The sequence below is a fragment of the Streptomyces sp. NPDC049954 genome, assembly GCF_040656295.1.
Taxonomy (GTDB): Bacteria; Actinomycetota; Actinomycetes; order Streptomycetales; family Streptomycetaceae; genus Streptomyces.
This window is the reverse complement of the sequence record NZ_JBFALS010000007.1, coordinates 167907-224553: the sequence shown is the minus strand read 5'-3', so window position 1 is coordinate 224553 and position 56647 is coordinate 167907. Positions and strand designations below refer to the sequence as shown.

Annotated in this window: 49 protein-coding genes and 1 pseudogene (2 of these 50 only partly in view); 18 read left to right on the top strand and 32 right to left on the bottom strand. The window is 71.8% G+C overall.

The genetic code is table 11. The features are described 5' to 3' along the window. On the top strand, positions 1-532 hold the 3' portion of the coding sequence (locus AB0J21_RS17925) for a 2-oxoacid:ferredoxin oxidoreductase subunit beta (RefSeq protein WP_363146943.1). 518 nt of this gene lie to the left of the window's left edge; only the last 532 of its 1050 coding nucleotides appear in the window; its start codon lies off the left edge, out of view; its stop codon occupies positions 530-532. A 126-nt stretch (positions 533-658) separates the two neighbouring features. Here AB0J21_RS17925 and AB0J21_RS17920 read toward each other — a convergent pair whose 3' ends face one another. Next, positions 659-1021 (bottom strand): helix-turn-helix domain-containing protein, encoded by a 363-nt coding sequence (locus AB0J21_RS17920; RefSeq protein WP_363147224.1) that lies wholly within the window; start codon positions 1019-1021, stop codon positions 659-661. Between the two features lie 235 nt (positions 1022-1256). Between AB0J21_RS17920 and AB0J21_RS17915 the strand changes: the two genes are divergently transcribed. From AB0J21_RS17915 to AB0J21_RS17905, 3 genes are all read left to right on the top strand, one after another. Continuing rightward, positions 1257-2123, top strand: coding sequence for an SDR family oxidoreductase (locus AB0J21_RS17915; protein ID WP_363146942.1), 867 nt, complete (start codon positions 1257-1259; stop codon positions 2121-2123). Between the two features lie 206 nt (positions 2124-2329). Beyond that, complete coding sequence (rarD, locus tag AB0J21_RS17910) at positions 2330-3379, top strand: EamA family transporter RarD (RefSeq protein WP_363146941.1); 1050 nt, start codon at positions 2330-2332, stop codon at positions 3377-3379. A gap of 135 nt (positions 3380-3514) precedes the next feature. Then, the gene (locus AB0J21_RS17905) at positions 3515-4012 is read left to right on the top strand and encodes a VOC family protein (protein ID WP_363146940.1); all 498 of its coding nucleotides are present in this window, start codon (positions 3515-3517) and stop codon (positions 4010-4012) included. A gap of 60 nt (positions 4013-4072) precedes the next feature. Here AB0J21_RS17905 and AB0J21_RS17900 read toward each other — a convergent pair whose 3' ends face one another. From AB0J21_RS17900 to AB0J21_RS17885, 4 genes are all read right to left on the bottom strand, one after another. Then, a complete protein-coding gene (locus AB0J21_RS17900; protein ID WP_363146939.1) occupies positions 4073-5125 on the bottom strand; it encodes an ABC transporter permease in 1053 nt (350 codons plus the stop codon). Beyond that, a complete protein-coding gene (locus AB0J21_RS17895) occupies positions 5112-6062 on the bottom strand; it encodes an ABC transporter ATP-binding protein (RefSeq protein ID WP_363147223.1) in 951 nt (316 codons plus the stop codon). The genes AB0J21_RS17900 and AB0J21_RS17895 overlap by 14 nt, the downstream gene beginning before the upstream one ends. A gap of 78 nt (positions 6063-6140) precedes the next feature. Further along, complete coding sequence (locus AB0J21_RS17890; RefSeq protein ID WP_363146938.1) at positions 6141-7427, bottom strand: DUF2092 domain-containing protein; 1287 nt, start codon at positions 7425-7427, stop codon at positions 6141-6143. A 247-nt stretch (positions 7428-7674) separates the two neighbouring features. After that, positions 7675-8685, bottom strand: a complete 1011-nt coding sequence (locus tag AB0J21_RS17885) for a polyprenyl synthetase family protein (RefSeq protein WP_363146937.1) — start codon at positions 8683-8685, stop codon at positions 7675-7677. Positions 8686-8745: 60 nt separating this feature from the next. Between AB0J21_RS17885 and AB0J21_RS17880 the strand changes: the two genes are divergently transcribed. Beyond that, the gene (locus AB0J21_RS17880; RefSeq protein WP_363146936.1) at positions 8746-10410 is read left to right on the top strand and encodes a peptide MFS transporter; all 1665 of its coding nucleotides are present in this window, start codon (positions 8746-8748) and stop codon (positions 10408-10410) included. A 91-nt stretch (positions 10411-10501) separates the two neighbouring features. After that, positions 10502-12505 carry a CocE/NonD family hydrolase gene (locus AB0J21_RS17875; protein ID WP_363146935.1) on the top strand — a complete coding sequence of 668 codons (2004 nt, stop codon included), beginning with the start codon at positions 10502-10504 and terminating at the stop codon, positions 12503-12505. Between the two features lie 97 nt (positions 12506-12602). Here the strand turns inward: AB0J21_RS17875 and AB0J21_RS17870 are convergent, their stop codons facing one another. Next, on the bottom strand, positions 12603-13412 hold the full coding sequence (locus AB0J21_RS17870; RefSeq protein WP_363146934.1) for an HAD family hydrolase: 810 nt from the start codon (positions 13410-13412) through the stop codon (positions 12603-12605). A 140-nt stretch (positions 13413-13552) separates the two neighbouring features. Between AB0J21_RS17870 and AB0J21_RS17865 the strand changes: the two genes are divergently transcribed. Next, positions 13553-15490 (top strand): SMI1/KNR4 family protein, encoded by a 1938-nt coding sequence (locus tag AB0J21_RS17865; protein ID WP_363146933.1) that lies wholly within the window; start codon positions 13553-13555, stop codon positions 15488-15490. Positions 15491-15769: 279 nt separating this feature from the next. Then, positions 15770-16381, top strand: coding sequence for a Uma2 family endonuclease (locus AB0J21_RS17860; protein WP_363147222.1), 612 nt, complete (start codon positions 15770-15772; stop codon positions 16379-16381). Positions 16382-16697: 316 nt separating this feature from the next. Here AB0J21_RS17860 and AB0J21_RS17855 read toward each other — a convergent pair whose 3' ends face one another. The 16 genes from AB0J21_RS17855 to AB0J21_RS17780 all read right to left on the bottom strand — a co-directional run bounded on the left by AB0J21_RS17855 (position 16698) and on the right by AB0J21_RS17780 (position 36383). Further along, positions 16698-17267 (bottom strand): histidine phosphatase family protein, encoded by a 570-nt coding sequence (locus AB0J21_RS17855; protein WP_363146932.1) that lies wholly within the window; start codon positions 17265-17267, stop codon positions 16698-16700. Positions 17268-17548: 281 nt separating this feature from the next. Further along, positions 17549-19678: a DNA helicase RecQ gene (recQ, locus tag AB0J21_RS17850; RefSeq protein ID WP_363146931.1), complete on the bottom strand. Its 2130-nt coding sequence runs from the start codon at positions 19676-19678 to the stop codon at positions 17549-17551. 194 nt (positions 19679-19872) lie between these two features. Further along, on the bottom strand, positions 19873-21522 hold the full coding sequence (nuoN, locus tag AB0J21_RS17845; RefSeq protein ID WP_363146930.1) for an NADH-quinone oxidoreductase subunit NuoN: 1650 nt from the start codon (positions 21520-21522) through the stop codon (positions 19873-19875). Then, on the bottom strand, positions 21519-23090 hold the full coding sequence (locus AB0J21_RS17840) for an NADH-quinone oxidoreductase subunit M (protein WP_363146929.1): 1572 nt from the start codon (positions 23088-23090) through the stop codon (positions 21519-21521). The genes nuoN and AB0J21_RS17840 overlap by 4 nt, the downstream gene beginning before the upstream one ends. Before the next feature lies 1 nt (position 23091). After that, positions 23092-24987: an NADH-quinone oxidoreductase subunit L gene (gene nuoL, locus AB0J21_RS17835; RefSeq protein ID WP_363146928.1), complete on the bottom strand. Its 1896-nt coding sequence runs from the start codon at positions 24985-24987 to the stop codon at positions 23092-23094. A 14-nt stretch (positions 24988-25001) separates the two neighbouring features. Continuing rightward, complete coding sequence (gene nuoK / locus AB0J21_RS17830; RefSeq protein ID WP_363146927.1) at positions 25002-25301, bottom strand: NADH-quinone oxidoreductase subunit NuoK; 300 nt, start codon at positions 25299-25301, stop codon at positions 25002-25004. Next, complete coding sequence (locus tag AB0J21_RS17825; protein ID WP_363146926.1) at positions 25298-26185, bottom strand: NADH-quinone oxidoreductase subunit J; 888 nt, start codon at positions 26183-26185, stop codon at positions 25298-25300. The genes nuoK and AB0J21_RS17825 overlap by 4 nt, the downstream gene beginning before the upstream one ends. Continuing rightward, a complete protein-coding gene (gene nuoI, locus AB0J21_RS17820) occupies positions 26182-26874 on the bottom strand; it encodes an NADH-quinone oxidoreductase subunit NuoI (RefSeq protein WP_363146925.1) in 693 nt (230 codons plus the stop codon). Before nuoI ends, AB0J21_RS17825 begins: the two co-directional genes overlap by 4 nt. Next, the gene (gene nuoH, locus AB0J21_RS17815) at positions 26867-28255 is read right to left on the bottom strand and encodes an NADH-quinone oxidoreductase subunit NuoH (protein WP_363146924.1); all 1389 of its coding nucleotides are present in this window, start codon (positions 28253-28255) and stop codon (positions 26867-26869) included. Before nuoH ends, nuoI begins: the two co-directional genes overlap by 8 nt. A 106-nt stretch (positions 28256-28361) precedes the next feature. Continuing rightward, entirely contained in the window at positions 28362-30893 is a 2532-nt protein-coding gene (locus AB0J21_RS17810; protein WP_363146923.1) for an NADH-quinone oxidoreductase subunit G, read from the bottom strand. Next, positions 30890-32269, bottom strand: coding sequence for an NADH-quinone oxidoreductase subunit NuoF (nuoF, locus tag AB0J21_RS17805; RefSeq protein WP_363146922.1), 1380 nt, complete (start codon positions 32267-32269; stop codon positions 30890-30892). Before nuoF ends, AB0J21_RS17810 begins: the two co-directional genes overlap by 4 nt. Continuing rightward, positions 32269-33114, bottom strand: a complete 846-nt coding sequence (gene nuoE, locus AB0J21_RS17800; RefSeq protein ID WP_363147221.1) for an NADH-quinone oxidoreductase subunit NuoE — start codon at positions 33112-33114, stop codon at positions 32269-32271. The genes nuoF and nuoE overlap by 1 nt, the downstream gene beginning before the upstream one ends. Before the next feature lie 17 nt (positions 33115-33131). Continuing rightward, a complete protein-coding gene (locus AB0J21_RS17795) occupies positions 33132-34457 on the bottom strand; it encodes an NADH-quinone oxidoreductase subunit D (protein WP_363146921.1) in 1326 nt (441 codons plus the stop codon). After that, entirely contained in the window at positions 34454-35194 is a 741-nt protein-coding gene (locus AB0J21_RS17790) for an NADH-quinone oxidoreductase subunit C (RefSeq protein ID WP_363147220.1), read from the bottom strand. Before AB0J21_RS17790 ends, AB0J21_RS17795 begins: the two co-directional genes overlap by 4 nt. Positions 35195-35433: 239 nt before the next feature. Then, positions 35434-35988: an NADH-quinone oxidoreductase subunit B family protein gene (locus AB0J21_RS17785; protein ID WP_363146920.1), complete on the bottom strand. Its 555-nt coding sequence runs from the start codon at positions 35986-35988 to the stop codon at positions 35434-35436. A gap of 35 nt (positions 35989-36023) precedes the next feature. After that, on the bottom strand, positions 36024-36383 hold the full coding sequence (locus AB0J21_RS17780; protein ID WP_007383963.1) for an NADH-quinone oxidoreductase subunit A: 360 nt from the start codon (positions 36381-36383) through the stop codon (positions 36024-36026). Positions 36384-37302: 919 nt separating this feature from the next. Here AB0J21_RS17780 and AB0J21_RS17775 point away from each other — a divergent pair. Both AB0J21_RS17775 and AB0J21_RS17770 read left to right on the top strand, forming a co-directional pair. Next, positions 37303-38163, top strand: coding sequence for a C40 family peptidase (locus tag AB0J21_RS17775; RefSeq protein ID WP_363146919.1), 861 nt, complete (start codon positions 37303-37305; stop codon positions 38161-38163). Between the two features lie 217 nt (positions 38164-38380). Then, positions 38381-38953: a cysteine hydrolase family protein gene (locus tag AB0J21_RS17770; RefSeq protein WP_363146918.1), complete on the top strand. Its 573-nt coding sequence runs from the start codon at positions 38381-38383 to the stop codon at positions 38951-38953. 57 nt (positions 38954-39010) lie between these two features. On the opposite strand, the gene AB0J21_RS17765 is transcribed toward AB0J21_RS17770, so the two are convergent. Beyond that, complete coding sequence (locus tag AB0J21_RS17765; protein WP_363147219.1) at positions 39011-39895, bottom strand: aldo/keto reductase; 885 nt, start codon at positions 39893-39895, stop codon at positions 39011-39013. Positions 39896-39918: 23 nt separating this feature from the next. After that, positions 39919-40917 carry an NAD-dependent epimerase/dehydratase family protein gene (locus tag AB0J21_RS17760; protein ID WP_363146917.1) on the bottom strand — a complete coding sequence of 333 codons (999 nt, stop codon included), beginning with the start codon at positions 40915-40917 and terminating at the stop codon, positions 39919-39921. Positions 40918-40987: 70 nt separating this feature from the next. Here AB0J21_RS17760 and AB0J21_RS17755 point away from each other — a divergent pair, with 70 nt between their 5' ends. From AB0J21_RS17755 to AB0J21_RS17745, 3 genes are all read left to right on the top strand, one after another. Then, the gene (locus AB0J21_RS17755) at positions 40988-41887 is read left to right on the top strand and encodes a LysR family transcriptional regulator (protein ID WP_363146916.1); all 900 of its coding nucleotides are present in this window, start codon (positions 40988-40990) and stop codon (positions 41885-41887) included. Between the two features lie 434 nt (positions 41888-42321). Beyond that, positions 42322-45618, top strand: a complete 3297-nt coding sequence (locus tag AB0J21_RS17750; RefSeq protein WP_363146915.1) for a glycoside hydrolase N-terminal domain-containing protein — start codon at positions 42322-42324, stop codon at positions 45616-45618. A gap of 108 nt (positions 45619-45726) precedes the next feature. Beyond that, a complete protein-coding gene (locus AB0J21_RS17745; protein ID WP_363146914.1) occupies positions 45727-46917 on the top strand; it encodes a hypothetical protein in 1191 nt (396 codons plus the stop codon). A 10-nt stretch (positions 46918-46927) separates the two neighbouring features. On the opposite strand, the gene AB0J21_RS17740 is transcribed toward AB0J21_RS17745, so the two are convergent. The 3 genes from AB0J21_RS17740 to AB0J21_RS17730 all read right to left on the bottom strand — a co-directional run bounded on the left by AB0J21_RS17740 (position 46928) and on the right by AB0J21_RS17730 (position 49227). Next, a complete protein-coding gene (locus AB0J21_RS17740) occupies positions 46928-47560 on the bottom strand; it encodes a nucleotidyltransferase family protein (protein WP_363146913.1) in 633 nt (210 codons plus the stop codon). Then, positions 47557-48183 (bottom strand): GNAT family N-acetyltransferase, encoded by a 627-nt coding sequence (locus AB0J21_RS17735; RefSeq protein ID WP_363146912.1) that lies wholly within the window; start codon positions 48181-48183, stop codon positions 47557-47559. The genes AB0J21_RS17740 and AB0J21_RS17735 overlap by 4 nt, the downstream gene beginning before the upstream one ends. Positions 48184-48339: 156 nt before the next feature. Then, on the bottom strand, positions 48340-49227 hold the full coding sequence (locus AB0J21_RS17730; protein ID WP_363146911.1) for a LysR family transcriptional regulator: 888 nt from the start codon (positions 49225-49227) through the stop codon (positions 48340-48342). Between the two features lie 94 nt (positions 49228-49321). On the opposite strand from AB0J21_RS17730, the gene AB0J21_RS17725 reads away from it, so the two are divergent. After that, positions 49322-50053 carry an SDR family NAD(P)-dependent oxidoreductase gene (locus tag AB0J21_RS17725; RefSeq protein WP_363146910.1) on the top strand — a complete coding sequence of 244 codons (732 nt, stop codon included), beginning with the start codon at positions 49322-49324 and terminating at the stop codon, positions 50051-50053. Positions 50054-50096: 43 nt separating this feature from the next. Beyond that, a complete protein-coding gene (locus tag AB0J21_RS17720) occupies positions 50097-50783 on the top strand; it encodes an SUMF1/EgtB/PvdO family nonheme iron enzyme (RefSeq protein WP_363146909.1) in 687 nt (228 codons plus the stop codon). Between the two features lie 191 nt (positions 50784-50974). Here AB0J21_RS17720 and AB0J21_RS17715 read toward each other — a convergent pair whose 3' ends face one another. Next, positions 50975-51529: a hypothetical protein gene (locus tag AB0J21_RS17715; protein ID WP_363146908.1), complete on the bottom strand. Its 555-nt coding sequence runs from the start codon at positions 51527-51529 to the stop codon at positions 50975-50977. Between the two features lie 1004 nt (positions 51530-52533). On the opposite strand from AB0J21_RS17715, the gene AB0J21_RS17710 reads away from it, so the two are divergent. Then, complete coding sequence (locus AB0J21_RS17710; RefSeq protein ID WP_363146907.1) at positions 52534-52938, top strand: hypothetical protein; 405 nt, start codon at positions 52534-52536, stop codon at positions 52936-52938. Between the two features lie 45 nt (positions 52939-52983). Here AB0J21_RS17710 and AB0J21_RS17705 read toward each other — a convergent pair whose 3' ends face one another. The 4 genes and pseudogenes from AB0J21_RS17705 to AB0J21_RS17690 form a co-directional block, all read right to left on the bottom strand. Then, entirely contained in the window at positions 52984-53211 is a 228-nt protein-coding gene (locus AB0J21_RS17705) for a hypothetical protein (protein WP_363146906.1), read from the bottom strand. A gap of 359 nt (positions 53212-53570) precedes the next feature. Further along, positions 53571-54002: an arsenate reductase ArsC gene (locus tag AB0J21_RS17700; protein WP_363146905.1), complete on the bottom strand. Its 432-nt coding sequence runs from the start codon at positions 54000-54002 to the stop codon at positions 53571-53573. After that, positions 53995-55019 (bottom strand): annotated as a pseudogene (gene arsB, locus AB0J21_RS17695) (ACR3 family arsenite efflux transporter). Before arsB ends, AB0J21_RS17700 begins: the two are co-directional and overlap by 8 nt. 95 nt (positions 55020-55114) lie before the next feature. After that, on the bottom strand, positions 55115-55516 hold the full coding sequence (locus AB0J21_RS17690; RefSeq protein WP_363146904.1) for a metalloregulator ArsR/SmtB family transcription factor: 402 nt from the start codon (positions 55514-55516) through the stop codon (positions 55115-55117). A gap of 81 nt (positions 55517-55597) precedes the next feature. On the opposite strand from AB0J21_RS17690, the gene AB0J21_RS17685 reads away from it, so the two are divergent. Together AB0J21_RS17685 and AB0J21_RS17680 are read left to right on the top strand one after the other, a co-directional pair. Beyond that, on the top strand, positions 55598-56071 hold the full coding sequence (locus AB0J21_RS17685) for an ArsI/CadI family heavy metal resistance metalloenzyme (protein ID WP_363146903.1): 474 nt from the start codon (positions 55598-55600) through the stop codon (positions 56069-56071). A gap of 419 nt (positions 56072-56490) precedes the next feature. Then, on the top strand, positions 56491-56647 hold the 5' portion of the coding sequence (locus tag AB0J21_RS17680) for a hypothetical protein (protein WP_363146902.1). 314 nt of this gene lie beyond the right edge of the window; only the first 157 of its 471 coding nucleotides appear in the window; it begins with the start codon at positions 56491-56493; its stop codon lies off the right edge, out of view.

The window sequence follows — 56647 nt, the reverse complement described above, 5'->3', positions numbered from 1 at the left end:
CGCCGAGGCGAGTTTCGTGGCGCGCACGGTGGACTCCGACCGTCAGCACCTCACGAGCGTGCTGAAGGCGGCGGCCGAGCACCCCGGTACCGCGCTGGTGGAGATCTACCAGAACTGCAACATCTTCAACGACGGCGCCTTCGAGGTCCTCAAGGACAAGCAGCAGGCCCAGGAGGCCGTGATCCGCCTGGAGCACGGGCAGCAGATCCGCTTCGGCACCGACGGGGCGAGGGGCGTCGTACGCGACCGGGCCACCGGTGACCTGCGAGTCGTCGAGGTCACGGCGGAGAACGAGGCGGACCTCCTGGTGCACGACGCGCACCAGTCCTCGCCGACCACCGCCTTCGCGCTGTCCCGGCTCGCCGACCCCGACACCCTGCACCACACGCCCATCGGCGTGTTCCGCGACGTCGAGCGCCCGGTCTACGACACGCTCATGGCCGACCAGCTCGACGCCGCCGTCGAGCAGCACGGCAAGGGCGACCTCGGCCAGCTCCTCACCGGTAACGACACCTGGACCGTCGCCGGCTGAACAGCGAAGGCCGGACAGGCACGCGGACCGGACAGGTACGCGGGTGGGCCCGCGACGATCCCCGAAACCCAAGAACCCGGGATCGCCGCGGGCCTTCCGCGTACGCGGGTGGGGGCGGCGGCCCGGTCAGGCGCGGGCGCGGGCCGCGTCGTACGCCTCCCGCGCGTCGAGTACGGTCGCGACCCGCCGCTCCGTCCAGCGTGCGAGGCCCCACACCTGCTCGGCGACCTCCCGGCCGACGGGCGTGAGCGAGTACTCGACGTGCGGCGGGATGACGGGCTTGGCCTCGCGCAGTACGAAGCCGTCCCGCTCCAGGGCCTGGAGGGTCTGGGCGAGCATCTTCTCGCTGACGCCGCCGACCGTCCGGCGCAGTGCGCTGAAACGGTGGGTGCGGTCGAGGAGCGCGGCCAGGATCAGTACGGCCCAGCGGCTCGTGACGTGCTCCAGGATTCCGCGCGAGGGGCACATGGCCTGGTTGACGTCGGGCATGCCGGCGGCGACGCGGCCCAGGAAGCCGGCGATCTCGTCCCTGCCCACCCCGGCGCCCCCGCGCCCGCTTTCGGCTGCCTCGTTGGTCTCGCTCAACTCGCTCACCTCATTGCTTACCGCCATCCCAGTACCTTACTTCAAAGTGGGTACTTTCGTCTGGTTAGTGTGCTGGATAGGCTGTTCCCGCGGAACCAATGGGACAAATCATCAAGTGAACGCCAGGAGAGAAGCACTCATGAGCATCGTCGTCACCGGCGCCACCGGGAACCTCGGCCGTCTCGTCGTCGCCGGGCTGCTGGAGAAGGTCCCGGCATCGGAGATCGCCGCCGTCGTCCGCGACGAGGGCAAGGCCGCCGGCCTCGCCGAGCAGGGCGTCGAGCTGCGGATCGCGGACTACGACCGTCCGGAGAGCCTCAAGGCCGCCTTCCACGCGGGCGACAAGGTCCTGCTGATCTCCGGCAGCGAGGTCGGCAAGCGGACCGTGCAGCACCAGGCCGTGATCGACGCGGCGAAGGAGGCCGGGGTCACGCTGCTCGCGTACACCGGGGTCCTCGGCGGCCCGAAGGCGGATCTGAAGCTCGCCGAGGAGCACAAGTACACCGAGCAGGCGATCCTCGACTCGGGCCTGCCGTACGTGTTCCTGCGCAACGGCTGGTACTCCGACGTCTACACCGAGAACCTGGCGCGCCCGCTGGCCACCGGGACCATCGTCGGCAGCGCGGGCGAGGGCCGCATCGCCTCGGCCCCCCGCGCGGACTACGCGGCCGCCGCCGTCGCCGTGCTGACCGGCACGGGCCACGAGAACAAGGCGTACGAGCTGTGCGGCGACGTCGCCTGGAGCCTGCCCGAGTACGCGGCGGAGGTCTCCCGCCAGTCGGGGAAGACGGTCACCTACTCCGACGTCCCCGCCGAGCAGCTCATCGACATCTACAAGGGCGCGGGCCTGCCCGCCGAGCTGGCGGAGATCCTCGCCGACGCGGACGTCGCCCTGTCACGGGGTGTCCTCGCCAGCGAGAGCGACGACCTGCGGCGTCTCATCGGCCGGCCGAGCACCCCGATCGCCGACTCGATCGCGGCCGCCCTCGCCGGCCTGGAGAAGTAGGCCGCACCGCGCGCACGCCACGCCCCCGTCCCCCGCCACTGCGGCGGCGGGGCGGGGGCGTGGCGCTTCCCGGGCGCCCGCCGTCACCACCACCGGACTGTCATGACCGTATGGCGATACGCACATGACAGGCGGGCGTGGCGCGGTTACCTTCGGCGAGAGGGGGCCGACCACGACGGACCGCCCCCGCGAGCGAAGGAGGGGCCGTGGGCGGGACGGAACAGGAAGCGGCGGGGGAGTCGCGGACGGGTGTGGCGTCCGGGGCCGCGGCCTACGTGATCTGGGGCCTGGTCCCGCTGTTCTGGCCGCTGCTGAAGCCGGCCGGGGCCGGGGAGATCCTGGCCCACCGCATGGTGTGGTCGCTCGCCGTGGTGGGCCTCGCCCTGCTCTTCGTACGCCGCTGGGCCTGGGCCGGGGAGCTGATCCGGCAGCCCCGCAGGCTGGGCCTGGTGACGATCGCGGCGGCCGTGATCACGGTCAACTGGGGCGTCTACATCTGGGCGGTCAACGCGGGGCACGTCGTGGAGGCGTCCCTCGGGTACTTCATCAACCCGCTGGTCAGCATCGCGCTGGGCGTCCTGCTGCTCAAGGAGCGGCTGCGGCCCGTGCAGTGGGTGGCGGTCGGGGTGGGTCTTGCGGCCGTCCTGGTGCTCGCGATCGGGTACGGGCAGCCGCCGTGGATCTCGCTGGTGCTCGCGTTCTCCTTCGGGACGTACGGGCTGGTGAAGAAGAAGGTCAATCTCGGCGGCGTCGAGTCGCTGGCGGCCGAGACGGCCGTCCAGTTCCTGCCGGCCCTCGGCTATCTGCTGTGGCTGGGGGCGCGCGGCGAGTCCACCTTCGGCGGGCACGGGGCGGGGCACGCGACGCTGCTGGCGGCGACGGGCCTGGTCACGGCGGTCCCGCTCGTGCTCTTCGGGGCCGCCGCGATCAGGGTCCCGCTGTCCGTGCTGGGGCTGCTCCAGTACCTCGCGCCGGTCTTCCAGTTCGCCCTGGGCATCCTCTACTTCCACGAGGAGATGCCCGCGGAACGCTGGGCGGGCTTCGGCCTGGTCTGGGTGGCGCTGGCCCTGCTCACCTGGGACGCCCTGCGCACCGCACGCCGGGGCCGCGTCCAGCTCCAGCGCCTCGCGGCCGCGGCCGGTCAGGCGCTCGACGCCCCGGTGCCGCCCACGGCGGGAAAGACGGCGCCGCCCGCTGGCGGCGCCGGGTCACCCGTGGAGGAGGCGGCTCCGCGCGCGGGGGAACCCACGGCCTGAGAGGCACCGGACGGCGGGACTCGTCCCCGGTCCCGGGCATGAATGGCCCGCTCCACTTGGGTAGATGGGAAAAGCGGTCCCCGGCCCCGCGCGGCTGGTTGCCCGCCTCCCCCGCACCCAGTACAACCGGCAGGCATGACATCACCTCAGGCAGACAGCCAGGACCGACCGCCGCAGGCCGTGGCACCCGTGCACTGGAAGGTCGTGATCGACGCGTCCGATCCGCTCGCCCAGGCGGAGTTCTGGGCGGCGGCCCTCGGCTACCTGGTCGAGGACCACAGCGTGCTGATCGGCGGTCTGCTCGCCGCCGGAGCCCTGCCCGAGGAGCAGACCGTCCAGGTGCGCGGGCACCACGCGTTCCGGGACGTCGCCGCCGTACGCCACCCCGAGGACCCGGTCCAGGACGGTACGGGGACGGGGCTCGGACGCCGGCTGCTGTTCCTGCGGGTCCCCGAGCCGAAGCAGGGCAAGAACCGCCTCCACCTCGACCTGCATCCGGGGCCCGAGGCCCGCGAGGCGGAGGTCGTACGACTGACGGAGCTGGGCGCGACGTTCGTACGCCGGGTGGAGGAGCCCCAGGGCACCCACGTCGTCATGCGGGACCCGGAGGGCAACGAGCTGTGCGTGGCGTGAGGCGCTCGCGTACCGGCTCCCGGGCGGGGGCCCCGGCCCCCGCCCGGACCACCCACCGGTCTAGACGGTGACGTCCTTCGTGGTGAACCTCGCCCACGCGGCCGAGCCGAGTACGGCCGCGTACAGGGCCTGGAGCCCGAGGTCGCGTACGACGCCGTCCCACAGGACGGGTTCCCGCATGAGGTCGGCGAAGGACAGCCAGTAGTGCGAGAAGAAGTACGGCTGGAAGGCGGAGAGCTGCGGGATCGCGTCGAGGATCTGCACCGTGACCACGAGCCCCACGGTGGTGGCCATCGCCGCGATCCCGCTGTTCGTGAGCGTCGAGACGAACAGGCCGAGCGCCGCGACGCCCACCAGGGAGAGCGCCACGACGCACGCGATCAGCAGCGCGCGCCACAGCCCCTCGCCGAAGCCGATCCGGGTCCCGGAGATCGTGGTCAGCTCGCCCAGCGGGAACAGCGCGGCGCCGGTCGCGAGCGCGGAGACCGCCACGACGAGCGTCGCGACCAGGCAGAACGTGAGCACGGTCGCGTACTTGGTGAGCAGCAGCCGGGGCCGTCCGACGGGGGCGACCAGCAGGTAGCGCAGGGTCCCGGCGGACGCCTCCCCCGCGATCGCGTCCCCGGCGACGACGCCTACGGCCATCGGCAGGAAAACGGGCAAGGTCGCGGCGAGCGCGGTGAAGACCAGGAACAGCCCGTTGTTGGTGATCTGCGCCATGAACGCGGGCCCCGCGCCCGCGCCGCCGGCCCGGCCGCCGTCGCCGGTCTCGACGCGCACCGCGATGCCGACGAGGACCGGGACCGCCGCCAGAACCGCGAGCAGCGCGAGGGTGCGCCGCCGCCGGAACGTCGTCCGCAACTCGTCGGCGAACAGCCCGAGAGTCCGGAACGGGTGCCGGGAGGACGGCCCGGGGAACGCGGCGGGCCCCAGGGCCGAGGCAGCCGGAGCGGCCGAGGCAGCCGGAGCCGCGGAGTCAGCCGGAGCGGCCGGAGACCCTGAAGCTCCCGGTGGCCCCGGCACCGGCGCCGGGGACGTGGCGGCCGGGTCCCCGGCAGGGTCCGCCGCCCCGTCTCCGCGCGGCCCGCGCGCCGTCGGCTCAGCCCGCGACATCGAAGCCCTCCCCGGTCAGCGCCACGAAGGTCTCCTCCAGGGAGACCCGGGACTCGCCGAAGCCGCGGACCCGTACCCCGGCGGCGACCAGCGCCGCGTTGAGGTCGGCGGGGTCGGCGTCGGCGGGCGGTTCGCCGGACACCCGGTCACCCTCGGCCCGTACGTCCCTGACGCCCCGCCCGGTCAGGACGCGGGCCGCGTCCGCCGGGTCCGGGGTGGTCACGGTGAGCCGGCCGCGGGCGGCACCCAGCAGGTCGGCGACGGCGCCCTGGGCGAGCAGACGGCCCCGGGACATGACGGCGACGTGCCCGCACAGCTGCTCGATCTCGTCCAGCAGGTGCGAGGAGAGGAACACCGTCGTGCCGTCCGAGGCGAGTTCGCGGACGAGGCCCCTGATCTCGCGCATCCCCTGCGGATCGAGCCCGTTGGTCGGCTCGTCGAGGACGAGGAGGGACCGGGGCCGCAGCAGCGCGGACGCGAGCCCGAGCCGCTGCTTCATGCCGAGCGAGTACGCCCGCGCCCTGCGGCCCGCGACGGCGCCGAGCCCGACCCGGTCGAGCGCCGCGCCCACCCGTTCCTCGCGGGTGCGGGGGTCGGTGGTGGGATCGGCCGCGTCGAAACGCCGCAGGTTGTCGCGCCCGGACAGGAAGCCGTACAGCGCGGGCCCCTCGATGAGCGCGCCGACGTGCGGCAGGACGGAACGGGCCGCGCCCGGCATCTCCTCACCGAGGACGCGGGCCCCTCCCGAGGTGGGCTCGACGAGGCCAAGCAGCATCCGGATGGTCGTGGTCTTGCCCGAGCCGTTGGGCCCGAGGAAGCCGAAGACGCTGCCGGCCGGGACCCGCAGGTCGAGCCCGTCGACGGCGAGCCGGCCGTCCCGGAACCGCTTGGTGAGCCCGGCCGTCTCGATGACCGGACCGGACCCCGAGGTGCGCACCACCAGGTACCCGCTCCCGTCCCGTCCGCTCCCGCGTGTCCTGCGTGTCCTGCCTGCCGCCCCTCCGGGCCGGCTCGGCTACTCGGCCGACTTGGCCGACTCGGCCGCCTTGACCAGCGCGTCCTTGTCGACCGCTCCGGCGTAGACCTTGCCGTCGTCCGTGATCAGGGCGTTCACCAGGCGCGTTGAGAAGACCGTGCCGGTGCCGAAGGAGCCCTTGACCTGCTTGCCGAAGCTGTTGAGGAGCTGCCCGGCCTCGGGCGGCACCTCGCCGGAGCCGGACTGCGGCAGCCCCTGACCGCCGGGGAGCGAGAGTTCGGCGACGGCTCCCCAGCCCTTGCCGATCACCTTGACGCCCTCGGGCCCGGCCGCGTTCTCCGGCGCGCGCTTCCCGGACGTACCGGAGTCGTGGCGGTCGCCCTCGGTGACCTTGGCGCCCTTGGGCGGGCTGAAGTCGAAGGCCGAGGCGGCGGGCTTCGCGAAGTCGACCTTCGTGAAACCGGCGTTGACGACGGGTTTGCCGCCGCCGACCGCGTTGAGCGTGAACTTCAGCGGCGTCCCGGTCTTCGCGTCGACCGCGATCCGCGCGGACTCGACCGTGGAACCAGACTGTTTGGGCCGCACCAGCAGCTGATAGGTGTCCCGGCCGGCGACGCGCGCCGTGCCGTCCACCGTCACCGAGGTCGTGTCGTCCACGGCCTTCAGGGCCTGTTCGGCCAGCTCCTTCGGCGTGGTCGGCAGGCCCTTGGGCAGGCCCTCGGCGTGTTCGGCGGCGCCGCCGCGCCGCCCCTGTCCGTCCTTCGGCACGGCGAAGCGCACGGCCTGGTTGCTGCCGCTGTCGTAGGCCCACGCCTCGTCGCCGTTGTGCACGAGGCTGTACTCGGCGGCGTTCTCCAGGAGGGAGAGCTTCTGCCGGTCCGGGCCGTCCGCCGCGATCCGCAGCGTGTGCGTACCGCTCGCCAGCTCGGTCAGCTTCGCCTGCGGATCGGCCGGGGACGATCCGCTCCCGGAGCCGCCGGGGACGATCGAGGCGCCGCCCGCTCCGCCCAGCCCGGGCAGCCCGAGATCGGTGCTGATCTTGAAGGTTCCCGAGAGCTGCTCGGTGTCGGAGGCCGCGATCCTCTCGACGAGCTGCTGCGCGGTGATGTCGGGAAGGTCGGGGTCGCCGCTGTCGGCGAGCGCCGGGACCAGCCCGACGGTCAGCGCCGCGACCCCGGCGACCGCCGCGGGGACGGCGTACCGGGCGGCCTTGCGGCGCGCCACCGGCCGGGTCCGGCCGCTGCTGCCGGGGCCCGCGCCGGTCCCGGTCGTGGGCTCGTTGCCCGGGCCGGACGTCGAGCCGGAATCGGATGCGTACGGTTCCATGTGTGCCTACCTCCGTGGTCGGCGGCGGTTCGTGCGCTCTCACCCACTCCGCGCCGCCATTCTCACCCGAACTGGTCAGGAGTGGTGGTGTCCATACGACCAAATCGGGCCCGGCGAATCGTCAGACCCGGGGACAATTCCGCGTACTGCGCGGGGATGACCCCGGACCGTCCTCAGGTCGCTTACCCCGGCGCGGCGCCCCGTCCACCCCTTAGGGGTCCTCAGGGGCCCTCACGCCCGTCCGGGTTCAGCCGGCGCGGTGCACCACGGCGTCGCACAGTTCGAGCAGGGCCGTCTTGGCGTGGCCCTCGGGCAGCGGGAGCAGGCTGGCCCGCGCGTCCTCGGCGTAGCGGACGGTGTCCTTGCGGGCCTGGTCGAGCGCGGGGTGCGCGCGCAGCCGGGTCAGCGCCTCGGTGAGCCGGGCGTCGTCGCTGAGGTCGGAGTCGAGGAGTTCGCACAGCGCGACGTCCTCGGGCAGGCCGAGCCGCGCGGCCCGCTCCCGCAGCCGCAGCACCGGCAGGGTGGCGATGCCCTCGCGCAGGTCGGTACCGGGGGTCTTGCCGGACTCGTGGCTGTCGGAGGCGATGTCGAGGACGTCGTCGGCGAGCTGGAAGGCGACGCCGAGCCGCTCCCCGTACTGGGCGAGGATCTGGACGGTGGCCTCCTCGGCGCCCGACATGAGGGCGCCGAAGTGGGTGGCGGCGGCGACCAGCGAACCGGTCTTGCCGCCGAGCACGTCGAGGTAGTGGTCGACCGGGTCCCGGCCGTCGCGCGGACCGGCGGTCTCCAGGATCTGCCCGGTGACGAGCCGTTCGAACGCCTCGGCCTGGATGCGTACCGCCTCGGGGCCGAGGTCGGCGAGGATCTGGGAGGCCCGGGAGAAGAGGAAGTCACCGGTGAGGACGGCGACGGAGTTGCCCCAGCGGGCGTTGGCGCTGTCCACGCCGCGCCGCACCTCGGCCTCGTCCATCACGTCGTCGTGGTAGAGCGTCGCGAGATGGGTCAGCTCCACGACCACGGCGGAGGGCACCACGCCGGGGGCCTCCGGGTCCCCGAACTGTGCCGCGAGCATCACGAGCAGCGGCCGGAACCTCTTGCCGCCGGCCCGCACCAGGTGCTGGGCGGCCTCGGTGATGAAGGACACACCACTTTTGGTGGCCTCCAGGAGGCCCTCCTCGACAGCCGTCAACCCGGCCTGGACATCGGCTTCGAGAGCCTGGTCCCGCACGCTCAGCCCGAACGGCCCGACGACGGTCACGAGGGGTTCTCCTGTCTGCTGACGATCACACGGTGTGTCGATGTGTCGCTCCTGCCACTCATGGCAGCGTATCCGGTCCCCTTTCGATCACAGAGAGCGCCTGCCCGACCAGGGCGGGCGGTATGCGATCGCCGCCGGTATGTTCGGGATCAGCTCATACGAGCGGAAAGAGTCCCGAAGAGTCCCGGAAGCATTGGGAGTGCCAGTTTGCCCCCCGTACCATCAGATAGCGGTGCCGCGCCCGCACCGTCCGACCCCTCGCCGCCGCCCGGCGACGACCGGGCGTTCTTCGGGCAGCCACGCGGCCTGCTGACGCTGTCCGGCCTGGAGGTCTGGGAGCGGTTCTCGTTCCTCGGCATGCAGGCCATCCTCGTCCTCTACTTCGCGGACACCGCGGGCCACGGCGGCCTGGGGCTGAGCGAGGGGTCCGCCGCCTCCGTGTCGGCGGCCTACGGGACGATGGTCTATCTCGTCTCGGTGGCGGGCGGCTGGCTCGCCGACCGCATCCTCGGCTCGTACCGGGCCGTGCTGTGGGGCGGCATCCTCATCGCGCTCGGCCACTACGCCATGTCGGTCCCCTCGGCGGCGATGACCTGGACGGGGCTCGGGCTGATCAGCGCGGGCACCGGGCTGCTCAAACCCAATGTCGCCAGCATGGTCGGCAAGTTGTACAGCACGCGGGACGAGCGCAGGGACGCCGGTTTCGCGCTCTACTACATGGGCATCAACATCGGCGCGTTCCTCGGGCCGCTGATCACCGCGTGGCTCGGCGACCACCAGGGCTGGCACTGGGGTTTCTCGGCGGCCGCCGTCGGTATGACGCTCGGCCTCCTCCAGTACGTGCTCGGCCGCAGACACCTCGCCGGACGCAAGGCGCGCGCCGAGTACGAACTGCCGCCGCCCGCGATGCGCCGGGCCGTCCGGCTGATCGTGCTGGGGATCGTCGTGGTCGCGGCGCTCGCCGTGGGGCTGGCGCTGCCGGGCTGGCTGACCCTGGACCGCTTCGTGGACGCGCTCACCCTGATCTCGGTGATCGCCCCCGTCGTCTACTTCGCGGTCATGTTCCGCAGCCCCCGGGTGAGCGCGGAGGAACGCGGCCGGCTGCGCCCGTACATCGTGCTGTTCCTCGCCTCGGTCTTCTTCAACTTCATCCTGTTCCAGGCGTACACGACGATGATCCTGCTGGCCTCGACCAACGCCCGCACGGAGATCCTCGGCTTCCACTTCCCGGCCGGCTGGTACACCTCGGCGCTGGGCGCCTTCGAGGTCGCGCTCGCGCCCGTGGTCGCGGCGACCTGGACGCGGATGGGCAGGCGGCAGCCGCACGCCTCCAACAAGATCGCCCTCGGGGTGGTCCTCGGCGGGCTCTCCTTCCTCCTGATGGTCCTGCCCACCTCGGGGCACAGCGGCGACGACTACCTGATGGGCGCCTGGTGGATCGTCGGCTCCTACCTGCTGCTCGGGCTCGGCGACATCCTGCTGGAGACCTCGGGGCTCTCGGCGAGCAGCAAGCTCGCCCCGAAGGCCTTCGCGAGCCAGACCATGGCCCTGTGGTTCCTCTCGCTGGCCATGGCCAACGGCATCCAGGCGCAGACCGTGAAGCTCTACGAATCCGTCTCCCACCCCACGTACTTCGGCGTCAACGGCGCGATCGCCGTGGCCGCCGGCCTCGCCGTCCTCGCGGCCGCCCCCTGGCTGCGCCGCACCATGCATCCCGTGCACTGAGCCACCCCTCTCCCCCACGCGGCGCGTCCCGAGCGCCGCACACGTCAAGGCTGACTCAGCACCCCCCACACCGTCCATCGAGGTCATCCCCATGAAAACCCCGAGAATCCGCACGGAATACCCTTACGGGACGAACCGTGAGGATGTGCGCATCCCACTGCCCGACGGCACCCTCCTCTACGCCCGGATCTGGCGGCCGGTCACCGACACGCCTGTTCCGGCCCTGCTGGAGTACCTGCCCTACCGGCTTACCGACTGGACCTCCCCGCGCGACTGGCAGCGCCATCCCTGGTACGCGGGTCACGGCTACGCGTCCGTGCGCGTCGACGTGCGCGGGCACGGCAACAGCCAGGGGCTGCCCGGCGACGAGTACGACGCGCAGGAGCTGGCCGACGGCGTCGCGGTCGTCGAGTGGCTCGCCGCCCAGCCCTGGTGCACCGGCAAGGTCGGCATGTTCGGGATCTCCTGGGGCGGCTTCAACTCGCTCCAGATCGCGGCTCTCGCCCCCGAGGCGCTCAAGGCGATCGTGACCGTCTGCTCGGCCGACGACCGCTACGACAACGACGTCCACTACATGGGCGGCTCGGTGCTCGCGGTCGACATGCACGCGTGGGCCGCGACCATGCTCGCGTTCGTCTCCCGGCCCCCGGACCCCGAGTACGCGGGCGAGGACTGGCGGCGGATGTGGCGGTCCCGGATGGAGGGCGTGGAGCCCTTCATCCACACCTGGCTCGACCACCAGACCCGCGACGACTACTGGCGCCACGGCAGCGTGTGCGAGGACTACTCGGCGATCGGCGCCGCCGTCCTCGCGGTGGGCGGCTGGCACGACCCGTACCGGGACACCGTGCTGCGCCTGGTCGAGCACCTGCCGGACGACCAGGTGCGCGGCATCATCGGCCCGTGGTCGCACCAGTACCCGGACCGGGGTCTGCCGCCGGGCCCCGCGATCGGCTTCCTCCAGGAGACCCTGCGCTGGTGGGACCACCACCTCAAGGGCGAGGACACCGGCGTGATGGACGAACCGCTGCTGCGCTCCTGGATCAGCGACTCGCATCCGCCGGCCACCGTGTACGAGGAGATGCCGGGCCGCTGGGTCGGCGATCCCGCCTGGCCCTCCCCCCACGTCACACCGGTGGCCTACGGCTTCCAGGGCGCGCCGGTGACCATCCGTTCGGCCCAGCACACCGGGGTCGACGCGGGCCGTTTCTTCCCCTTCGGCAACGACGCCGACCTGCCGCCCGACCAGCGCTCCGAGGACGCCCAGTCCGGCTGCTTCGACTTCGAGGTGCGCCAGGGCTTCCAGATCCTCGGCCGCCCCCGCGTGCGGCTGCGGATCACCTGCCCGGTGCCGCGCGGGCAGGTCGTGGCCCGGCTGTGCGACGTCGCCCCCGACGGCGCCTCGACCCTCGTGACGCGCGGCGTGCTCAACCTGAGCGCGCGGGGCGGCCGGGACCACGTCGAGGAGTGGCCGGCCGGTTCCACGGGCGACGTCGAGTTCGAACTGAACGGCATCGGTCACGCCTTCCGGCCCGGCCACCGCGTACGGCTGTCCGTCTCCTCCGCGTACTGGCCGTGGATCTGGCCGCAGCCGGGCTCCGAGGCCGGGTTCACCCTCGACCCCGAGGGCAGTTCGCTGGAACTCCCGGTGCGCGCCGCCACGCAGGACCACGTCACCTTCGAGGCGCCGGAGGAGTCCGCTCCGCTGGACGTCGTGTACCCGGCGACCCTCGACGAGGCGCCGCGCCCCGAACGCCTCGTCGTACGGGATGTCGCGGCCGGCACCTGGCGGCTGGAGGTCGACCCGCGCTACGGCGGCACCCGTGTCTATCCGGACGGCCTGGAGTTCACGGAGGACGCACGGGAGACGTACACGATCACCGACGGCGACCCGCTGAGCGCGCACACCCGCTCCGACTGGACGATCCGCCTGCGCCGCCCGGAGCGGGAGTGGGACGTGAGCGTGCGGACCCGCTCCGAGATCCGCTGCGAGGCGGACGACTTCCTCACCACCGACGAGGTCGTGTGCGAGGACACCGAGGGGGTCGTCTTCCACCGCACATGGGAGCGGAGGATTCCGCGTACGGCGGGCTGAGCCGCGCCTCGCCCGATCGGGTGAGGCGGGGCGACGCGCGGGTGTGACGGGGGCGGGGAAGGGGTCGGCCGGTCCGGCCCGGCCCCGGCCTCGCCTCCTACGGGAACAGTCGCTCCAGGACGACGGCGACCCCGTCCTCCTCGTTGGACAGCGTGATCTCGTCGGCCACGGCGCGCAGTTCGGGGTGGGCGTTCGCCATCGCCACACCGCGTCCGGCCCAGCCGAACATGGGGACGTCGTTCGGCATGTCCCCGAAGGCGAGGGTGTCGGCGCCGCTCAGCCCGAGCCGGTCGGCGACCCGCTCCAGCCCGTAGGCCTTGGACAGTCCGGTCGGTTGCAGCTCGACCGCCCCGGGGCCCGCCATGACCACGTTGACCAGGTCTCCGAGGACGTTGCGGGCGAGGGTCGCGAGGGCGTCCTCGCTCGTGCCGGGGTGCATGATCAGCACCTTGCTGATGGGCCGCACCCACAGCGCCGAACGCTCCCGCACCCGTACGGAGGGCAGCGTCGGGGGCGGGGTGACGAAGCCGGGCTCCATGAGCATGAGACCGTCGACGCCGTCCTGGTTCACCCCCGCGAACACCTGGCCCAGCTCGGCCTCGATCTTGCCGAGGGCGACCTCGGCGAGCGAGCGGTCCATCCGCACGGAGTGCAGCAGGCTGCCGGTCCGCGCGTCGTAGACCTGGGCGCCCTGCGCGCACACCGCGAGCCCGCGGTAGCCGAGGCCGTGCAGCACCGGCCGCACCTGCGGGGCGGGTCTCCCGGTCACGACGACGTGGTGCGCCCCGGCGGCGGCGACCCGCCGCAGGGCGGTCCGGGTGCGCTCCGTCACGGTGTCCCGCTGATCCCGCAGGAGGGTGCCGTCCAGATCGGTGGCGACGAGGGAGTAAGGGGACGGTGCGGCCATGTCGCTCAGGATAAGGAGGCGAGGGCCGGGGCGGGAGAGCGGTGCGCGAATAGGCCCCTGGCATGACCTCCTCAAAGCGGAGCAATGCATTCCGTTCGCCGTCCGAACACGTTGTCAGTGCCGCCTGTCACTATCTGTGCATGACGACGCATCACGGGGGACACACACAGGCCGCTCTCGCTCCGGGCGGCCCCGGCTGGCGGGAGTTCCTGGAGCGCTGGAACACCGAATGGCTGGCCGTGACCGCCCCGGAGGACCGGGAGCGGGCCCTGCCCGAGGGCGGTTCCCGGCTGGGGTACGCCCCGGCGGGCGCGGACCGGATCGCCGCGCTGGAGCAGCGGATCGGGCTGCCGTTGCCCCCGTCGTTCCGCGGCTTCCTGGAGGTGTCGGACGGGTGGCGCGAGGCGGGCTGTTTCATCTCGCGGCTGAGCGGGGCGGACGGGGTGGAGTGGTACGGCGACCCGTACGACCAGGCCGAGGGCTGGGCGGACCTGCTGCCCGAGGAGCCGTCCGAGCGGGACCTGCTGGAGCACGGCATGTGGGGCCGTTCCTGGCAACTGGCCCTGGAGTCGGACGCCACGGAGGTGCTGCTCGACCCGGGCGACCCGGGGCCGGACGGCGAATGGCCGGTGTACGTGTGGGCGAGCTGGCGGGACGGCCCCGAACGCCACGCCTCCTTCGGGCGCTTCATGGAGGAGATGTACCGCGAGTTCCACCGGATACGGGTCGCGGCGAGCGGAGTGGAGACGGAGACGACGCGCCGCCTGGACGCCTCGGTGGCGGAGGCCGTGCGCCGCGCCCGCGCGGGCGAGGTGGACGGGCCGCTCGCGGCGCTGCGGGAGGCCAACGCGTACGGGCGTCCCGGCGCGGGCCCCGCGTGTCAGCAGCTGGAGGGACTGCTGGCCGGCCGTCCGGGGTACGACTCCCACTCCGCCGGGACAGGTCCACGCGGACTCGCTCTCGCGGCCGTCTCCTACTTCGAGGGGCGGCCCGGCGCCTCGCCGCAGGACGCCGCGTTCCTGATGAGGGGGCTGGCCGAGTCCGAGCGGGAGCAGGGCCTCGCCGTGCTCGCCTCCGTCGCCGAGGGCACCTACGTCCACGAGGAGCCGGGCGCCTTCGGGGCCGCGCTGGAGGAGGCGCGGGCGCTCGCAGCGCGGGGCCGCACACGGCGGGCGTGGCGGGTGCTGCTCGCGGCGGTGCCCGCCTGGATCCCGGAGGAGCCGTACGACGTCGCGCCGGCCGGACTGCTCGCGGACTCCCTGCTGTGTGCGCTGCTCGACGGGGAGCGGGGCCGCGCCCTGCTGTCGACACCCCGGGGCGGTCTGCCGGTCAGCCGCGCTCCCGGGCCGGACACGGAGCACGACGACCTCGACTGGCTCAGTGAGCGCGGCAACCAGAACCTCCGCCTCGTCCTCGCCGAGGGGGTCCCGGTGGAGGAGCTGGGGCGCCGGCTCCTGGAGCCGGGGCCGCCCGGGGCGCCGCGCACGGAGGGGTACGACGAGGACGAGGTCCCGCCCGCTCCCCGTGAACCGGGCCCGCCCACGACACCGCGGGTTGCGCGGACTCTGCGCCACACCTACCAGAGCCCGGTGTTCCGGCTCGGGGAGTGCGCGAACGGCTGGAGCTTCGCCTCCGAGGAGAACCCCACCGGCTCGCCGCTCACCGACCCCGACGACTACGGGGACCTCCCGGCCGCGCTCTCCGTCGGCGCCCGCGCCCTCGTGATCTGGTCGGACGGGCACCGTCAGGGTTACGTCGTACGCCACTTCGTGGACGGGGCGGAGACGTACGCGCTCGGTTCACGGCCCGTGCTCGGCGAGGACCCCGCGGCCTTGGACGTGCGGGGCGACATACCGGAGGGGCTGGCGGCGGACCCGGATCTGCCCGCCGTCCTCGCGGCGCTCTCCCGGCTGTACGGGGTGGGCCTGCCGGAGGACGCCCTGGTCCGCGGCCGACTGCCGGTCGTGGTCTCCCGTTCGTGGCGCAGGCCACCGCGAGCGGGCGAGTACCGGGCCGTCGTCCGGTTCGTCAGCGCCAGTGCCGTGCACCGGCGACCGGCGGGAGAGGCGGACGGGTGAGCCGGTGAGCGGAACCGCGGTGGCGTGGGCGGCGGGCGGCGGGCGGCGGGCGGCGGGCGGCGGGCGGCGGGCGGCGGGGGCACGGTCAGGGCCGGTCCCGCGCACATCGTCCGCGTGGGGGGGCGCGCCACTGTGGGACGGCGCCACTGTGGGACCGGGCGGCATCGCAGCACCGCACGTCACCGCCGGTCCGCTCGTTCACTCGTTCGCGGGGTCCACACGCCAAGGGCTCCCGATACGCTGGCGGAATCGTCCAGACTCCGAGCCATGGGAGCACTGATGAGCGTCGACCCGATCAAGCCGCCGGCTGCGGGGACCCGCTGGCCGGTTCCGCCGCTCGGCGGGTGGACCGCCGACGACCTGGACGAACTCCCGGACCTGCCTCCGCACACGGAGCTGATCGACGGGAGCCTTGTCTTCATGAGCCCGCAAACCTGGTTCCACATGGACGCGGTGGACCTCTTTTACGGACACTTCAAGACCCGGGCCCCCGAGGGCCTGCGCACGGCACGAGAGTTCACGATCGACATCGACCGGCAGAACCGGCCGGAGCCCGACGTCATCGTCTTCCGGCTGGACGCGGCCGCGGAGGCCGGACCCACCCGCCTGCCCGCCTCGGCCGTCGTCCTCGCCGTCGAGGTCGTCTCCCGCGAGTCGGTGACCCGCGACCGGGAGACGAAGCCGCTCAAGTACGCGCGCGTCGGCATCCCCCACTACTGGCGGGTGGAGGACACCGGCGATCACGCGGTCGTCTACACCTTCGAGCTGGAACCGGCCACCGGCGCCTACGTCAGCACCGGCATCTTCCACGAGCGCATGAAGGCCACGGCCCCCTTCGACGTGGACCTCGACCTCAGCTCGATCACCCGCTCCCCGGGCCGCCAGGGCTGAGGAGGACGGCAAGGAATCGGGCGGCACGAACGCTCTGCCCCCTTGGCCGGTCCGGGCAGCCTCCCAGACGCCGCCCGATCCAACGGTGGTGGCCTTCAGGAAGTGCGTCCACGAACAGCTCCTGGTGGCACCGGACCGAGGCCCACCTCACCTCACCTCACCGCGCCACGTCGTCCTGGCCGGCACCGACCGTCCCAGCCCCGGTACGAGCCGACTTGCACCACCGGTACGTCGCGAGGCGGAACAACCACGTCACCGGGCCCCGGCCCCGGAGGGTGCCGTCCGGGCGAACGTTGCCTGGATGAGGCAGTCCCCACTACGGCACGTTCCACCCGAGGACGACGGGCAGCCCGTGTTCGTAGCCGAGCGTGTTGATCGTCCCAGGACGCGGGTGTCCGAACTGCCGCGCGCCCGAGGCGTTGAGACCCAGCCAGCGCGCGGCGAGGATACGTGACAGGTGTCCGTGCGCGACCACGGCCACGTCACCCCTGTCCAGCAGTGGACGGACCCGACCGAGGAAGGCGTCGACGCGTGCGGTCACGTGCGCGAGGTCCTCTCCCGCGTCCACGCCGTCACGCCACAGCTCCCAGCCGGGCCTGCGTTCCTGGATCTGCTCGGCGGTCAGCCCCTCGTAGCGGCCGTAGTCCCATTCGGTCAGGTCCGCGTCGGCTTCCGCAGCACTCAGCCCCGCCAGCTCGGCCGTGCGCACGGCACGGGTCAGCGGGCTGCTGTAGACAGCGACGAACTCCCGTCCGGCCAGTCGAGGCGCGAGCGCACGCGCCGCGTCCTCCCCCGCCTCGGTCAGCGGCAGGTCGGTGCGGCCGGCGTGTTGGCCGGTCCGGCTCCAAGCGGTCTCGCCGTGCCTGATCACTGTCAACTCGCCCATGGCCGGGGAACTTACCCCACGGCGCCCACGAGGGCCGGGCCGCCGGCCTCGCGCTGGATCCCGCCCCACCTCTCGCGGACAGGGCAAGATCCCCATGTGGCGGCCCGGGCAGCACCTTCCGCGGACCTCGTACGGGGTCCGGAAGGCCACCCCTCACCAAGAGCGGGTCCATGAACGGCTACGAACGGCTATGACCGGCATGACGGCTCGTGCTGTCCGGAGAGGACCGGCCACGCCCCCGCCTCCCCGTGATCCGGGACGGCGACCTCGGCCGGTGTCCCTCAGCCTTCCCCCTCTTCCTCCCTCTCTTCTCCCCCTCCCCCGGCCGCTCCCGCCGCCACCGCCTCCGTCAGTGCCTCGATCACGCCCTCGCCGTAGGTCGCGCGCTTCTTCTCGCCGACTCCGGTGATGCCCGCGAGGTCGGCCACGGAGGCCGGGCGGCTCTGGACGATCTCGCGGAGGGTCGCGTCGTGGAAGATGACGTAGGCGGGGACGCCCTGTTCCCTGGCCTGGGCCGCGCGCCAGGCGCGCAGCGCCTCGAACAGGGGGAGGTCGGCCTCCGGGAGGTCCACCGGGGGCTTCTTCGCCGCGCGGCCCTCGCCGCGGGTGGCCGAGCGGGACGCTCCGGCCGGCTTCTTCGGTTCCTTGCGCAGCGGCACCTCACGTTCGCGGCGCAGGACGGCGCCGCCCTCCTCGGTCATCGCGAGGGTGCTGTACTCGCCCTCGACCGTCAGGAGCCTCTGGGCCAGCAACTGCCGCAGGACGCCGCGCCATTCGGCCTCCGCGAGGTCGGCGCCGATGCCGAAGACGGAGAGCTGGTCGTGGTCGAAGCGGATGACCTTCGCGGTCCTGCGGCCGAGCAGGATGTCGATGACCTGTCCGCTGCCGAAGCTCTGGTTGCGCTCCCGCTTGAGGCGGACGACGGTGGACAAGGCCTTCTGCGCGGCCACCGTCCCGTCCCAGGTGTCGGGCTCGGTCAGGCAGTTGTCGCAGTTGCCGCACTTCTCGCCGGTCGGCTCCTGGCCGAAGTAGGCGAGGAGCTGGGCGCGGCGGCACTGCACCGTCTCGCACAGCGCGAGCATCGCGTCAAGGTGGGCTCCGGCCCGCCTGCGGTGTGCCTCGTCGCCCTCGCCGCCCTGGAGCATCTTGCGCTGCTGGACGACGTCCTGGAGGCCGTAGGCGAGCCAGGCCGTGGAGGGGCGGCCGTCGCGTCCGGCGCGGCCCGTCTCCTGGTAGTAGCCCTCGACGGACTTCGGGAGGTCGAGGTGGGCGACGAAGCGCACGTCGGGTTTGTCGATGCCCATGCCGAAGGCGATCGTGGCGCACACCACGAGGCCCTCCTCGCGCAGGAACCTGGCCTGGTTGCGGGCGCGCGTGGCCCCGTCGAGACCCGCGTGGTACGGGACGGCCTCGATGCCGTGCGAGCTGAGGAACTCGGCGGTCTTCTCCACGCCGTTGCGCGACAGGCAGTACACGATGCCCGCGTCGCCCTGGTGCTCCTCCTTGAGGAAGGCGAGGAGCTGTTTGCGGGGGTCGTTCTTCGGGACGATGCGGTACTGGATGTTGGGGCGGTCGAAGCTGGCCTCGAAGTGCTTGGCCTGCGGCATGCCGAGCCGCTCGGTGATCTCGCGGTGCGTGGCGCGGGTCGCGGTCGCGGTGAGCGCGACGCGGGGCACGTCGGGCCAGCGCTCGCCGAGGACGGACAGGGCGAGGTAGTCGGGCCGGAAGTCGTGGCCCCACTGGGAGACGCAGTGGGCCTCGTCGATCGCGAACAGCGAGATCGTGCCGCGCGCGAGCAGCTCCGTGGTCGCGGGCACCCGCAGCCGCTCGGGGGCGAGGTAGAGCAGGTCGAGTTCCCCGGCGAGGAACTCGGCCTCGACGGTCCTGCGCTCGTCGAGGTCGAGCGTGGAGTTGATGAAGCCCGCCCGGACGCCGAGCGCGCGCAGGGCGTCCACCTGGTCCTGCATGAGGGCGATGAGCGGGGAGATCACGACGCCGGTGCCGGGGCGGACGAGGGCGGGGATCTGGTAGCACAGGGACTTGCCGCCGCCGGTCGGCATGAGGACGAGCGCGTCCCCGCCGCCGACGAGCTGTTCGATGATCGCTTCCTGCTCGCCGCGGAAGGAGTCGTAGCCGAAGACGCGGTGCAGCGTCTCGGCCGCGCCGCCCTGCGAGGGGCGCACCCCTCCGACGACGCGGCGGCGCGCGGCGGGCAGGGCCGCGGGATCGGCCGCGCCACCGGTCGGCCCGCCCTCGGGCCCGGAGGGCGCGACACCGGCCTCGGTGTCCTCCTCGAAGGCCTCGGGCACACTGTCCCAGCCGCCCCACAGGTCGGGGGACTCCTCTTCGGGGGCGGCCGTGTGCGTCCCGGCGGCCTCGTCGCTCTCGGTCAAACCAGTGGCCTCGTTCATCGCTCTGTCCCCCGCACCTTCATGTCCTGTCCCCCGCAACGATAGGGCGCGGCGGCGACAGGACGTCGAGTTATCCACAGGCCCGGAGGAAACCGCAGGTCAGAGCGGGCGCACACAGCGGTGGCCCGTCAACCCCGTACGAGACGGAGGTGACGGGCCACACACGGGGCCGAGGGGACACGGCCGGCCACGGGTCAGCGCACGAACACGCCCGCCTGTCCCGCGAGGTCGAGGAAGTACTGCGGCGCGACGCCCAGCACGACCGTGACGGCCACGCCGAGCCCGATGGCGGTCATGGTCAGCGGCGAGGGGACCGCGACGGTGGGCCCGTCCGGCTGGGGCTCATGGAAGAACATGAGCACGATGACCCGGATGTAGAAGAAGGCCGCGACCGCCGAGGACAGCACGCCGACCACGACGAGCGGGGCCGCGCCGCCGTCCGCCGCCGCCTTGAACACGGCGAACTTCCCGGAGAACCCGCTGGTCAGCGGGATACCGGCGAAGGCGAGCAGGAACACCGCGAAGACCGCGGCGACCAGCGGGGAGCGCCGTCCGAGCCCCGCCCACTTCGACAGGTGGGTGGCCTCGCCGCCCGCGTCGCGCACCAGGGTGACGACGGCGAAGGCGCCGATGGTCACGAAGGAGTAGCCGCCGAGGTAGAAGAGGACCGAGGAGACGCCGTCCGGGGTGGTCGCGATGACACCGGCCAGGATGAACCCGGCGTGCGCGATCGAGGAGTACGCGAGGAGCCGCTTGATGTCGGTCTGGGTGATCGCGACGATCGCCCCGCCGAGCATCGTGACGATCGCGACGCCCCACATGACCGGCCGCCAGTCCCAGCGCAGCCCCGGCAGCACGACGTACAGCAGCCGCAGCAGCGCGCCGAACGCGGCGACCTTCGTGGCGGCGGCCATGAAGCCGGTGACCGGGGTGGGGGCGCCCTGGTAGACGTCGGGTGTCCACATGTGGAAGGGGACGGCGCCCACCTTGAACAGCAGGCCCACGACGACGAGGGCGCCGCCGACCAGGAGCAGCGCGTCGTTGCCCATGGTGTCGGCGAGGGCCGGGTCGATGGTCGTGACGTCGCCCTCCACGACCCGGGCGATCTGCGCGTACGACATGGAGCCCGCGTAGCCGTAGATCAGGGCGATGCCGAACAGGAGGAAGGCCGAGGAGAACGCGCCGAGCAGGAAGTACTTGACGGCGGCCTCCTGCGACAGGAGCCGCTTGCGGCGCGCGAGCGCGCACAGCAGGTACAGCGGGAGGGAGAGCACCTCCAGGGCGATGAAGAGGGTCAGCAGGTCGTTGGCCGCGGGGAAGACGAGCATCCCGGCGATCGCGAACATCACCAGGGGGAAGACCTCGGTGGTGGCGAACCCGGCCTTCACCGCCGCCTGTTCGGCCTCCGAGCCGGGTACGGCGCTGCCCTGCGCGGCGAAGGAGTCGACGCGTTTGCCGTGAGCGAGGGGGTCGAGGCGCCGCTCGGCGAAGGTGAACACGCCGACCAGCCCGGCGAGGACAATGGTGCCCTGGAGGAACAGGGCGGGACCGTCGACGGCGACCGCGCCCATCGCCACGATGTGCGCCTTCGTCGTGCCGTAGCCGTTCGCGGCGAGCAGGACGACGGAGACGAAGGCGGCGACGAGACCCGCGGCGGCGAGCACCACCTGCGTGAGGTAGCGGCCCTTGCGGGGCACGAAGGCCTCGACGACGATGCCGAGGATCGCGACGCCGAGGACGATCAGGACCGGGGAGATCTGCGCGTACTCGATGTGCGGCGCGTCGATCTTGCCGATCGGTTCGGCCGCGGTTGTCCACAGGCTGTGGACGGCTGTTGCGCTCACTTGGCCGCCTCCACCTCGGGTCGGGGGTCCTTCTTGTGTACGTCGGACATGGTCTGCTTGACCGCCGGGTTGACGACGTCGGTGAGCGGCTTCGGGTAGACGCCCAGGAAGACGAGCAGCGCGATCAGCGGGACGACGACGGCCAGTTCCCGCACCTTGAGGTCGGGCATCGCGGAGACCTCGGGCTTGACCGGGCCGGTCATGGTGCGCTGGTAGAGCACCAGGACGTACAGCGCGGCGAGCACGATGCCGAGGGTGGCGACGATGCCGAGCGCCGGGTACCGGCTGAAGGTGCCGACCAGGACCAGGAACTCGCTGACGAACGGAGCGAGTCCGGGCAGGGACAGCGTCGCGAGGCCGCCGATCAGGAAGGTCCCGGCGAGTACCGGGGCGACCTTCTGCACCCCGCCGTAGTCGGCGATGAGCCGCGAGCCGCGCCGCGAGATCAGGAAGCCGGCCACGAGCATCAGCGCGGCTGTCGAGATCCCGTGGTTGACCATGTAGAGGGTCGCCCCGGACTGGCCCTGCGAGGTCATCGCGAAGATGCCCAGGACGATGAAGCCGAAGTGGGAGATCGAGGCGTAGGCGACGAGGCGTTTGATGTCGCGCTGGCCCACGGCGAGCAGCGCCCCGTACAGGATGCTGATGACGGCGAGCACCAGGATGACCGGTGTCGCCCACTTGCTGGCCTCCGGGAAGAGCTGGAGGCAGTAGCGCAGCATCGCGAAGGTGCCGACCTTGTCGACCACCGCGGTGATCAGGACGGCGACCGGGGTGGTCGCCTCGCCCATCGCGTTGGGCAGCCAGGTGTGCAGCGGCCACAGCGGGGCCTTGACGGCGAAGGCGAAGAAGAAGCCGAGGAACAGCCAGCGTTCCGTCGAACTCGCCATGTCCAGGGTGCCGTTCGCGCGGGCCTGGGCGATCTCGCCGAGCGAGAAGCTGCCGGCGACGACGTACAGCCCGATCACGGCGGCGAGCATGACGAGCCCGCCCGCGAGGTTGTAGAGGAGGAACTTGACGGCCGCGTAGGAGCGCTGGGTCGCGGCCTCCTTCTCGCCGTGGGCGCCCGCCCGGTCCCCGAAGCCGCCGATGAGGAAGTACATCGGGATGAGCATGGCTTCGAAGAACAGGTAGAAGAGGAAGACGTCGGTGGCCTCGAAGGACAGGACGACCATCGCCTCGACCAGGAGGATCAGCGCGAAGAAGCCCTGGGTGGGGCGCCACCGGCTGCTGTTGGTCTCCAGGGGGTCCGCGTCGTGCCAGCCGGCGAGGATCACGAAGGGCACGAGCAGCGCGGTGAGCGCGATGAGGGCGACGCCGATCCCGTCGACGCCCAGTTCGTAGCGCACCCCGAAGTCGGCGATCCACGCGTGGGACTCGGTGAGCTGATACCGGTCGCCGCCCGGTTCGAAGCGGGCCAGGATCACCATGGCCAGCACGAAGGTGGCGGCCGAGAAGGCCAGGGCGAGCCGTTTGGCCGCCGTGCGCCGTGCGGCGGGGACCGCCGCGGTGAGCACGGCGCCCACCGCGGGCAGGGCCGCCGTCACGGTCAGCAGAGGGAAGGACATGTCACACCGCCCTCATGAGTAGGGTCGCGGCGATCAGCACCGCCGTACCTCCGAACATCGAGACCGCGTAGCTGCGGACCATGCCGTTCTGCACCTTGCGCAGCCGGCCGGACAGGCCGCCGACCGAGGCGGCGGTGCCGTTGACGACCCCGTCGACCAGGGAGTGGTCGACGTAGACGAGGGAGCGGGTGAGGTGCTCCCCGCCCCGGACGAGGACGACGTGGTTGAAGTCGTCCTGGAGCAGGTCCCTGCGCGCCGCCCGGGTCAGCAGCGAGCCGCGCGGGGCGACGGCCGGGACCGGGCGCCTGCCGTACTGGAGGTAGGCGAGGCCCGCGCCGAGGACGAGGACGACCATCGTGGAGAGCGTCACCGTCAGGGCGCTGACCGGGGAGTCCCCGTGGCTGTGCCCGGTGACGGGCTCCAGCCAGTGCAGGAAGCGGTCGCCGATCGCGAAGACGCCGCCCGCGAAGACCGAGCCGAAGGCGAGCACGATCATCGGGACCGTCATGGACTTCGGGGACTCGTGCGGATGCGGCTCGTGCCCCTCGGCGTCGGGCTGCCAGCGCTTCTCCCCGAAGAACGTCATGATCATCACGCGGGTCATGTAGTACGCGGTGAGGGCCGCGCCCAGCAGGGCCGCGCCGCCGAGGATCCAGCCCTCGGTGCCGCCCTTCGCGAAGGCCGCCTCGATGATCTTGTCCTTGGAGAAGAAGCCGGACAGTCCGGGGAAGCCGATGATCGCGAGGTAGCCGAGGCCGAAGGTGACGAAGGTGACCGGCATCCTGCGCCACAGCCCGCCGTAGTGGCGCATGTCGACCTCGTCGTTCATGCCGTGCATGACGGAGCCCGCGCCGAGGAACAGACCGGCCTTGAAGAAGCCGTGCGTCACGAGGTGCATGATCGCGAAGACGTAGCCGATCGGGCCGAGCCCGGCGGCGAGGACCATGTAGCCGATCTGCGACATCGTGGAGCCCGCGAGCGCCTTCTTGATGTCGTCCTTCGCGCAACCGACGATCGCACCGAACAGCAGCGTGACCGCGCCGACGATGGTGACGACGAGCTGCGCGTCGGGCGCCGCGTCGAAGATCGCCCCCGAGCGGACGATGAGGTAGACCCCGGCGGTGACCATGGTCGCCGCGTGGATGAGGGCGGAGACCGGGGTCGGGCCCTCCATCGCGTCGCCCAGCCAGGACTGGAGCGGGACCTGCGCCGACTTTCCGCACGCGGCCAGCAGCAGCATGAGGCCGATCGCGGTGAGCTTGCCCTCCCCGGTGTCCCCGACCGCGCCGAGGACCGGACCGAAGGCGAAGGTCCCGAAGGTCGTGAACATCAGCATGATGGCGATGGACAGGCCCACGTCACCGACGCGGTTGACGAGGAAGGCCTTCTTCGCGGCGGTCGCCGCGCTCGGCTTGTGCTGCCAGAAGCCGATCAGCAGGTACGAGGCGAGGCCCACGCCCTCCCAGCCGACGTACAGCAGCAGGTAGTTGTCGGCGAGTACCAGCAGGAGCATCGCCGCGAGGAACAGGTTGAGGTAGCCGAAGAAGCGCCGGCGGCGTTCGTCGTGCTCCATGTAGCCGATCGAGTAGACGTGGATGAGCGTGCCCACGCCGGTGATCAGCAGGACGAAGGTCATCGACAGCTGGTCGAGCTGGAAGGCGACGTCGGCCTGGAAGCCCTCCACCGGAATCCAGCTGAACAGGTGCTGGTGGACGCCGCGTTCCTCGGCGCCCCTGCCGAGCATGCCGGCGAAGAGCACCACGCCGATCACGAAGGAGACGAGCGCGAGGAACGTGCCGATCCAGTGCCCGGAGCGGTCCAGGCGACGGCCGCCGCACAGCAGCACGGCCGCTCCGAGCAGGGGCGCCGCGACCAGCAGCGCGATCATGTTTTCCACTGTTCAACGACCCCTTACAGCTTCATCAGGTCGGCGTCGTCGACCGAGGCGGAGTGGCGGGCACGGAAGACCGACACGATGATCGCGAGCCCGACCACGACCTCGGCGGCGGCGACGACCATCGTGAAGAACGCGATGACCTGCCCGTCGAGGTTGCCGTGCATGCGGGAGAACACGACGAACGCCAGGTTGCAGGCGTTCAGCATGAGTTCGACGCACATGAAGACGACGATCGCGTTGCGGCGGATCAGGACCCCGGTGGCCCCGATGGTGAACAGGATCGCCGCGAGATACAGGTAGTAGACCGGGTTCACTGCGTCCTCTCCTCCTCGCGGTCGCGGCCGAGGCGGGTCTCGGAGTCGCGGCCGAGGCGTTCCCCGCGGTCGCGGCCGAGGCGTTCCCCGCGGTCGCGGCCGAGGCGTTCCTCCGAGCGCTGCTCCAGGGCGCGCAGGTCCTCCATGGCCTCGGTCGAGACGTCCCGGATCTGGCCGCGCCGGCGCAGCGTCGGGTTGACGGTCAGCTCGGACGGGGTGCCGTCGGGCAGCAGGCCCGCGATGTCCACCGCGTTGTGCCGGGCGTACACGCCGGGGGCGGGCAGCGGCGGCAGGTGACGGCCGTCGCGCACGCGCTGCTCGGACAACTCGCGCTGGGTCCTGGCGCGTTCGACGCGTTCGCGGTGGGTGAGGACCATCGCGCCGACCGTCGCGGTGATGAGCAGCGCCCCGGTGATCTCGAAGGCGAAGACGTACTTCGTGAAGATCAGGGAGGCGAGGCCCTCGACGTTGCCGGAGGCGTTGGCCCGGCCGGTGCCCTGGAACTCGCTGACAGAGGCGTTGCCGATGCCGCCGACGAGCAGCGCGCCGAAGCCGAGGAAGCACAGGGCGGCCAGCCAGCGCTGCCCCTTGATGGTCTCCTTCAGCGAGTCGGCGGCGGTGACCCCGACGAGCATCACGACGAACAGGAACAGCATCATGATCGCGCCGGTGTAGACCACGATCTGCACGATGCCGAGGAAGTACGCGCCGTTGGACAGGTAGAACACGGCGAGGACGATCATCGTCCCGGCCAGGCACAGGGCGCTGTGCACGGCCCGGGGCATCAGGACGGTGCACAGGGCGCCGATGACCGCGACGGTCCCCAGGAGCCAGAACTGCACGGCCTCCCCGGTCGACGTCTGGTAGGCGGCGAGGGTGTTCACGTCGTCGCCCCCCGGTCCATCGGGGTGGCCTCGTGCGGGGCGCCGCTGGAGACGGCGGCCGCGGTGTGCTCCACGGTCACCGGCTCCTCGTCGGTCTTCTCGCCCTTGGAGAGGGCGACCTGCCGGACGGTGCCGGGCGCGGCCTCGGTGACCGCGCCCCGGTAGTAGTCGCCCTCGTCCGTGCCCGGGAAGATCGCGTGCGGGCTGTCCACCATGCCCTCGGTGAGGCCCGCGAGCAGCTGGTCCTTGGTGTAGATGAGGTTCTCGCGGCTGCTGTCGGCGAGTTCGAACTCGTTGGTCATGGTGAGCGCCCTGGTCGGGCACGCCTCGATGCACAGGCCGCACAGGATGCAGCGCGCGTAGTTGATCTGGTAGACGCGGCCGTAGCGCTCGCCCGGGGAGTAGCGCTCCTCCTCGGTGTTGTCCGCGCCCTCCACGTAGATCGCGTCGGCCGGACAGGCCCACGCGCACAGTTCGCAGCCGATGCACTTCTCCAGCCCGTCCGGGTGGCGGTTGAGCTGGTGGCGGCCGTGGAAGCGGGGGGCCGTGGTCTTCTTCTGTTCCGGGTACTGCTCGGTCAGGCGCTTCTTGAACATGGCCTTGAAGGTCACGCCGAAGCCCGCGACCGGATTCTGGAACCCGCTCGGTGCCGCCGCCGTCCCGTCCTGGGACTCCTTGTCCTCAGCCATCGGACCCCTCCTTTCCGTCGCGCTCGGTAGTTGCTGTGTCGCTGCCAGTATGCGGAGCGCCACTGACAATCAGCTCGCGGTCCTGGCGCGAGGGCCGCCTCGGCACCGGTGGCAGGGTCTGTCCGGGCAGGGGTGGCACCGGGTAGCCACCGGCCATCGGGTCGAACGCCGGCTCGGGCTCGGCCGGTTCGCCCTCCCCCTCGCCGCCCTTGTCCCCGCGGTCGCGGAAGATGTCGGCGACGAAGGACAGCAGCAGGACCACGACGATCGCGGCCACGACCCACAGCAGGATCTGCGCGAAGTCGTAGTTCTCGTTCCGCAGCACCCGGACGGTGGCGACGAGCATGAGCCACACCACGGACACCGGGATCAGGACCTTCCAGCCGAGCTTCATCAGCTGGTCGTAGCGCACGCGCGGCAGCGAACCGCGCAGCCAGATGAAGAAGAACAGCAGCAGCTGCACCTTGACGACGAACCAGAGCAGCGGCCACCAGCCGTGGTTGGCGCCCTCCCAGAACGTCGAGACCGGCCAGGGCGCGCGCCAGCCGCCGAGGAAGAGGGTCGCGGCGACCGAGGAGACCGTCACCATGTTCACGTACTCGGCGAGCATGAACATCGCGAACTTGATCGAGCTGTACTCGGTGTTGAAGCCGCCCACGAGGTCGCCCTCGGACTCCGGCATGTCGAAGGGGGCGCGGTTGGTCTCACCGACCATCGTCACGATGTAGAGGAGGAAGGAGACCGGCAGCAGCACGATGTACCAGCGGTCGTTCTGCTGCTCGACGATCGCCGAGGTCGACATCGAACCGGAGTAGAGGAACACCGAGGCGAAGGCCGCGCCCATCGCGATCTCGTACGAGATCATCTGGGCGCACGAGCGCAGTCCGCCGAGCAGCGGGTACGTCGATCCCGAGGACCAGCCGGCCAGCACGATGCCGTAGATCCCGATGGAGGCGGTCGCGAGGATGTAGAGCAGCGCGATCGGCAGGTCGGTGAGCTGCATCGCCGTACGGTGGCCGAAGATCGAGATCTCGTTGCCGGCCGGGCCGAAGGGGATCACCGCGATCGCCATGAACGCGGGGATCGCGGCGACCACCGGGGCGAGGACGTAGACGACCTTGTCGGCCTTCTTGACCACCAGGTCTTCCTTCAGCATCAGCTTGATGCCGTCGGCCAGCGACTGGAGCATCCCCCAGGGGCCGTTGCGGTTGGGCCCGATGCGCAACTGCATCCAGGCCACGACCTTGCGTTCCCACACGATGGCGAACAGCACGGTCACCATCAGGAAGGCGAAGCAGAAGACCGCTTTGACGAGGACCAGCCACCAGGGGTCGGTGCCGAACATCGACAGGTCCTCCGCCGCGAGGAGCTGGGGGTTCACGCGCCCACCTCCGCGTCGGGGCGGACGGGTACCTGGCTCACGACTGCACCTCCGGTGTGCTCTCGGCTTCGCCGCCGGGGCGTGGGCCCCGCGGCGGGGGCGCTGCTCATGCCTCCACCCCCGCTTCCCTGGCGGCGACGGTGGTGGCGGCGGGTCCGATGCGGACGAGCCCGCCGGGCCGCGCCCCGGTGTCGGAGGCGACGCCGCCGCCCGTGGAGTTCAGCGGCAGCCACACGACCCGGTCGGGCATGGCGGCGGTGATCTGGAGCGGCAGCGCGGTGGTGCCTCCGGGGCCGCCGACCTCCAGGACCTCCCCGTCGCGTACGCCCGCCTCGGCGGCGGTCGCGGCGGACAGCCGGGCGACGGCGGCGTGCCGGGTCCCGGCCAGCGCCTCGTCGCCGTCCTGGAGCCGCCCCTGGTCCAGCAGCAGCCGGTGCCCGGCGAGTACCGCCTCCCCGGCGGCGGGCCGGGGCTCGGGCACGGTGCGCGGCGGGGCCGTGACCCGCGCCGTGTCCGTGTCCGTACGCCGTTCCCGGCCGCCGAGCGCGTCGAGTTCGCGGCGGGCGGCGCGCAGGTCGGGCAGTCCGAGGTGGGCGTCCATGGCGTCCGCGAGCATGTGCAGGACGCGCAGGTCGCCGGGCGGGAGCCGGCGGGTCATCTGGTCGGGCTTGAGCGCGGCCTCGAACATGCGCGCCCTGCCCTCCCAGTTGAGGAAGGTCCCGGCCTTCTCGGCGACCGCCGCGACCGGCAGGACGACGTCGGCGAGCGCGGTGACCTCGCTGGGCCGCTGCTCCAGGCTCACGACGAACCCGGCCTCGGCGAGGGCCCGCCGGGCCCGGCCGGGTTCGGGCAGGTCGGCGAGTTCGACGCCCGCGACGAGCAGCGCGCCGAGTTCCCCTTCGGCGGCGGCGGCGAGGATCTGCCCGGTGTCGCGGCCGTGCCGGGTGGGCAGTTCGGCCAGGCCCCAGGCGGCGGCGACCTCGGAGCGGGCACCCGGGTCGGTCGCGGACCGGCCGCCGGGCAGCAGCGTGGGCAGCGCCCCGGCCTCGATCGCCCCGCGTTCCCCGGCCCGGCGCGGAATCCACACGAGCCGCGCGCCGGTCGCGGCGGCGGCGCGCACGGCGGCGCTCAGCGCGCCCGGCACCCCGGCGAGGCGTTCCCCGAGGACGATCACGGAGCCCTCGGCGCGCAGCGCCTGAAGCGCCTCGCGGCCCGGTTCCTCCAGTCCGACGCCGCCCGCGAGCGCGTCCAGCCACTCGGGTTCGGTGCCGGGCGCGGCGGGCAGCAGGGTGCCGCCCGCCTTCGTCAGTCCCCGGGTGGCGTGCGTGGCGAGGGAGAAGGTGCGCTGCCCGTGCCCCCGCCATGCCTTGCGCAGCCGCAGGAAGACGCCGGGCGCCTCCTCCTCGGCCTCGATCCCGGCGAGCAGGACGGCGGGCGCCTGCTCCAGCGCGGTGTACGTGACGCCGCTTCCGTCGAGGTCGCGTCCGCGTCCGGCGACGTGCGCGGCGAGGAAGTCGGCCTCCTCACCGCTGTGCGCACGGGCCCGGAAGTCGATGTCGTTGGTGGCGAGGGCGACCCGCGCGAACTTGCTGTACGCGTAGGCGTCCTCGACGGTCAGCCGGCCCCCGGTGAGTACCCCGGCCCGGCCGCGCGCGGCGGCGAGTCCGGCGGCGGCGGCCTCCAGCGCCTCGGGCCAGGCGGCGAGGCGCAGTTCACCGCTCTCCTTGTCGCGCACCAGCGGGCTGGTGAGGCGGTCGGTCTGCTGGGCGTAGCGGAAGCCGAAGCGGCCCTTGTCGCAGATCCACTCCTCGTTGACCTCGGGGTCGTTGGCGGCCAGGCGCCGCATGACCTTCCCGCGCCGGTGGTCGGTGCGCGTCGCGCAGCCGCCCGCGCAGTGCTCGCACACGCTGGGCGAGGAGGTCAGGTCGAAGGGCCGGGACCGGAAGCGGTACGCGGCCGAGGTGAGCGCCCCGACCGGGCAGATCTGGATGGTGTTCCCGGAGAAGTACGACTCGAAGGGGTCGCCGTCGCCGGTGCCGACCTGCTGGAGCGCGCCGCGTTCGATCAGCTCGATCATCGGGTCGCCGGCGATCTGGTTGGAGAAGCGGGTGCAGCGCGCGCACAGCACGCAGCGTTCCCGGTCCAGCAGGACCTGCGTCGAGATCGGTACCGGCTTCTCGAAGGTGCGCTTCTTGCCCTCGAAGCGGGAGTCGGACTGCCCGTGGGACATCGCCTGGTTCTGGAGCGGGCACTCGCCGCCCTTGTCGCACACCGGGCAGTCCAGCGGGTGGTTGATGAGCAGCAGCTCCATCACGCCGTGCTGGGCCTTGGTGGCGACCGGGGAGGTGAGCTGCGTCCTGACGACCATCCCCTCGGTGCAGGTGATGGTGCACGAGGCCATCGGCTTGCGCTGGCCCTCGACCTCCACGATGCACTGGCGGCAGGCGCCGGCCGGGTCGAGCAGCGGGTGGTCGCAGAAGCGGGGGATCTCGATGCCGAGGAGTTCGGCGGCGCGGATCACCAACGTCCCCTTGGGGACGGAGATCCCGGCGCCGTCGATGGTCAGCGCGACCAGGTCCTCCTTGGGCGGCACGGCCGCCGCGCCGCCCCCGGTGGGGGCGCCGGTGGTCACGGTCATGCGGTCACCTCCACGTGCTTGTCCGCCCAGAGCGTGGACTTGGCGGGGTCGAAGGGGCAGCCCTTGCCGGTGATGTGCTCCTCGTACTCCTCGCGGAAGTACTTGAGGGAGGAGAAGATCGGGGAGGCGGCGCCGTCACCGAGGGCGCAGAAGGACTTGCCGTTGATGTTGTCGGCGATGTCGTTCAGCTTGTCGAGGTCGGAGAGTTGGCCCTTGCCGGCCTCGATGTCGCGCAGCAACTGGACGAGCCAGTAGGTGCCTTCGCGGCAGGGCGTGCACTTGCCGCAGGACTCGTGGGCGTAGAACTCGGTCCACCGGGTGACGGCGCGTACGACGCAGGTGGTCTCGTCGAAGCACTGGAGCGCCTTGGTGCCGAGCATCGAACCGGCGGCGCCGACGCCTTCGTAGTCGAGGGGCACGTCGAGGTGTTCCTCGGTGAACATGGGGGTCGAGGAGCCGCCCGGGGTCCAGAACTTGAGGCGGTGCCCGGCGCGCATCCCGCCGCTCATGTCGAGCAGCTGGCGCAGGGTGATGCCGAGCGGGGCCTCGTACTGGCCGGGGCTGGTGACGTGCCCGCTGAGCGAGTAGAGCGTGAAGCCCGGGGACTTCTCGCTGCCCATCGAGCGGAACCACTCCTTGCCGCGGTGCAGGATAGCGGGCACCGAGGCGATGGACTCGACGTTGTTGACGACGGTGGGGCAGGCGTAGAGACCGGCGACCGCGGGGAAGGGCGGCCGCAGCCGGGGCTGTCCGCGCCGCCCTTCGAGGGAGTCGAGCAGCGCGGTCTCCTCCCCGCAGATGTAGGCGCCGGCGCCCGCGTGCACGGTGAGTTCGAGGTCGGTGCCGCTGCCGAGGATGTCCTCGCCGAGGTAGCCGGCCGCGTACGCCTCGCGTACCGCCTCGTGCAGCCTGCGCAGGACGGGGACGACCTCGCCGCGCAGGTAGATGAAGGCGTGCGAGGAGCGGATCGCGTAGCAGGCGATGACGATGCCCTCGATGAGGGCGTGCGGGTTGGCGAACAGCAGCGGGATGTCCTTGCAGGTCCCCGGCTCCGACTCGTCGGCGTTGACGACGAGGTAGTGGGGTTTGCCGTCGCCCTGCGGGATGAACTGCCACTTCATCCCGGTCGGGAATCCGGCGCCGCCACGGCCGCGCAGTCCGGCGTCCTTGACGTAGGCGATGAGGTCGTCGGGCGCCATGGCGAGCGCCTTCTTCAGTCCCTCGTAGCCGTCGTGCCTGCGGTAGGTGTCGAGCGTCCACGAACCGGGCTGGTCCCAGAAGGAGGAGAGCACCGGTGTCAGGACGTCCTCGGGGGTCTTGCCCCCGTCCCCGTCCCCGTAGCGGGCGGCTCCCGAGTTCTCGGCGGCCACGGTCATCACTCCCCCTCCTCAGCGGTGGGTCCCGCCGGGTTGGCGGGGTCGGACGCCGAGGTCTCCTGCGGCGCGTCGTGCGAGCTGGGGTGCCCGGCGGGCGGCTGGCCGGCGGGGGTGTCGGCCGGTGCGCGGTCCTCCGGGGTGCCCGTGCCGCCCTCGCCGCGCGGGTGCACGACGTGCGGCTGGGTGTACTCGCCCTTCGCGAGGCGCAGTCCGACGAGGGAGGCCGCTCCGGCCCCGCCGCTCGCCTCGACGGCGCCGGGGCGCTGGTCGGGGAAGCCGGCGAGGATGCGGGCGGTCTCCTGGTACGTGCACAGGGGGGCGCCCCGGGTGGGTTCGACGGGGCGGCCCGCGCGCAGGTCGTCGACGAGGTGTTTCGCGGACTCGGGGGTCTGGTTGTCGAAGAACTCCCAGTTCACCATCACGACGGGCGCGAAGTCGCAGGCCGCGTTGCACTCGATGTGCTCCAGCGAGACCTTGCCGTCCTCGGTGGTCTCGCCGTTGCCGACGCCGAGGTGTTCGCGCAGTTCGTCGAAGATGGCGTCGCCGCCCATGACGGCGCACAGCGTGTTGGTGCACACGCCGACCTGGTAGTCCCCGCCGGGGGCGCGCCGGTACATCGTGTAGAAGGTCGCGACCGCGTTGACCTCGGCGGTGGTCAGGCCGAGCAGCTCGGCGCAGAAGGCCATCCCGGTGCGGGTGACGTGGCCTTCCTCGGCCTGGACGAGGTGCAGCAGCGGGAGCAGCGCGGAGCGGGAGCCGGGGTAGCGGGCGATGACGGCGCGCGCGTCCTCCTCCAGCCGGGCGCGGACCTCGCTCGGGTAGTCGGGCGCGGGGAGTTGCGGCATCCCCAGACTGACGTCGGTCACCGGTCGACTCCTCCCATCACGGGGTCGATGGAGGCGACGGCCACGATGACGTCGGCGACCTGGCCGCCCTCGCACATCGCGGCCATGGCCTGAAGGTTGGTGAAGGACGGGTCCCTGAAGTGGACCCGGAAGGGGCGGGTGCCGCCGTCGGAGACGACGTGCGCGCCGAGTTCCCCCTTGGGCGACTCGATCGCCTCGTAGACCTGTCCGGGCGGGACCCGGAAGCCCTCGGTGACCAGCTTGAAGTGGTGGATCAGGGACTCCATCGAGGTGCCCATGATCTGCCGGATGTGGTCGAGGGAGTTGCCGATGCCGTCGGGGCCCTGGGCGAGCTGGGCGGGCCAGGCGATCTTCTTGTCGGCGACCATGACGGGCCCGGGTTCGCGCAGCCGCTCGATGCACTGCTCGACGATGCGCAGCGACTCCCGCATCTCGGCCATGCGGATGAGGAAGCGCCCGTAGGAGTCGCAGCTGTCGTCGGTGGGGACCTCGAAGTCGTAGGTCTCGTAACCGCAGTACGGCTGGGACTTGCGCAGGTCGTGCGGCAGTCCGGCCGAGCGGAGCACGGGCCCGGTCGCGCCGAGCGCCATGCAGCCGGCCAGGTCGAGGTAGCCGACGTCGCGCATGCGGCCCTTGAACAGCGGGTTGCCGGTGGCGAGTTTGTCGTACTCGACCAGGTTCCTGCTCATGGTCTTCACGAACTCGCGCAGCGCGTCGATGGTCCCGGCCGGCAGGTCCTGGGCGAGGCCGCCGGGGCGGATGAACGCGTGGTTCATGCGCAGCCCGGTGATCAGCTCGAACAGGTCCAGGCACAGCTCCCGGTCGCGGAAGCCGTAGATCATGATGGTGGTCGAGCCCAGCTCCATGCCGCCGGTGGCGATGGCCACGAGGTGGGAGGAGATGCGGTTCAGCTCCATCAGGAGGACCCGGATCAGGGTGGCGCGGTCGGGGACCTGGTCCTGGATGCCGAGCAGGCGTTCCACGCCGAGGCAGTAGGCGGCCTCGTTGAAGAACGGTGTCAGGTAGTCCATGCGGGTCACGAAGGTCGTGCCCTGCGTCCAGTTGCGGAATTCGAGGTTCTTCTCGATCCCGGTGTGCAGGTAGCCGATGCCGCAGCGGGCCTCGGTGACCGTCTCCCCGTCGATCTCCAGGATCAGGCGGAGCACCCCGTGCGTGGAGGGGTGCTGCGGGCCCATGTTGACGATGATCCGCTCGTCGTCGGCCTGCGCGGCGGCCTGGACGACCTCGTCCCAGTCGCCTCCGGTGACGGTGTAGACCCGGCCCTCGGTGGTGTCGCGGGCGGCCGATGCCTGAGTGCTCATGTGTACGACCTCCGCTGGTCGGGAGCCGGGATCTGGGCGCCCTTGTACTCGACGGGGATGCCGCCGAGCGGGTAGTCCTTGCGCTGCGGGAAGCCCTGCCAGTCGTCGGGCATCATGATCCGCGTGAGGGCGGGGTGGCCGTCGAAGACCAGGCCGAAGAAGTCGTAGGTCTCGCGCTCGTGCCAGTCGTTGGTCGGGTAGACGGAGACCAGCGAGGGCACGTGCGGATCGCTGTCGGGGGCGCTCACCTCCAGCCGGATCAGCCGGTTGTGGGTGATCGAGCGCAGGTGGTAGACGGCGTGCAGCTCGCGTCCCTTGTCGCCCGGGTAGTGCACCCCGCTGACGCCGGTGCACAGCTCGAAGCGCAGCGCGGGGTCGTCCCGCAGGGTCTGGGCGACCCGCCGCAGGTGTTCGCGGGCGATGTGGAAGCTCAGCTCGCCCCGGTCCACGACCGTCTTCTCGATCGCGTTCCCGGGCAGCAGCCCCTGTTCCTCCAGGGCTCCTTCGAGTTCGTCGGCGACCTCGTCGAACCAGCCGCCGTAGGGCCGCGAGGAGGCGCCGGGCAGCCGGACGGTACGGACGAGTCCGCCGTAGCCGCTCGTGTCGGCGCCGCCGCTCGCCCCGAACATGCCCTTGCGTACGGCCAGCACCTCGTCGGACTGCCCGCGCGGCGCGGGGAGCTGGCCCTCGGCGCCGGGGCTCTCGGGGCCCGCGCCGTCGACGGCTTCGCGGTCCACGTCGCCCTCGCCGGGCTCCGCGCCGGCGAGTTCGGCGCGGTCCCGGCTCGCTCCGGGCGCGGTGTCCCCGGCCTTGCGGGCGGACGGGCTGTCCGGCCCGCCGAAGGAGCCGGCGGGGCCCTTCGGAGCCGGGTCGCTCGCGCCGGTGCCGCCCGGGGCCGCGGCGGGCCGGTCGCGGCCCGGGCCGTCCTGGCCACCCGGTCCGTCTTGGGGTGGAGTGTCGTTTCGCCGCTCGTCGCTCACCGAAGCAGCCCCTTCATCTCGATGAGGGGCAGCGCCTTGAGCGCGGCCTCCTCCGCCTCACGGGCCGCTTCCCGCGCGTCGACTCCGAGCTTTCCGCCCTGGATCTTCTGGTGCAGCTTGAGGATCGAGTCGATCAGCATCTCCGGCCGGGGCGGGCAGCCGGGCAGGTAGATGTCGACGGGCACGACGTGGTCGACGCCCTGCACCACCGCGTAGTTGTTGAACATCCCGCCCGAGGAGGCGCACACCCCCATGGAGATGACCCACTTGGGGTTGGGCATCTGGTCGTAGACCTGACGCAGTACCGGCGCCATCTTCTGGCTGACCCGCCCGGCCACGATCATGAGGTCGGCCTGTCGCGGCGAGCCGCGGAAGACCTCCATGCCGAAGCGGGCGAGGTCGTAGCGCCCGGCCCCGGTCGTCATCATCTCGATGGCGCAGCAGGCGAGGCCGAACGTCGCGGGGAACATGGACGACTTGCGCACCCAGCCCGCGGCCTGTTCGACGGTGGTCAGCAGAAAACCGCTCGGCAGTTTCTCTTCGAGTCCCATTGGTGGCCCCTAGACCCTTCTGTCCCTCGCGGGTTTCAGTCCCATTCCAGGCCGCCGCGCCGCCATACGTACGCGTACGCGACGAAGACGGTGAGCACGAAGAGCAGCATCTCCACGAGCCCGAAAACACCCAGGGCGTCAAAGGTCACGGCCCAGGGGTAGAGAAAGACGATCTCGATGTCGAAGACGATGAAGAGCATCGCCGTCAGGTAGTACTTGATGGGGAAGCGCCCGCCGCCGGCCGGCGTCGGAGTGGGTTCGATACCGCACTCGTAGGCTTCGAGCTTCGCCCGGTTGTACCGCTTTGGACCGATAAGCGTGGCCATGACCACGGAGAAGATCGCAAAGCCTGCCCCGAGGGCTCCCAGTACGAGGATGGGCGCATAAGCGTTCACCGCTCCTCGCTCCTCTCAGTCGGCACTGACTGCATACGCGGGTCCCCCCGGACTTCCGCCCGGGGACGTCCGGCCCGTGCACCGCCCCGCGAAGATCGCGCATATGTGAGGCAGTTCACAAGCCTGGCTGCCCCGCATCCTATGCCCGCCCTCCTGTGATCTGCGACACGGGGTACGGCCCTGAGTTTGTGATCTCCACCACCTGACGATGGATCATGAAGTCGGATGAGCGGGCCTGTTCGCACGAGCGGCAGCCGCATGATCACCAGTGGTGATCAACTGGCCGGTTTCCGCAGGTCGGAGCCGGAAGCCCATTACCAAGAAGATGTAGCCTCAAGCAAATTGGCGCTGGACTCGATCGCTTGATATAGGCCCCGGCGCCGATAACGGCGGGACAAAGCGGGACAAGAGTCGATAGCACTCGGCGGGCACGGAGAAGCCGGCGGGAAGGCCGCGTTCCCGCGCGTACGGAGTGCGCGGGAAACGTCAAGCCGGGCAGCGCGTGCACGCGTTCACGAGCGACCCACCGGCGGCCGGAAGTGCCACCCGGCGGACGAGACACAGGACGAGGCGACAGGGAAGGGGTCCGCCCGAAAAGGGCCTGACCGCAAACGCGGGCCCCGCGCGGGACGCGAGGGTGAAGGTGACCGTTCCGTGACCTCCGCCACTCCGGCCGACTGGCCGTAAAAGCGAGGCTTGGCCAATCACTCCAACGAATGGTAAGCGCGGGGCAATTCGGGCGAATCACGGAAAGAGCATGATCACGGCCATGATCACCACACACCGGCCCGCGCCCCTTTTGCCCCAATGGCCGGTCAAGGGCGAATGAGACGGGGCCGTTTCGCACCGTTTGGGGCCAACTGTGGCGCAGCCCACGTTTCTTGAAGCGGGGGTGGAGGCCCTGATACCGCTTGTCCTCATGCCCCACACCGCTCACATACCCAGTCACCGGAAGCCCCGCCGGAGTGCCTCGAAGATGGCGCTGCGGGCCGGCGTCGCCGGTGGCGTGTTCAGCACCCTCGCGGTGGCCGGTGCGGCTGGTTCGGCGAACGCCGCCGAACCGGTGACCGAGACCATCGAGATGCCCACCCTCACGGCCGACCTGTCCTCGGTCGCGGCGGCCGTGGCCGACGCCACCCAGCAGACCGCGGCCACCTACGAGCTGCAGGCCGAGCAGGACGCGGCCGTCGCCAAGGCCGTGAAGCAGGCCAAGCACGACCAGGCGGACGCGAAGAAGAAGGCCGAGGCCAAGAAGAAGGCCGAGGAGGAGGCGGCTCGCAAGGCCGCCGCCGAGGAGAAGGCGCGCGCCTCGCGCTCGGCGCAGCGCACGACGCTGTCCGCCCCGTCCTCGTCCTCGTCCTCTTCCTCCGGTTCCGCCTCCGCGACCGCGACGAGCCAGTCGCAGACGGCGGCCGCCCCGGCGAGCGGCAGTGTGGGCAGCGTCATCAGCTTCCTCAAGTCGCACGTCGGCGACGCGTACGTCATGGGCGGCACCGGCCCGAACTCGTGGGACTGCTCGGGCCTGACGCAGGCCGCGTTCCGCACGGTGGGCGTCGACCTGCCGCGCACCTCGCAGGAGCAGTCGACGGCGGGCACCCCGGTGTCCCTGTCGTCCGTCCAGCCCGGCGACCTCCTGTACTGGGGCGGCGCGGGCTCCGCGTACCACGTCGGCGTCTACATCGGCGGCGGGCAGTACCTGGACGCGGCCAACCCGGGCAAGGGCGTCGTCATCCAGGACCTCTCGGGCTACCCGGCCTCGGGCGCGGTGCGGCTGCTCTGACCGGGCGCCGGACGGGGCCAGGACGGCCCCGCCGGCCCGCACGCCGACAGCTGACACCGGAGGCGCGCCTTCCCCCTCCCCTCGCGACGCTCCGCGAACGGGTTGCCGGAAGGCGCGCCTCCGGCATGCCCAGGCCGTACGATCGCTGCGCTCGCGGGCCGCTGGGCCCGCCCTCACGAGCCGGGCCACGCCCGGCGCCGCGACTGACGGAGACCCGATGACGACGCTCGCCGGCCGACCGAACACCGCCCTCCTCGTCGTGGACGTGCAGAACGGGGTGATGGACACGGCGCACGACCGCGACGCCGTGGTCGCCAACATCGCGACGCTGGTCGGCAGGGCGCGGGCGGCCGGCGTGCCCGTCGTCTGGGTCCAGCACAACAGCGAGGAGCTGGTCCGGGGCGAGGAGGCGTGGGAGTACGTCCCGGAGCTGGTGCGCGAGGAGCGCGAGCCGCTGGTCCAGAAGTCGTACGGCGACTCCTTCGAGGACACCGGGCTGGGGTCCGTCCTCGCGACGGCCGGCGTCGGCCGCCTCCTCGTCGCGGGCGCGCAGACGGACGCGTGCGTCCGCTCGACGCTGCACGGCGCACTCGTACGCGGCTACGACACGCTGCTGGTGAAGGACGCGCACACGACCGAGGACCTGTCGGCCTACGGAGCCCCGAAACCGGCCGAGGTCATCGCCCACACCAACCTGTACTGGAGCTTCCAGTCCGCCCCGGGCCGCGAGGCGGGCACCGTGACGACGGCGGAGGCGGCGGCCGGGTTCGCGGGGGCGGCTTCGGCCTGAACCGCCGCTCGGAGCCGGGGCGGCCTGTCCGTGGCGCCGCCCTCGGGGCGGCCCGGCTCAGCCCGGCAGCGTCTCCTCCAGCCGGTGCAGCTCCCGCGCGCTCAGCGTGAGGTCCGCCGCCCGCGCCGAGTCCTGGACGGAGGCCGGCCGGCTGGCCCCCGGCAGCGGGATCACCGCCGGGGAGCGGGCGAGCAGCCAGGCCAGGGCGATTTGCTGCGGGCTCACGCCGCGTTCGGCCGCGACGCGGTGGAAGGCGGTGCCCGTGGAGGCCGGAGCGGAGGGGCCGTCGAGGGAACTGCGGGAGATGCCGCCGAGGGGGCTCCAGGGCAGGAACGCCAGGCCGAGCCGCGTGCACAGCCGCAGTTCGGGCTCGCTGTCGCGGACGGCGGGCGAGTACTGGTTCTGCACCGAGACGAGTCCGTCGCCGAGGATCTCGTGGGCCTGGCGGATCTGGCCGGTGGTCACGTTGGAGATGCCGGCCCAGCGGATCGTGCCCGCGTCGAGCAGCTCGCGCAGGGCGCCGACGGACTCCGCCCAGGGGACGGCCGGGTCCGGCTTGTGCAGTTGGTACAGGCCGACGGCCTCGACCCCGAGGCGCCTGGCGGAGGCTTCGGCGGCGCTCCTGAGGTGGGCGGGGGTGGCGTCGACGGTCCAACTGCCGTCGCCGGGCCGGCCCCGGCCGCCCTTGGAGGCGATCAGCACACGGGAGCTGTCGCCGCCGTAGCGGGCGAGGGCGCGGGCGATCAGGAGTTCGTTGTGGCCGGCCTCACCGGCGTGCCAGTGGTAGCTGTCGGCGGTGTCGATGAGCGTGACGCCCGCGTCGAGGGCGGCGTGGACGGTGGCGACGGCCCGGGCCTCGTCCGGGCGGTGCTCGATGGACAGCGGCATGGCGCCCAGACCGACGGCGCCGACGACGGTGTCCGCGAGGGCGCGGTACCGCATGACGGTGGGGGCTCCTTGCCCGGTCATCCGGCGACGGTCCCGGAGGCGGCGGCGGAGACGGTGGGGGCGGCGGGAGGGGCGGACGCGACCGGGGCGGCGTACGCGCTGAGCGCTTCGGCGATCGCGCCGGGCAGCCAGTCGCGGGTGTGCGAGAAGGGGTAACCCAGCCGCTTCGCACGGGCGTTGCTCATGGCGTAGTGACGGTCGAAGGAGAACGGCGAGGCCGTCTCCCCTGCGGGCACCGTGCGATAGGCGGGCTCCCGGCCGGCCTGCTCGGCGACGGCCGCCACGAGTTCGCGCACGTCGAACAGGCCGTCGGAGCAGGCGTTGAGCGGACCGGTGAAGCCGGTGGCGGTGCTCGCCCACAGCAGCAGGTCCGCCATCTCCTCGTAGTGGATGAACACCGAGGGCCGCGCCTCCTCGTGCACGGTGATCGCCTCGCCCCGGACGACGCGCTCGACGTAGTGCGCGAGCCGCCCGGTGAACTCCAGCGCGCCGCCGCCCAGGACGTGGGCGACGCGCACGGAGGCGAACGCGAAGTCGCCGTCCCGGGTGAGGACCGCCTCCGCCTGGCGCTTGCCCTCGGAGTAGTGCGCGTCCAGGTAGGTCGCGTCGTGCCACGGCAGGTCCATGGCCACCTGCCAGCCGCGTGGGTCCACGGTCTCCTCCGGCACCGGGGTGCCCGCCGGGACGGGCGGCAGCGCGGCGGTCGCGGGGTGGTAGACCTCGATGGTGGACGTCATGACGTAGCGCCGGGTACGGCCGCCGAAGGCGCGGGCGGCGATGGCGGCCTGCACCGGGGAGTAGCAGACCTGGTCGACGACCACGTCGAAGGTGCGGGAGCCGAGGGCGGCGACGAGCGCGGCCTCGTCCTCGCGGTCGGCCACGAGGTGCTCGACGCCCGCGGGCGGCCGGGTGGAGCCGCGGTTGACGACGGTGAGCTGGTGACCGGCCGCCCGCAACCGCTCGACCAGGAGCTTTCCGAAGTATCGGCTTCCGCCGATGACGCAGATTCTTTGCATGTCCCCATCCTGGAGACGCGCGGCCATCAGCAGAAGTACCGTCCTGCTCAACCCGTATTAAGGAAAACTGTTGATAGATGTGCAGCGGCTCCGGGTCCTGCGGGCGGTGGCGGACCACGGCAGCTTCAGCAGGGCGGCCGCGGCCCTGCGCCTCACCCCCTCGGCCGTCTCCCAGCACGTGGCGGCGCTGGAACGCGGTCTCGGCGCCCAGGTCGTGACCCGCAGCACGCGCGGGGTCACCCTCACCCGGGCCGGGCGGATCATGGTCGGGGCCGCCCAGTCCGTCGCCGCCGAACTCGAACAGGCGAAGCAGCAGGTCGACCAGCTCAGCACGGGCCGGGTCCAGCTCACCGTCGCCACCTTCACCAGCGGCGGCAGGCACCTGCTGCCCGGCGCCCTTCCCCCGCTCATGGCGGCTCACCCCGGCATCCTGCTGCACGTCAGGGAGGGGGAGCCGGAGGACACCCTGCCCCTGGTCCGCCAGGGCGCCGTCGACCTGGCTCTCGCCTACCACTTCGACGGCCCCCTGCCGGTGGGCCCGGGCGCCGGCTCCGGCCTGCGGTGGACCGCGATCCAGGAGGACCCCCTGCACGTCGTCCTGCCGCAGGGACACCGGCTGGCCGGCCGCCCGTCGCTCGACATCACCGAACTGGCCTCCGAACCCTGGGTACTTGGCTGCCTCAAGACCGAGGCGTACCTGCGCCGGTACGCCGCACGCGCGGGCTTCGAACCCGAGGTGCGCGGCACCACCACCGACTACTTCTTCGCCCGCTCACTCGTCGCCGCCGGACTGGGCGTCTCCCTGATCCCCTCCATCGCCCTCCACCCCACACTGCCGGGCCTGCACACCGTCCCGGTCAGCCCCCCGGCCCCGGCCCGCCACATCGGCGTCGCCACCCTCACCCGCCGCCCCATGCCGCCCCACGTCACCACCCTGGTGCGGGCTCTGCGGGAGGGGGTGGCGGGGTAGGGGGACCAGCGGCGAGGGGACCACCGTCGAGGTGGGCCCCGAGGTGTCCCGGGGCGCCCGCGAACGTCTCCACGCCGCCGGCCTGTACCCGGAGTTCAGCGTCGGGGACGGCGCCGGGGAGAACCGGGACCACGCCCCCTACGACCGCGTCCTCGCGACAGTCGGGCTCCGCCGCGTTCCGGGACCCTGGATCGAGCGGACCGGCCCGGCGGCGTCATCGTCGCCACGGAAGTTCCGTCTCGCCCATTGACGCCCACCGCACCGGCTCCCAGGATGATGAATGCTTTCATTTTCGGGGGAGCCGAGTCCGCCAATCTCAGGCGTGCAGAGGCATTTTGCGCCCCTGAACGCAGTCTGAACGTTTCAGTTGACGGGTCGCAGACGATCTCCAGCGGGACCAGCCGGGCAGGCGGTGACGCGGACAGGAATGAGACATGGCGCAGTTGAGTCGGCGAGACCTTCTCCTGGCAGGGGCGGGGGTGGCCGCCGGATCCGCCGCACTGAGCCTCACCGGGGGTGGTGTCGCCCATGCCGCGAGCCCGGCGGGCGGTCCGTCGCGGGACGAGAGCCCGTCGCGGGAGCCCCTCGTGGCCTGGTACGACAAGCCGGCGCGGGAGTGGCTGGAGGCCCTGCCGGTCGGTAACGGGCGGCTCGGCGCCATGGTCTTCGGCGGCACGGACGTCGAGCGCCTCCAGCTCAACGAGAACAGTGTGTGGGCCGGTCAGCCGCACGACTACGACAACCCCGAGGCGCTCGCCGCGCTCCCGGAGATCCGGCGCCTGGTGTTCGCCGACGAGTGGTCGCGGGCGCAGGAACTCATCGACCAGCACGTCATCGGCCGTCCCGCAGCCCAGCTCCCGTATCAGCCGGTGGGCGATCTGACGCTCACCTTCGCCGGTCCGGGTGAGGTGCGCGACTACCGCCGTGAGCTGGACCTCGACACCGCGACCGTCCGGACGCGTTATGTCCGCGACGGGGTCCGGCACACCCGGGAGGTCTTCGCGAGCGCCCCCGGCCAGGTGATCGCGGTGCGGCTGACGGTGGACCGGCCGGGCGCGCTGCGCTTCACCGCGGCCTTCGACAGCCCGCAGCGCTCCACCAGCACCGCCCCCGACGACCGTTCCCTCGCGCTGGACGGTGTGAGCGGCACGGCGCAGGGCATCGAGGGCCGCGTCCGGTTCCGCGCCCTGCTGCGGGCGGTCGCCGACGACGGGAAGGTCACCAGCTCCGACGAGGGCATCGTCGTCACGGACGCCACCACGGTCACGCTGCTCCTCTCCGTCGGGACCAGCTACCGCAGCTACCGGGACGTGGACGGCGATCCCGTGGCCGAGGCCGCGAAGCACCTCACGCACGCCGCCTCTCTGCCCTACCAGGCGCTGCGCGGCGCACACGTCGCCGACCACCAGCGGCTGTTCCGCCGCGTGGACCTCGACCTCGGCCCCTCGGACGTACCGGAGCTGCCCACCGACCAGCGCATCGCCCGGTTCGCGAACGGGAACGACCCGGCCCTCGTCGCGCTGCACTACCAGTTCGGCAGGTACCTGCTCATCGCGTCCTCCCGGCCCGGCGGGGGGCAGCCCGCCAACCTGCAGGGGCTGTGGAACGACTCGATGAGCCCACCGTGGGACTCCAAGTTCACCACCAACATCAACCTGGAGATGAACTACTGGGCGGCGGCACCCGCGAACCTCGTCGAGTGCTACGAGCCCCTGTTCGACCTGATCTCCGATCTGTCCGTGACCGGTGCCCGCACCGCGCGGTCCCAGTACGACGCGCGCGGCTGGGTGTGTCACCACAACACCGACGGCTGGCGCGGTACCGCGCCCGTCGACTTCTCGCTGTCCGGGATGTGGCCGGGCGGCGGGGCCTGGCTGTGCAAGAGCTACTGGGACCACTACGAGTTCACCGGCGACACCGAGGCGCTGCGCCGCCACTACCCGGTGATGAAGGGCGCGGCCCAGTTCTTCCTCGACACCCTGGTGCCGGAGCCGTCCCACAACTGGCTCGTCACCAACCCCTCCGTCTCCCCGGAGGTGGCCCACCACGCCGAAGGGGGCGGTTACGTCTGTGCCGGGCCCACGCTCGACACCGAGTTGCTGCGTGATCTGTTCACCTCCTGCGCCGAGGCGGCGAAGGTCCTCCACGTGGACCCGGACTTCCGGGCCGCCGTCCTGGCCGCCCGTGCCCGCCTGGCCCCGTTGCAGGTGGGCCACCTCGGCCAGTTGCAGGAGTGGCTCAAGGACTGGGACGACACCGCGGACCTGCACAACCGCCACGTCTCCCATCTGTACGCGCTCTTCCCCGGCGACCAGATCACCCCGGAGGGCACCCCCGAGCTGCTGGAAGCGGCCCGTACCTCCCTCGTCCTGCGCGGCGACGACGGCACGGGGTGGTCGCTGGCCTGGAAGATCAACCTCTGGGCACGGATGCTCGACGGCGAACACGCCTACCAGCTCCTGGCCGGTCTCCTGGTCCCGGAGCACACCGCGCCCAACCTGTTCGATCTGCATCCGCCGTTCCAGATCGACGGCAACTTCGGTGCGGTGTCCGGTGTCACGGAGATGCTGTTGCAGAGCCGGCCGGGGAGTGTCCGGCTGCTTCCCGCCCTCCCCTCCGCCTGGCTCGCTGGCCGCTTCGACGGTCTGCGGGCGCGCGGCGGGGTCACCGTCGGCGCCGACTGGGCCTGCGGACAGGCACGGGAGTTCCGTCTCGCCACCGAGCGGGACGGGCCGATCGCCCTGCGCAGCCCGATGTTCACCGGCCGGTACCTGGTGGTCGACACCGCCACCGGTCGGGCCGCCGAGACCGGACGGCCGGACGGCGACACACTCACCGTCCGGGCGAGGGCGGGCCACTCCTACCGTGCCTACTCACTGGTGGAGCTGGGACTGGACACCCCGGAAACCCTGTCCGTGGGCCGTCAGGCGAAGGTGACGCTCACGGTGCGCGCCGTCGAGCGGACGCTGCCCGGGGCGACGGCCACCCTGACCACCCCCGAGGGATGGCGGGTCGAACCGGCCCGCGCCCTCGTCGAACCGACCCGGGCCGGTGAGGAGCAGACCGTCTCCTTCACGGTGGTTCCCGCGGCCGGTGACGGTTCGCCCACCTGCCGTCTCACGGCCCGTCTCGCGGGCGACACCTGGCACGCGGAGGCCGAGGCGGTCTCCTCACTCGTGCTCGACACCGTGCCGGTCGACATCTCCGCGTCCTTCGACAACGACGGGATCTCCACGGCGGCCGACCCGGGCGCGGGCGACTTCGACGGAGCCGGCTACAGCTACCCCGCCGAACAGCTGCCCACGCCGGGGGCGTTCGCGTCGGCCGGTGTCAGCTTCACGTTCCCCGGCGCCGAGGACGGCCGGGACGACAATCTCCAGGCGCGCGGCCAGACGCTCGAACTGCCCGGTGGCCAGTACGCGGCGGCCTGGATCCTGGCCTCGGCGGCCAACTCCCCCACCGGAGCGTCGGAGGCGACGATCACCGTGACGTACGCGGACGGTTCCACTTCCCGGGAGACCGTCGAGGTGACGGACTGGGCCAAGCCGCCGGGCGCGAACGAGACCGCCGCCGTCCGGACGACGTACCGCCACGGGCCCGGCGGCGAGGACGGACTCGCGGTCTCGATCCATCAGCAGCGCTTCCCCCTGGACCCGGCCAGGACGGCGGTCTCCGTCACGCTCCCCGACACGCCGCAGATCCACCTGTTCGCGCTCACGGTCGAAAAGTGACCCGTCCCGTACGGCCGCTCCCCCGCGCGCCCGCACAGTCGTTCCCCTGAAGCCGTCCCCTCCCCTTCGGACGGTTCGTACACCCCCTTCAGACGAAAGGACGAGCTCGTGACTCCTCCCCCTTCCCCCTTCGGAGAGGGCGCCGCCTCCGCGCCCCGGCCGGTCGCGTCCTCCTCCGGCCCCGGACGCCGGGCCGTGCTCGGGTCCGCCGTGGGCGCGGCGGCGGCCTGGGCCGTAGGTGCGGGCCGGGCGTCGGCCGCCCCGGCCCGTGCGGCGGCGGGCCCCCTGGTGCTGGACGACACCCCGGACGCGGTGGGAATCTGCTACAGCGTCTGGCACAACCTCGCCGTGGGCAACGGCCAGACCGTGTACGACAACACCGAGATACTCAACGCGGCCCGGTCGACGGGCAATCCACCCGCCTGGGGGCCCCTCAACGCCTTCCACTACTGGGGACGCCCGGCGCCCGGGTACTACCGGCCCGACGACCCGGCGGTCCTGCGCACCCACGCGAGTCAGCTCAGCTCCGCGCGCGTCGACTTCGTCGTGGTGGACGCCACCAACGTCCAGGGCGCCCGCGACGCGGGCAGCGACGACCTGTACTACGGCCCGATGCGGGCGCTGCTCGACACCTGGCGCGACATCAGGGCCTCCGGTGGCGCGACCCCGTACATCGTCCCCTGGGTCGGCACGGCCGCCTCCAGCCCCGACGTCGCGGGGCCGGGCCGCGAGACGTGGAACGCCTTCTACGCCCCGGGGACCTACGACGACCTGTTCGTCACCTACCAGGGCAAGCCGCTGCTGCTGACCACCGACCAGCTCCCCGACGAGCTGCGCGCGCACTTCACCCTCCGCAAGATGTGGGGTCTTCAGGGCGGGCTCGCGGAGCAGGAGTGGAGCTTCCTCCAGGACTACCCGCAGAAGGTCGCGACGTCCGGCGGCGCACCGGAGCAGATCGCGGTCTGCACGGCGCTCCAGCACAGTTACATGACGGCGCCCGACGCGGTCGGACGGCAGGGCGGCCGGACGTTCCGGGACCAGTGGAGCCAGGCGTTCGCCGTGCGCCCGAGGGTGACGATGCTGACCTGGTGGAACGAGTGGATGGCGCAGCGCTTCGAGGACGAGGCGGGGAACACGCGCTTCGTGGACAACTACGACGAGCCGTACAGCCGTGACATCGAGCCCATGGACCCGAACCAGTCCAACGGCCACGGCGACCTCTACTACCAGTGGATGAAGATCTACGTGAACGCCTACAAGAACCACGACCCGATGCCCACGAACCTCGTCCAGTCCTGAGCGGGCCCGCTCACGGGCCGGGCCACTCCCCCACCGTCAACTCCGGCCAGTGCCGGGACCATCGGGCCGCCTTCGTCTCGTACACGTGACGTGGGGCGAGGACGGGGTTGGGCCGCAGCACCATGCCGTAGACGTCGGCCAGCCCGTGCGGGGCGTACACCTGCCAGGTGTCCTCGCGCGGGTCGAGCCGTACGCCGAGGCAGCAGGCGGTGGCGGCGAAGGAGTCGACGGCGTCCTCGGTGGAGCGGTACGGCGGGCAGGGCACGCCGAACTTCTCCTCGTACCAGAGGTGTACGCGGGCCTCGTTGCGGATCTCGACCTCGGCGCCGTCCAGCCCGGCGAACGCCTCGCGGCCCGCGCGGATGACGCGGTCCTCGGCCTCCCAGGACAGGTCCCGGCCGTCGAAGTAGAAGAGGTCGTAGTCGCGGATTCCGGCCTCGGGCGGACGCCCGGTGACGACGTTCCACACGGTCTGGAAGAGGCAGCCCGCAGTGAGGTACCAGCCGGGCAGGCCGAGGGTCGCGGCGCCTTCGAGGACGCGGACCAGCGTGGGGTTCCGGGAGAGGGTCGCGCGCAGTCGCCGGGTGCCGGCGGCGCCGAGGAAGGGGTTTCGCGGGGCCGTTCGTCCGGGCCGTTCGTTCATGACGGCGCGGCGCCCGGGACCCGCTGGTGACACCACGTGTGGAGCACCACCTCACGCCCCTTGGCCGCGCGTACGAGCGGCTGTTCCCCGGTGAGCCGGAAACCGGCGGACCGCGCGACCGCCGCGCTCGCCACGTTGTCCGCCTCGATGCGCAGCAGCACCCGCCCCGTCGCGCGGTGGCGGTAGAGGTGCTCCCCGACGAGCTGGACCGCCCGGGAGGCGAGCCCCCGGCGCCGGTACCGGGACCCGATGCCGTAGGCGAGTTCGACGTCACGGCCGCCCGACGCGCCGGGAGCACGGGAATCACCGGGGTCACCGGACCCACCTGGGTCGCCCGGGTCGCCGGGGAAGAACAGCACCTCGCCCAGGGGTGTGTACCCGTCGGTCGTGACGGCCAGATGCACCGCACGCTCCTCGGCGCGGCCCTTGCGCGCTCCCGCGAGGTAGGCGAGAGCGGCGCTCTCGTCGAACGGCGAGGGGACCGGGGTCCACCGGTCGATCTCGGGGTCCTCGTACAGCCCGGCCAGGGCCGGTATGTCGCCGTCGTCCCACTCTCTCAACACCAGCCCGTGTCCCTCCAGCCGGAGAGGGGCGGGGGAGAAGATGCTCGGTTCGCTGTCCATGCCGCCGATTCTGCCCATGGCTCCGGACGGAGCAGGCGGGTTTCGGAGGATTCGGGTCGTCGTACTGCTCACGCCGGGTGCCCATGCACAGGATGCCTGCGCCTGGGCACCCCGTTGATCAGTCCACCCGTTGATCTGTCCCCCTCGTTGGTCTGCCTATCCCGGTGATCCGTCCCGGCCGCTTCCGTGGCCGACGTGCTGGAGACCGGTCGCCGTCCGGACGAGGTCGGCGACGGCGCGGGAGCGGCTGTGCGCCGGCCAGGCGATCACGGTGGTGACGGCCGGTGCGTCCGGTACGGGTACGGCGGCGAGGTCACCGTGCAGCTGGGCGCGGATCGACTCCGGTGCGATCGCGCAGGCCCGGCCGAGCGCGATCAGCTGGAGCAACTGCGCGTGGTCGCGGACCTGCGGTCCCGGGCCGGGCGGGTAGCCGCCGTCGGGGTGCGGCCAGCGCGGCAGGGGCAGGTCCGGCAGCGCGGTGACCTCGGCCACCCGTACGTGGTCCCGGACGGTGAGCGGATGCCCGGCCGGCAGGACCACCACCTGGCCCTCCGTGCCGAGATCCTCGGTGTCGAACCCGGCCGTCGAGTCGAAGGGCCGGTGCAGCAGCGCCACATCGGCCCGGCCCTCGCGCAGCAGCCGTTCCTGCTGCGCCGGTCCGCACAGGGTGACGTCGACGGGGGCAGCGCCGGGCTCGGCGGCGTAGGCGTCGAGCAGCTTCGCCAGCAGTTCGCTGGACGCGCCCGCCTTCGCGGCCAGGACCAGCCCGGGACGGCCGGTCGCCGCGGCGGCGCGGCGGGTGCGGCGGTCGGCGGCGTCGACCGCGTCGAGCGCCGCCCGGCCCTCCGCCAGCAGCACCGAGCCGGCCTCGGTCAGCGTGACGGTACGGCTGGTGCGGTCCAGCAGCACGGCCCCGAGCCGCCGTTCGAGCCGCTGGATCGCCCGCGACAGCGGCGGCTGCGCCATCCCGAGCCGCCGCGCGGCGCGCCCGAAGTGCAGTTCCTCGGCGACGGCGACGAAGTAGCGCAGTTCCCGTGTCTCCATACGGCCACGGTACTGCGCGTCAATACCCGCCCGGTATCAATCGGAACCCCATCGGTGTTGGACTCCCGCCGTACCCGGGGACAGCATGGCCACCATGAGTGAACAAACGATCGCGCTGGTCACCGGCGCGAACAAGGGCATCGGCTACGAGATCGCGGTGGGCCTGGGGGCTCTCGGCTGGAGCGTCGGCGTCGGCGCCAGGGACGACAAGCGCCGCGAGGACGCGGTGGAGCGGCTGCGCGCGGCCGGGGTCGACGCGTTCGGCGTACCGCTCGACGTGACCGACGACGCGAGCGCGACCGCCGCCGCGCGGCTGGTCGAGGAGCGCTTCGGGCGGCTCGACGTGCTCGTCAACAACGCCGGTATCACCGGTGGCATGCCGCAGGAGCCGACCCGGGTCGATCCCGACACCATCCGGACGGTCGTGGAGACCAACGTGATCGGCGTCATCCGCGTCACCAACGCGATGCTGCCGCTGCTGCGCCGCTCGGCCTCGCCGCGGATCGTGAACATGTCCAGCAGCGTCGGCTCTCTCGCCCTCCAGTCCGGGCCCTCCGGTCCGCTGACGACGGGGCCGGTGGCCGCCGCGTACGCGCCGTCGAAGACGTTCCTGAACGCCGTCACCCTCCAGTACGTCCGGGAACTGCGCGACACCAACATCCTGATCAACCTCGGCTGCCCCGGTTTCGTCGCGACCGACCTCAACGGCTTCCGTGGCGTGCGCACCCCCGAGCAGGGCGCGGCGATCGCCGTGAAGCTCGCGACCCTGCCCGACGACGGCCCGACCGGCGGCTTCTTCGACGACGCCGGTGAGGTCTCCTGGTGAAGTGAGGGGCGACCGGGCCGGGCCCGGATACGATGCGCCGACCATGGCCCTCAAAGCGACGCACCACCTCATGACCGACGTCCCGGCAGGCCGCGTGACCCTCTCCGACCGCCGTTCACAACGCAGTTGGACGGTCGACCTCGCACCCTTCCGGCTGGCGGCGTTCCCCGTCACCGAGGAGCTGTACGCGGAGATCACCGGCGCCCGGGAGACGGAAGCGGCGTCCGGACCGGCTCCCCGGGAGGGGCTGCCCGTCACCGGCGTCTCCTGGCTGGAGGCGGCCCGCTTCTGCAACGCCCTGTCCCTGCACGAGGGTTGCACGCCCGCGTACGCGTGGGACTCGGACGGCGAGGGCGCCACGTGGGACCGGTCGGCGGACGGCTACCGTCTGCCGACCGAGGCCGAGTGGGAGCACGCCTGCCGCGCCGGTACGACGGGCCCGCACTACGGGCCGCTCGACGCGATCGCCTGGTACCGCGACAACTCCGCCGAGCGCGTCCACCCGGTGGGCGGCAAGCAGCCCAACGCCTGGGGGCTGCACGACATGCTCGGCAACGCCTGGGACTGGTGCTGGGACCTCTACGACCCCGAGGTGTACGGCAGTTACCGCGTGCTGCGCGGCGGCGGCTGGTTCGACGAGCACTGGAGCCTGCGCGCCTCCGCACGACGCCGCAGCCACCCCTCCTTCCAGGTGGACGACGTGGGGTTCCGGGTGGCACGGTCGGCTTAGGCGGTCGCCCACGGGGACTTCGAGGCGACCCTCACCCTGGTCCGCCGGTCATCAACCCGTCGTCCTGATCCTGCTGTCGAGGTTGTCGCTCCGGGCGGCCGCTCACACAGAGGAGATATCCCGCGTCTTGAAATAGCGGTGCCCGGCTTACCGTACTGGCAAGCCGGGCACCGCCCTATTTCCCCTGGCCGTCAGGCACAAACAGACGAAGAGCTGTCGACGGCAAAGACGTAGCCGCCCTTCCAGTTGATCAGATTCGAAGTTCCGGCTTCATTCTTCATGAGTGCGGTGATGGTCACGCAGCGGCCGCCCTGCGCGAGAGTGCTGCTGTAGACCGGCCCGGCGTATTCGGAGAAGTTCCCGTAGTCCCTGCCACCGGCGCTCGGCGTGTCACCCGGGTACATCTTCAGGTCCATGTAGTTGGCGCCACCCGGAGTGTTGTTGTCGAGAATCGCACAGGCGCTATTGCCCTTCATGTAGAAGAAGAGCGTCCCGTAACGGTTGTCGGCGTTGGGCAACTGCTTCGCGTCGGTGAACTCATACCCCGTCCCGCAGACAGTGGTGGCCGCCGCGACCGCCGCACTGTTGTCCGCCGCGAAGGCGCGGGCCTCAGCGTCGGCTTTCGCGGATATCGGCGCCGCGACCGTACCTGACGGGGCCGGAGCCTCCGCGGCGGTAGCCGTGGGTACGGTGGCGCACACAGCCGCCACAGCCGAGCCCGCCACCACGAGACGCAAAAGATTCACACGAAATGAAGACATAATTCCCCCTCCGAGACATGCTGACAGCACTTCTCGCCCAGGAGCCGCTTCCGCCCCCCCTGGACACACACATGGACCGTAGTCACTCGATCACCCCCTGGCAATGCCCCAGGATTCAGCAATCGGCACATGAGACGCCCCGAAGCAACGAGCCGGCCTTCTCGTGGGCGTCGCCCCCAGTCAACGCAGCGGACGACGGCGGGATTGCGGCGACTCACCTCCAGGCGAAACCAAGGTGACACAACTCATGTCAGGCGGTGGGGAATTCCCCAACCGCTACAGAAATGGGCATTTGCGCACCGGCCATCCACCTCTTCGCATCACATTCCAGCCGGCCTCCACTTTCACGACGGGCGCCGCCGGAGCCCCCGGCCCGCCGCACTGCCGAGGTCGCCGGTTACGCAGGCCGCGGACCCCTCGGGCCGCGCCGGGAAAACGACGGTTGGTAGGCGTGACGGCGAAGTCGACGAGCGATATCCCGAGGCGCATTATCCGCCGCGCCCGGTAACGGAGGTACACCGCGACGCGGTGTTTCGCCCGGAGACAACGGAATCCCCCGGGCCCCCAGCGCCTCTCGTACTCGGCGGGCCGTCCACCTCGACCACCGGTCGGGTGAGGAGATGGTGACAGGGAGCGGCGAAGCCGACGGCTTGACGGTTACGAGAGCAACTAATCGCCACCGCACCTGAATTGCCCATAATCCGACACACGTGCCTACCCAAGAGGTACCGACAGTTCGACAGCATCACCCGGGTCGGGGCGGTCCTGCTCAGGCCGGGGCGCCCGGGGCGAGGGGCCTACAGCCCGGCCGGGGGCTCCCTGCGATCCACCGTGGAGCCAGCCGGCCGCACCGACCGGCAACCCGGTCCGCCCTCGGCAGGGCAGACCGCCGCATCCCTCGGCCCGAGCCGCCGAGGCCGGCTCACCTGTGCGCCGGGGCTGAGGGCTGTCCCGCAATTCCTGGCGGGACAGCCCTTAGGCTCACGTCCATGCCCGACCCGTTCGTCAGCGATGACGTGCTGCACCTGGCTTGCGGCATCTGCCCCTCACGCCGGTTTGCCGCAGGCGAGTTCGACGTGTGGGCGCGGCCGACGAAGGAGTGCCCGTTCAACCCGGGCGACGGATACCGGTACGCCCCGGACGGGACGCCGGTCTGCGTGCACCCGGAGAAGGTGGGGCTGCCGGTCGGCGCGTACATGAGCGGAAACGTCCCGCTGACCGCTGAGTTGCGGCTGCCGCCCGACGCTGCCGAACTGGTCCCGTACCTCCATGGCGTGCTGTACGGGGCCGCGCCCGTTCTCCTTGCAGACCTCGTCGCGCAGGCGTCGGAACAGATCCGTGAGAAGTTCCCGGACCTCGACCCGCTACTGGTCCTGCGCCGGGCGCTCAGTTAGCGATCGCGTGACCGTGGCGGCCAGTTGACCCGCCGAACATCGACGTCAGCGGCTTTCGTCCGGCTCGGGCCGACCGCTCTTCAGCACGAACCACACCGTCTTCTCGTACGGCCGCCCGTCCCGCGGGTGCACGCGGTGGCCGGTGCGGTGCGCGAGTGCCCGTACGAGGGCCAGTCCCCGGCCGTGTTCCGCGTACGGCTGTCCGTCGCGCCGCGCGGGGAGCGCCGAGGGGGCGTCGTCCGTGACGGCGACGAGGACGCGGTCGCGCCGCACCGCACCGCGATGTACAGCCGGACCTGTCCGGCACCCGTATGCCGGTACGCGTTGCTGACGATCTCGCTCAGACACACTGTGGACGACGTGGGGTTCAGGGTGGCACGGTCGGCGGCGTAGGCGGGGGCGTAGACGGCGGCGTAGGTGGGGGACCCTCCTGTGTGGTGCCCCGCCCGGCGCTGCCCGGCCCCGCCGGGCTCAGCTCAGGATGTCGAGGAGCCTGGCGCCGAGTTCCTTGGTGAGGAGCGGGCCGCCCGGGTTCGCGTCACCGGAGGAGGAATCGCCGAAACTCCCGTCCGTTCGCGCGGGTGACCACATCCCTTGGCGCCGGTGCGCAGTTGCCGACTGTCACGAAACCGTCAGTCGTCCTGCCACAGGACGTGTCCGTCGGGCTGGAGTTCGGCGAGCAGACTGCGGATGCGCTGTTCGATCGCGTCGCGGATCGGTCTGACGGCCTCGATCCCCTGACCGGCAGGGTCGTCGAGTGCCCAGTCGAGGTACTTCTTGCCGGGGAACACGGGGCAGGTGTCGCCGCAGCCCATGGTGATCACCACGTCGGACGCCTGTACGGCCTCGATGGTCAGCACTTTCGGAGTCTCTGCGGACAGGTCGACGCCGATCTCCGCCATCGCCTGTACGGCGGCCGGGTTCACGTCGTCGGCCGGGGCGGAACCGGCGGAGCGGACCTCGACCTCGCCCTGGGAGAGGTGGGTGAGGAAGGCGGCGGCCATCTGGGAGCGGCCGGCGTTGTGGACGCACACGAACAGCACGGACGGCCTGGTCTCAGACACGGGCGGAACCTTCCGCGGAGACGACCGGCCCGGCCGCCGGGGCGGGCTGGGGGAAGAAGCGCCGGGCGGCAAGGGCCACGTAGACCAGACCGATGAGGACGGGCACCTCGATGAGGGGGCCGACGACTCCGGCCAGGGCCTGGCCGGAGGTGGCGCCGAAGGTGGCGATGGCGACCGCGATGGCCAGCTCGAAGTTGTTGCCCGCGGCCGTGAACGCCAGCGTGGCCGCCTTCGGGTAGCCCAGTCCGACCACGCGCCCGACGGCCATGGCCCCGGCCCACATGACGGCGAAGTACACCAGCAGAGGCAGCGCGATCCGGACTACGTCGAGCGGCTTGGAGGTGATGGCGTCGCCCTGGAGGGCGAACAGCACCACGATCGTGAACAGCAGGCCGTACAGGCGAACGGCCCGATGCGGGGGATCAGCTTCGCCTCGTACCAGGTGCGGCCCTTGGCCTTCTCGCCCAGGCGGCGGGTGAGGAACCCGGCCAGCAGCGGGATGCCGAGGAAGATCAGCACGCTGCGGGCGATCTCCCAGACGGACACGTCGAGCGTGGTCTGTTCAAGGCCGAGCCAGCCGGGGAGTACGGAGAGGTAGAACCAGCCGAGCAGGCTGAACGCGAGAACCTGGAAGACGGAGTTGAGGGCGACGAGGACAGCGGCGGCTTCACGGTCACCGCAGGCGAGGTCGTTCCAGATGATGACCATGGCGATGCAGCGGGCGAGACCGACGATGATCAGGCCGGTGCGGTACTCGGGCAGGTCCGGCAGGAAGACCCAGGCCAGGGCGAACATCAGGGCCGGGCCGACGATCCAGTTCAGGACCAGGGACGGGATGAGCAGGCGCCGGTCGCGGGTAACGGTGTCGAGCCGGTCGTAGCGGACCTTGGCGAGCACCGGGTACATCATCACGAGCAGGCCGAGCGCGATCGGCAGCGAGACGCCCGTGACGGTGACCTTCGCGAGCGCGTCCCCGAGGCCGGGCACGAGGCGGCCCAGGCCGAGGCCGGCGCCCATCGCGATCAGAATCCACACGGCGAGGAAGCGGTCCAGGAACGACAGCCGCCGGGCGACCGGCCCCGCGGGCGCCACTGCGGTGGTCGCTTCGACGCTCACGATGCGGCCCCGGCGACCGTGGTCTCAGGCAGGGGCTGTCCGGCGGGACGGGTGAGGATCGCCGCGAGGCGGTCGGTCATCTGCGGCAGCAGCCGGTAGTAGACCCACGTCCCGCGCCGCTCGGAGCCGATGAGCCCGGCCTGCTTGAGCAGCTTGAGGTGGTGGGAGATCGTCGGTTGCGACAGGTCGAACGCCGGGGTGAGGTCGCATACGCAGACCTCCCCGCCCGCGCGGGAGGCGATCATCGACAGCAGCCGCAGCCGGACCGGATCACCCAGCGCCTTGAACACCTTCGCCAGCGTCTCTGCCTGTCCTTCGTCCAGCGGGGCGGTCAGCAGGGCGGGGCAACATCCGTCCGTGCCGTCCTGGCCGAGCACCACAAGCGCTTGTTTCGACATACCTCTATGTTGACGTTTTTCGATCCAAGACGCAAGGTTGCATCGACAGGTATCGATACAACCGATCCGGGGGAGACCACCATGTCCCGTGCCCAGCTCGCGCTCAACGTCGCCGACCTCGAAGCGTCGGTCGCCTTCTACTCCAAGCTGTTCGGCGTCGAGCCCGCCAAGCGGCGCCCCGGCTACGCGAACTTCGCGATCACCGCACCGCCGCTCAAGCTCGTCCTCATCGAGGGCGAGCCGGGACAGGAAACCCGCCTGGACCACCTCGGCGTCGAGGTGGAGACCACCGACGAAGTCACGGCCGCCACCACCCGCCTCAAGGACGCCGGGCTCGCGACCTTCGAGGAGAACGACACCTCCTGCTGCTACGCCCTCCAGGACAAGGTGTGGGTGCAGGGCCCCGGCAAGGAGCCGTGGGAGGTCTACGTCGTCAAGGCCGACGCCGATCAGCTCGGCAAGAGCACCGCACTCGGCGGTGCCGCCTGCTGTGCCGGCCAGCCGGAGGCGGCCGAGACCGCGCCGGTGGCTGCTGGCTGCGCCTGTGGCAGCTGAGGCATCGCGTCGCAGTACCGACCGGCGGGCCCGACCGGGCCCGCCGGTCCGGCGTGACGGTCACCGATGAGACTCCGAGTGCCCGTTGGGCAGTCCGGCTTTGCGGGCGTGCCCGCCGATCACCTCGGTGAGGGACGCCACCTCCCAGGACGCCCCGCCGCTGACCCCGGCCCCTCGCACCGCAGCCCCGGCAGCGGGCGAATTGCCAACTGCCGTTTCGTAGAGAGGGTTCGGCTCGCGCGAACCAGCCCGTTTCCCGAGGCGCTCACCGCCGCGAACGCCTCCAGTCCCAGGACGGGATCTACCCTGGGAGCCGCAGCCGCCGTCTCGCCGTAAGTCACCACACCTGTCGGCGAACAGCGGTGAGCGCACACGTCTCCGCACCTGCCCGGACCAGGTGACCGACCAGGGAGCAGATCATGATCGCCACGGTCCTCGCTGTCGTCGGGACGCTCCTCGGCTCACTCGTCACCGGCACGTTCCAGCACCTGGCGGGCGGCAGAGCCGAGCGCGCAGCCGCCGCCGAGCAATTGCGCCGTGACCGGCTCGAAGCGGTGACCGCACTCGCCTCCGCCG

Excerpts from the sequence above, each read along its gene's own strand:
- AB0J21_RS17920 (WP_363147224.1), bottom strand. The coding sequence starts at position 1,021 with ATGCCCGACGTCAACCAGGCCATGTGCCCCTCGCGCGGAATCCTGGAG.
- AB0J21_RS17915 (WP_363146942.1), top strand. The coding sequence starts at position 1,257 with ATGAGCATCGTCGTCACCGGCGCCACCGGGAACCTCGGCCGTCTCGTC.
- AB0J21_RS17905 (WP_363146940.1), top strand. The coding sequence starts at position 3,515 with ATGACATCACCTCAGGCAGACAGCCAGGACCGACCGCCGCAGGCCGTG.
- AB0J21_RS17900 (WP_363146939.1), bottom strand. The coding sequence starts at position 5,125 with ATGTCGCGGGCTGAGCCGACGGCGCGCGGGCCGCGCGGAGACGGGGCG.
- AB0J21_RS17890 (WP_363146938.1), bottom strand. The coding sequence starts at position 7,427 with ATGGAACCGTACGCATCCGATTCCGGCTCGACGTCCGGCCCGGGCAAC.
- AB0J21_RS17880 (WP_363146936.1), top strand. The coding sequence starts at position 8,746 with ATGGCAGCGTATCCGGTCCCCTTTCGATCACAGAGAGCGCCTGCCCGA.
- AB0J21_RS17875 (WP_363146935.1), top strand. The coding sequence starts at position 10,502 with ATGAAAACCCCGAGAATCCGCACGGAATACCCTTACGGGACGAACCGT.
- AB0J21_RS17870 (WP_363146934.1), bottom strand. The coding sequence starts at position 13,412 with ATGGCCGCACCGTCCCCTTACTCCCTCGTCGCCACCGATCTGGACGGC.
- AB0J21_RS17865 (WP_363146933.1), top strand. The coding sequence starts at position 13,553 with ATGACGACGCATCACGGGGGACACACACAGGCCGCTCTCGCTCCGGGC.
- AB0J21_RS17860 (WP_363147222.1), top strand. The coding sequence starts at position 15,770 with ATGAGCGTCGACCCGATCAAGCCGCCGGCTGCGGGGACCCGCTGGCCG.
- AB0J21_RS17855 (WP_363146932.1), bottom strand. The coding sequence starts at position 17,267 with ATGGGCGAGTTGACAGTGATCAGGCACGGCGAGACCGCTTGGAGCCGG.
- recQ (WP_363146931.1), bottom strand. The coding sequence starts at position 19,678 with ATGAACGAGGCCACTGGTTTGACCGAGAGCGACGAGGCCGCCGGGACG.
- AB0J21_RS17840 (WP_363146929.1), bottom strand. The coding sequence starts at position 23,090 with ATGTCCTTCCCTCTGCTGACCGTGACGGCGGCCCTGCCCGCGGTGGGC.
- nuoI (WP_363146925.1), bottom strand. The coding sequence starts at position 26,874 with ATGGCTGAGGACAAGGAGTCCCAGGACGGGACGGCGGCGGCACCGAGC.
- AB0J21_RS17810 (WP_363146923.1), bottom strand. The coding sequence starts at position 30,893 with ATGACCGTGACCACCGGCGCCCCCACCGGGGGCGGCGCGGCGGCCGTG.
- nuoF (WP_363146922.1), bottom strand. The coding sequence starts at position 32,269 with ATGACCGTGGCCGCCGAGAACTCGGGAGCCGCCCGCTACGGGGACGGG.
- nuoE (WP_363147221.1), bottom strand. The coding sequence starts at position 33,114 with ATGCCGCAACTCCCCGCGCCCGACTACCCGAGCGAGGTCCGCGCCCGG.
- AB0J21_RS17795 (WP_363146921.1), bottom strand. The coding sequence starts at position 34,457 with ATGAGCACTCAGGCATCGGCCGCCCGCGACACCACCGAGGGCCGGGTC.
- AB0J21_RS17785 (WP_363146920.1), bottom strand. The coding sequence starts at position 35,988 with ATGGGACTCGAAGAGAAACTGCCGAGCGGTTTTCTGCTGACCACCGTC.
- AB0J21_RS17775 (WP_363146919.1), top strand. The coding sequence starts at position 37,303 with ATGCCCCACACCGCTCACATACCCAGTCACCGGAAGCCCCGCCGGAGT.
- AB0J21_RS17770 (WP_363146918.1), top strand. The coding sequence starts at position 38,381 with ATGACGACGCTCGCCGGCCGACCGAACACCGCCCTCCTCGTCGTGGAC.
- AB0J21_RS17765 (WP_363147219.1), bottom strand. The coding sequence starts at position 39,895 with ATGCGGTACCGCGCCCTCGCGGACACCGTCGTCGGCGCCGTCGGTCTG.
- AB0J21_RS17760 (WP_363146917.1), bottom strand. The coding sequence starts at position 40,917 with ATGCAAAGAATCTGCGTCATCGGCGGAAGCCGATACTTCGGAAAGCTC.
- AB0J21_RS17750 (WP_363146915.1), top strand. The coding sequence starts at position 42,322 with ATGGCGCAGTTGAGTCGGCGAGACCTTCTCCTGGCAGGGGCGGGGGTG.
- AB0J21_RS17740 (WP_363146913.1), bottom strand. The coding sequence starts at position 47,560 with ATGAACGAACGGCCCGGACGAACGGCCCCGCGAAACCCCTTCCTCGGC.
- AB0J21_RS17735 (WP_363146912.1), bottom strand. The coding sequence starts at position 48,183 with ATGGACAGCGAACCGAGCATCTTCTCCCCCGCCCCTCTCCGGCTGGAG.
- AB0J21_RS17730 (WP_363146911.1), bottom strand. The coding sequence starts at position 49,227 with ATGGAGACACGGGAACTGCGCTACTTCGTCGCCGTCGCCGAGGAACTG.
- AB0J21_RS17725 (WP_363146910.1), top strand. The coding sequence starts at position 49,322 with ATGAGTGAACAAACGATCGCGCTGGTCACCGGCGCGAACAAGGGCATC.
- AB0J21_RS17720 (WP_363146909.1), top strand. The coding sequence starts at position 50,097 with ATGGCCCTCAAAGCGACGCACCACCTCATGACCGACGTCCCGGCAGGC.
- AB0J21_RS17710 (WP_363146907.1), top strand. The coding sequence starts at position 52,534 with ATGCCCGACCCGTTCGTCAGCGATGACGTGCTGCACCTGGCTTGCGGC.
- AB0J21_RS17690 (WP_363146904.1), bottom strand. The coding sequence starts at position 55,516 with ATGTCGAAACAAGCGCTTGTGGTGCTCGGCCAGGACGGCACGGACGGA.
- AB0J21_RS17685 (WP_363146903.1), top strand. The coding sequence starts at position 55,598 with ATGTCCCGTGCCCAGCTCGCGCTCAACGTCGCCGACCTCGAAGCGTCG.